Raw genomic sequence first — 54,667 nt, 5'->3', positions numbered from 1 at the left:
CCGGCCGGATCCGGACCGGGGACCCGGTGCTGCTGCTGGGCTTCGGCGCCGGCCTCAGCTACGCGGCGCAGGTCGTCAAGAGCCCCTGACCGAAGACGCAACCACCCCGCCCCCTCTCATCGACCAGGAGGACATTCACTTGACCGGCCAGACGCGCACCGCGCGGTCCATGCTCGCGCGGGGGCTCGCCATCCTGAACTGCTTTCGTCCCGGGGAGTCCGAGCTGGCCCTGTCCGAACTCGCGCGCCGTGCCGACCTGCCCAAGCCGACCGCCCACCGCCTGATCGCCGAGCTCGTCGATGCGGGCATGCTGGAACGCGGGGACAGGGGCCTACGCCTCGGGCTCAGTCTGTTCACCCTGGGCACGCGCGTGCCCCGTCAGCGCCTCCTGAGTGAACTGGCGCATCCGCACCTGAAGAGGATGCACGACCTCACCCGGCAGAGCGTGTTCCTGTTCCTCCCGAACGGCCTCGATCCGGTCCTGGCAGGCAGGGTGCACGGTGGCCGGGGGGCCGACCACACCGTCGGTTCCCCGGCGGAGATCGAGGCAGCGGCGTACGCGGCGGCGAAGCTCCTACGGGCTCACCGCCCCCGGGTCGCGCCCTCCGGCACGGGCCGTGTCGAGCGGCGTGGACCTCGCCGGGCCACGCGCGAAGCGTCGCCCGCGGAACTGGCCCGGGTCGCGGAGCAGGGCTTCGCAACCGCCCAGTGCGGACCGGAGGGCGGGGCGATCGCCGTGCCCGTGCTGGACGCCTCGGGTGCCCCGATCGCCGTGCTCGCCGCGGCGGGGGTACCCGAGCGGACGCACCCGGTCCGGACGGCCGCGCACCTACGGGCCGTCGGGGTGGGGCTCTCGCGTGCCCTGCAAAGCGCCTCCGGTCTGGTTCCCGTGCAGTGAGGCGCAGGTCCGTGCAGCGCTTCCTCAGGTCCGTCACCCGGCACCGGACGGGCGGCGGGCGGCCGGCCCCCTGCGACGCCGCCCGCGACACCCATGTGCTGGTGAAGCCGGACGGTGTCAGCCGCGGCTTGGCCCCGGAGGTGGTCCGGGCGCTGCGCCAGGCCGGACTGGCTGTCGAACCTGTCGGCCACCTCCAGCTGACCCGAGCCCAGGTCGAGCGCTGGTACCCGGAGAAGCTGAACGAGCCGGACGGCCCCCTCACGCTCGCCTACCTCTGCGAGGGGCCCATGCTGCTGCTGGCCGTCGTAGGCGACGACGCGCTGCGCCGGACGCGCCGCGTCAAGCAGGACATACGCCGCCGGTTCGGCACGGACGAGCGGCGCAACGTCGCGCACTGCCCGGAGACGCGCGGCGAACGGGACCACGAGCGGTCCGTGTTCGGCCCTCTCGTACGGCCCTGCTGAACAGCGTGGGGCGGCTCTCCCGGCCGCCCCACGCGGGGCCCACAGCGAGCCCCGGCCTTCACGCACGGTGGAAGATCACCTGAGCGGACAGCCGTTCCGGACCGTCCGCCCCGCCGCTCACCCGCTCCACGGCGTGCCAGCTGTTCCCTCCTCGTACGAGGAGGACACCGGTGTTGGCCACCGGAGTGACCCGCCGGACCACGTCGTCACCGGACGAGGAACCCAGCAGCAGCAGATCACCGCCACGGCCCGCGGGCCACGCGTGGTTGAAGTACAGGACGTGCGTGACCAGCTTCTCCGGCTTGTCGACGTGCGGGTCCAGCCAGCACTTCGGGCCGTAGCGCCAGAGGTTCACCTCGACGGGTGCGCCCTCGACCGGCAGGCCCGTCAGTTCGGCGACGGCCGTCCGGTAGGCCGGCCCCGTGACCTCGGCGACGAAGCGCCGCCAAGGCTCGGCGAGCCCGGCGACGTCTGCCTCCCCGTCGCCGACGGAATGCAGCGGGCGGTGGTACATCGTGTACGACTTGTCCATGCCGGTGTGCGTGACCATCCGGAACCCGTCCCGGGGAAACGTCTCCCGCAGCCCGTCCGCGTCGGCGGGAGCGAAGGTGTCCCGTACGTGATACCAGCGGAACGGGGCGTCCTCGGCCGTCGTGCGGTCGAAGGAGATCAGCGGGGTACTCAACGGGCCTCCCCGGCACGCAGCGTCTCGTGGGCACGGGGCCCCAGTTCCTTCTCGACGTCGAAGAGGAAGCTCTGGAGATCGGGCGACCCCACGGCGTAACGGCAGTACTCACGCCGGATCCTCTCCAGCGCTGCCTGTGCCGTCGCCCCACCCAGGACCATGTCCAGGCAGGACAGCACGGTGCCCGTGCGTCCGTGCCCCCCGAAGCAGGCCACCTCCACCGTGGCTCCGTCCTCCAGCGCGACGGCGGCCTCCTTGATCCGCGTCACCAGCAGCGACCTCTCCACCGGCGCCTCCAGCGTGGGCCAGTACACGAAGTACGGGGTACGGGCGTCCGTCTCGCCGCGCCAGCGCTCGTCGAGATAGAGGCCGATGTCGGCCGGCTCGGCGTGCGGCGCGTGCCGACGGCGCTCCTCGCTGTCCAACGAGGTACCCCACACCTCGTGCGCGCCGACGCGGTAACGGGTCCTCCAGTGACGGTCCTTCATGAGCTCCTCATGCCTTCCCTCTCGTGCTGTACCGGCGATCGTCCGCCGGCGGCCGCCCCGGGTATCCAGTAGCCGGCCGTGTGGTACTCGTCCGGGCCGAAGGCCGTTTTGAAACGGGTCACCGACGTGCCGGGGTACGTGTCCCCCATGTGAAGCGCCCGGGCACCCCGTGCACAGGCGTCCTCGATGACCAGGTGCAGCAGGTACGGCGCGGCGTAGGTGGGCGCCGCTCGGGCCTTGTCCATGGCCCCCTGCCAGTAGACGACGTACGGCCCCTGGTAGAGCGCCACCACCGCCGCAACCGGCCGACCGCCGTGCTGGGCCAGCCAGACACGGCAGTCCTCGCCCAGGTGGGCGGCGACGGCCGTGAACTTCGTCAGCGGGTTCTTCGCCCGCACCTGTCGGCGTACCTCTCCCGCCGGCTCGTCCGACTGGCGGTCCCACCGGTCGAGCGACAGCTCGAAGAGCCGGTCGAACTCCGGGAGGAGCCGGCCCGTGCCGTCGTGTTCGACCGTCAGGCCCGCCCGCTCGGCCCGCCGCACGGCAGAGCGCAGCTTCCCCCGGAAGCGGTGTCGCCACACGTGGTCGAAGCCGCCCTCCAGGTCGAGGATCTGCGCCAGCCGCGGATTGCGGGAGGTGCCCGGCGGAACGAGCGCGTCCCACATCGCCGTCGACGCCGGATGCGGACGCAGGTAGACCCGCTCCGCGGGCAGGGTGGCCAGATCGCGCAGCACGGCCCGCGCGCGGTCGGGAGTGACGGCGCCGGGGGCGGCGATCATCCCGCCCACGCCCCAGCCCACCGGCCACGATGCGTACTCCGCACGGGACCCGACGGTCGAGCGCACCAGCGGCACCAGCACTCTGGTGCCGTCGGGCCAGGTGTAGAGGCGCGACGCGTCCTGCCAGCCGTGCGCGCACACGGCCGCCCGCCACCCCGGGGTCTGGCTCGGCAGCACGTCCTGGGCGTCCTCGGTGAGGATCTCGCGCCACAGCTCGTCCGGCACCGGCGTCCGCACCCGGACGCCGTCCCCCCGTGCGTACCCGCTCATCGAAGGCCCTCCGGTGCGTCACCGGTGGCGGCCGACTGCCCGGGGCGTACGGCCGCGGGTGCCCGGACGGACAGCAGCCCTCGCACCCGCTCCACGTCGTCTGCGGCCACGCCCAGCCCCTCCATCGCTCCTTCGACGCCACCGTGACGAGCGGTCACCTCTGTCAGCCAGCGCTCCATCGTCACCGGCGAGGTGTGCAGCCGGGAGAGGTACTCCTCGCGGGTGTGGCCGCGCCGCAGCCACTTGTCCCGGAAGCGGTCGGCCTTGGCGACCAGGTCGGCCATGCCGGCGGCGTAGTCGGCGGCTATCTCGTGCGGGGGCGCGCCGACCAGCGCGAGCAGGGCGGCCACCACCACACCGGTGCGGTCCTTGCCGAAGTGGCAGCTCAGCAGGAACGGGCGGTCCGCCGCCCCGGCGAGCGTCCGGAACAGGCGCGGCCAGCTGCCGGGTGCCGCTTCGGTCAGGATGCCGTGCAGGTAACGCGTGCGGTCGGCCACGCCGGGCCGGCGCGCGGCGATGGTGTCACGCGGGTACCCGGTGAGCGGCGCGCGCAGCCAGCGCACGCCGTGGGCGAGCAGCCCGCTCGGCGGTCCGTAGCGTTCCACCTCGGCGTCTGAACGCAGGTCCAGTACCGAGGCCAGGCCGTGCCGTGCCACGAGGACGCCGGCCTCGTCCGCCGTGATCGCCGTCAGGTCACCGGCCCGGTGCAGAATGCCGGGCCGCAGGCCGGACGCCCGCGGCATGCGGTAGTTGATGCCCGGTGCGAAGGGCACGGCGCTCACCGGGCCCGCTCCGGCAGGGCGAGCGCCGCGGTGACCTCGCCCCAGAACCGGGGGAAGTCGGCGTTCACGTCCGGACCGTAGCGGACCCTGACGCAGGGAAGGGAACCGAGCGCCGTGAGGACGTCCGCACGTACGGCGGGCTCGGGGCGCGGCCGGGGCAGCAGGCCGAGGTAGTCGGTGAAGTGCCGCAGGTCCGGCCCGGACAGCAGGGCGCAGTCGAGCATCTCGCTCCGGTCGGTGACGGGTTCGACGACCCAGCCCCTGCGGTCCCGCTCCGCCAGCGGCAGCACGACACCCGCCGGACGGGTGCCCGTGGCCACGTCGGCCCCGGTCAGCGCCGTGAACTCGTCAAGATCCGTGAAGAGCCGCTGCCGGCTGTCGGGGGCGGTGCTCCACGCGGCGTCGGCGGGCACCCGTGGCGTGCCGGAACCGTGGCGGCGCAGCGACGCGCGCTCGAAGGCACCGCGGGCGGGATGACCGGCGAGCAGGGCCGTGGCGATGCCGACGCGTTTGGGCCAGCCCCGCAGGACGGGCGGGGAGCCGGCGCGCGGCGCCCAGGCGACGAGGGTGTCGTCGGACACGAAGTCCGCGCCGCACAGGGTGACGGCGAGAAAGGCCAGCGACGACTTGCCGCGATGCCTGGGCCCCAGCATCATCAACGAGGAGCCGTCGACGGCCACGGCGGATCCGTGCAGGAACACCGCCCCGCGACCGGTGAGCTGTGCGCCGATGAGCGTGCCGAGCAAGCGGACGACGGCCCGTACGGAGGCGGGCCCGGCGTCGGCCGCCTCGGCCACCACCTCTCCCGTGCCGGGCGTGGCGGTGACGACGAGCGGCGCGCTGTCCGCCTCGCCGTCGCGCAGGAGCACGATCCGGCCGGCGGTGCGCTCCAGGACGACGAAGCGGGGCCCGTCCGGGTGCACCAGCAGCTGCGGGGCAGTGCCCGGCACCGGTGGCCCGGGCGGGGTGGCGTCCCCGGCGCGAGCCGTGACGGTCAGGCGGGGCGCGGTCGGCGACACCGTGTCGCTCACCTCGAACAGGGGGTGCACCAGCGAGCTGATCGCCGTACGGAGTCCGGGCAGCGCACTGTGCACGGTCAGTTCGGCCGGTGGAAGAGCAAGCCGGAACGTCTCGGCGGCGACCGGATGCGGACGGTCCGGACGGTCCGGACGGGGACCGGTCCTGGGTGATGCGGCGACGGCCATGGGCCTCCTTCGTCGGGGGCGTGGATGCACGGCTCCGCGGGTCCTGACGGTGTGATGGTGGCCGACCGGAGGGAGCCGGAGAAGGCGGTGTTCCCCCACGTGGAACGGCGATCCACGCGATCCGCCGTTTCGTTCCGCCTCACGGAACGGCGGGGCCGGTGAAGCGTCCGGTGGCAGGGGTAGGGTGCGGTGCGTGATCGAGATCGTGGAGTACCGCGACGCCTGGCCGGCTCTCTTCACGGAGCTCGGCCCCCGCCTGCGTGCCGCCCTCGGGGACGTCGCGCTGCGCATCGACCACATCGGCTCCACCGCGGTGCCGGGTTTGAGGGCGAAGCCCGTGATCGACGTCCAGGTCTCCGTCGAGGCGTTCGAACCCGCTGTCTTCCGCGGGCCGCTGGAGGCGCTGGGCTTCGAGTTCCGCGCGGACAACCCTGAGCTGACCAAGCGGTACTTCCGTGAGACGTCCGGCCCCCGTACCCATGTGCACGTCCGGCGGGCGGGCAGCTTCGCGGAGCAGTTCTGCCTGCTGCTGCGCGACTACCTCCGGGACCGTCCTGCGGACGCGGAGCTGTACGGAGAGCGGAAGTCCCTGCTGGCCGAGCAGTACGGCACGGACCGACGTGCCTACACCGCGGAGAAGTCCGCGGTGGTGTGGGAGCTGATGCGCCGGGCCGACGGGTGGGCGCAGGCACGTGGTTGGCAGCCCGGTCCGAGCGACGCCTGACGCGGCGCCGTCAGGCGTCCGGCTTCTCCCTCTCGTCGTCACGGCTCAGCGGCGTCGTGACCACCGTGACGAACACGGTGAGCGCCGTGACGGCTTCCCCGGGGCCGGCCTGCACCGGACCGGCCAGGGCGAGCACCGTGGCCGAGAGCACCAGGGCGTACAGCACGGGCAGTCGGGCGCGCACGCCGTCGGCGGTGGCGCGGCGCGCGGCCCGGGCTGTGGCAGTCGCCACGCGTGCGGAGAACTCCGTGTGGCGCCGCAGCAGCAGCGGGACGAGCACCGCCCCGGACGGGCCGGTCCAGGCGTCCTCCGTGGCGGTGCGGACGACGCGGCGCACCGCGCGGGCCGCGTCGGCGTCCGGCCCGCTCAGTGCCGGCACCGCGGGGGCCGGCACGGTCCGGCACAGCGGCAGCAGGGCCAGCGGCAGAGCCGGGTGCACGACGAAGGCCACCCCCAACCGTACGGCGCGGTCCACCACATGCCGGACCGGCGGCGTTCGGCGGCGCCTGACGGGTGGGGGCCCCGGGGCCCGTACGATGGTGGCGCGGACGCCCGTCCAGCGGCCCGCGGCGCGGGCGCAGCAGAACGCAACGACGAGAACGCACAGCGGCGGCCCCAGAGCGCCGCCGGTGCCCGCCGCGTGGGCCACCAGGCCCGCGGCAGCGCCCAGCAGGGCTGCCGCCGCGCCCAGCAGCCCGGCAACCACCGTCATGAGCCCCCCGCCCTTCACGATGCGGCCCCGTCGCGTACGGACGCCTCGGGCGCGGCCCTGTCCGGCCCGGCCCCCTCGGGTGTGCCCGACGCCCGCACCCGCGTACGCGTGCGGGAACTCCAGTCGGCCAGCACCGCGGCCAGGAAGGGGTCGGGCTCCCCTGGCAGCAGCACCTCCGTCGCACCCAGCTCCAGCAGGGCGCTCACGCGGGCGGCGGTGATCCGCCGCCAGGCCTCCTCGTCCAGGTCGACGCCCCCCGAGAACTCGCTGGACAGCACGGTGTGCCAGCCGTGTGGCAGGGAGTGCGCGAGTTCCTCCAGGCGACACAGCCGTATGGTGCGGGGAAGCCGTTCCGGCAGCGGGTCGTCCGGGCCGAGAGCGCCCAGATGCACGTTCTCGGCGAGGTCGGCGAAGCCCAGGTGACTGGGCCGCACCGGGACGACGACCCTGGCCGGCGTGGTCGGCTGCTCCCCGCCGGCCGGTACCGCTGCTCTTTCCACCGCACGCAGATGACGCCACGTCACCCGCCAGTGCCGTACGGCGGTCATGTCCACCGCCGCCAGGCCGTACACGAAGCGGGCGAGGAGGAGTGCGGCCGGCACCAGACCCGCTGCCGCATCCGGCTGGCGTACGGCCCCGAGCACCGGGACGAGCGCAGCACAGCCGGCCAGCACACCGGCCAGCACGGCGACGATCCGCGCCTCACGGCGACGGGCGGTCCACCCGGCTCGTCCGGAGCCCCGCGCGCGCAGCCTCCGGGGCCGCACCACCACGCCGAGCGCGAGAGCGGCGCACAGGCCAGGACCGGCCGCCAGAGCCGGGTCCACGGCGGCGAGTGCCGCGCACACTCCCGCGAGCGGCAGCAGCGAGGCGGTGAGCTCCGCGAGGACGGCGACGGCCGCACCCGGTTTCGGCTCCCAGCGGATCGCGACGCCTGCCGCTGCGTACAGGTGGTCCCGCAGTGTCACGGGGTCCCGGCGGCCGCGGTCCGCGCCGAGCTGCTGCACGGCGCGCAGCAGCCGGGTGCGGGCGGCCCGGTCCAGGGCGCGGGCGGTCGGGGCCAGTGCGGCGGTGCCCATGGCGGTCCCGGCCCGGTACAGCAGCCAGCAGCCGGTCAACCACCAGAGCACGGCACCCGGCGGGTGCACGAGCAGCAGGACGCCCGTCGTGCACGCCACGCCCTGGAGGACGGCGGCGCCGACCACCGTCGGTGTCCCCCACGCGCCCGTCACGGCGCGGTGGGACGGCGGCCGGACGGCGCGGCCCCGGGCTCCTCCGCCAGGACGCGGCTCAGGGCGTCCTCGGCCCGGTGGCGGACGGGATCCCATGCCAGTCCCCACCCGGCCGCCTCCTCGACCGGGCCGGTGACACCCCCGGCCTCGGCGGGACGGCCGGGGGACGGCCCGGCCAGAAAGCCGGCGTCGGAGGGCAGCAGGTGCGCCCGGACGGCCGCTGCCGTCACTGTGGGGTCGAGACCACGCGCCGCGGGCGCGTCACCCCCGGCCGGTGACAGCACGACCAGTCTGCCGAGCGGGGCGCAGTCGGCGGTGCGGGCGTCCAGGACGTGTTCCGACTCGGCCGGGACGAAGATCACCTTGGCTGGTGTCCGAGGCAGGTCGGCCACCCGGCAGCGGCCGTCGCCGTGACGCAGCAGGGCGGCGTCACGCACCCGCCCCGCCAGGCCGAGCCCTTCGAGCGTGCCCCAGCGGTAGCGGGGCGACAGCCCGGCTCCGACGGCCCACCAGCCACCCGGTCCCGGCACCAGCAGGGTCCGGTCGCCGCTGAGGAAGCGGCCCCCTGCCCGGGCGAGGTGCAGGGCCAGCGTGCTCTTGCCGGTACCGGAGTCGCCGAGGAACACGACGGCCCGTCCGTCCCGGCCGGTCGCGGCGGACGCGTGCACGGTCAGGCCCCCGAGCGTTGCGACCGCGGCCGCCACCAGGGCGCGCAGCACGATCTCCCCGGCCCGGGCGCGTTGTTCGGAACTGCTGTCGTCGTCGTGCAGGATCGTCCACCGCCCGTCACGGTGGCCGACGGAGTGCCGGGGGAGTCCCGGCTCCTGCGCGTCCGCCGGACGGTCGCCGCAGCGCACCCACGTCCCGTCCGGGGCGCGCCGGTAGTTCTCCTCGCGCAGCCGCTGGACCGGGCCCGACGCCACCCGCTCCAGCGCGTCCAGCGCCGCCGGGTCCCGCGTCGAGCGGACGTGGAGCCCGATGCGGTCGTACGAGGGCCACGGGGAGGGCGGGGACGTCACGAGGTGCGCGGCGACCCGTGCGGTCTCGGCTTCCTCGTCGGCCGTGTACGACCAGGCCACCGGCCCCCATGGGGCGGTCGCCGTCCGGCGCCCGGGCAGTTCGGACGTCATGTCAGGCGTCCTTCGCCCGGCGTGCGGTGAGCAGCGACGGCAGCAGCCGGCCGGCCAGGTATTCCTCCCGGGCGGTGGCGAGCGTGCGCCGGATGAGCTCCACCGGCTCCTCGCCGTAGATACCGGCCACGCTCCCGTGGAACAGCCGTACCACCTTCAGCCGGTCCGCCAGCAGCGCGACGGCCCACTCCGCCAGGTCCTCGCGCACCACGTCGGCGAACCCGGCCTCGCGCAGCTGCCGCAGCCGGTCCGGCAGTGGCGTCACGTGGAAGACGTCTGGTGGATGCACCTCGCGGAAGGCGGCGGACGGCTGCCGGCCCGGCGGCGTGAGGCTCACCTCCTCGGTTGCCACGAGCAGCCCGCCCGGGCGCAGCAGGCGGGCTGCCTCCCGCAACACCGCGCCGGGGCGCGGAAAGTGGGGCATCGAACCGGTGACGACGACCACGTCGAGCGCCCCGTCGGGCAGCGGCACGTCGGTCGCGTCGGCGCAGATCTCGGTCACGTCGGAGCGCCCCTGGGCGACGGTGATGCGCCGGCTCACCGCGCAGTGCTCGGGGACCAGGTCGATGCCGTACATCCGCGCCACGCCGGCGCCGTCGGCGGTGAGCGCGTCCGCCAGGTACCGCAGCGCGCCGCCGAATCCGCTGCCCAGTTCGCCCACGGTCAGCACGGCGTCCGGGAACGCCTCGCGCACGAGACCGCTGACGAGATCGCAGCCCTGGGGGCCGAAGTGGCCCATCTGGTCCAGGCCCAGCAGCCCCTTGGGGCCGTTCTCCCCGGTGAACTCGACGATGGAGGCCTCGGTCCTCTCCCAGTCGTGCAGGGCGGGGAAGAGCTCCCGGTGGTAGCGGTGCTGCACCCAGGTCTGCTCGGGGTCGCCCTGGCGGCCCGGCACCGGGATCACCATGTGGTGCGCTCCTCGGACACGAAGTGCACGAGCAGGACGCGCCGGTCCTGCTCCGCGCTGTCGGCGACCGGCATCACGGTGTGCCACGAGTCGGGCGAGGGGACGAGCAGGACCGAGTCGGTCAGCCCCGGCATGACCTCGGTGGCGACGTCGTCCACGGCGGGGGAACGCAGGATGCGCAGCGCTCCGCTCCACTCCGGGCGCCAGCCCTCGTTGAAGTACCAGGTCTGCGTGACGATCTTGTCGGCGCGGTCGGTGTGCGGGTCGATCCACGAGCCCGAGCCGTACCGTACGGCGCGCACCTCCAGAGCACATCCGTCGAGGTCCCGACCGGTGGCTTCGGCGACCGCCGTGCGGTAGCCGTCGTCCAGCAGGGACGCGACGAAACCCTGCCACAGCGGGGTCAGTCGGCGCATGCCCTCGGGCACGGCGACGCCGCCTTGCACCAGGGGCAGGTTCCACGTGCGGTAGCCCTTGCCCGCCGCGGTGCCACCGGGGCGCTCGGTGAGCACGAAGCCCTCGGCGGGGAACTCCTCTGCGAGACGGCGACGAGTCGGCTCCCCGGGCACGGAGTCCGCCACCAGTCCCCAGGCGAAGGGGTCGCTGGCCATGGCCGTGCGGGCGATGGCGTCCCGGTCGAGCACTGCGGTGGCCGTCATGCGGTTTCTCCCGTCCCCTTGGGCACGTCGATGTGCGCTCCCAGCGCGGTGAGCTTCGCGGGCAGGTCCTCGTAGCCCCGGGCCAGATGGCTGACGCCGTGCAGCCGGTGCGGGGCGCCGGTGCCCAGCGCGGCGAGGAGCAGGGTGGCGGCCGCCCTCAGGTCACCGGCCTCCAGGGGGTCCGGGGACGGTTTCAGAGGACCGGGGGTGATGCGCAGCTCGTTTCCGGCCCGGTCGAGCACGGCGCCCATGCCCCGCAGGCCCTCCGCATAGCCGAAACGGTTCTCCCATACGCCGTCCGTCAGCCGTGACGGTCCGTCGGCTCCCAGCAGCATGAGCGCGAACAACGGACCCGCGTCGCTGTACACGTGGTGCGAGGCGGCCAGGACGTCAGTGCCCCGCAGCCGCTCCGGCGGCCTGATCCGCAGCAGCGGCCCCTCCCAGCTCAGCGGCACGCCCATCGCAGCGAGGCACTCCAGCTCCGGGGCGAGCCCCGACCGGACCACGTCGGGCCGCTCCAGCAGCAGGTCCAGCTCCCGGCGGAGATGGACCGCCCACGCGATGAACGTGACGACCTCCATCAGATCGGACGGCAGCGTGACGTCCGCACCGCCCAGCGGGCCACCCAGCCCCTCCACCGTGATCCGCCTGCGGGACACCTCGATCCGCGCTCCGGCCTCGCCCAGCACCCGCGCCAGTTCCAGCGCGTCCGGCTTCGGATAGGGGTTGTCCAGCACCGTCGTTCCCCGAGCGGTGGCCGCGGCGAGCAGCGCCGTCTTGGTCGCACCCGAGTAGTGCGGACCGGTGGGCGTCCCGGCGCGAGGCTCGCGCTCCGCGAAGTCCGCCAGGTCGATCCGGGCGCCCCGCAGCCCGTTGCGGGGCGCCCGGGCGCGGAACCCCTCGGCGTCCACCTCGCACACGGCGCCGAACCGCTCCAGCACCGCGGCGACGTGGGACAGCGGGCGGGAGCCCTGCGTCCCGGCCCCGATCGCGCAGCCGCCGTGCCGGCCCGAGGCCACCTCGCCCCGCTTCGCGAGCACCGTCGGCAGCAGGTACACGCCCCCGTGTATGCCCGCGCTCCAGTGCGCCGGAATGCGGGATCCGCCGAGGCCGGAGGCGTCGACGGCGACGCGGTGCCCGTCGTCGTCCACCGTCGCCCCGAGATGCCGGAGCATCGCGGTCAGAAGCCTGCGGTCCTCGATCCGCGGGGCGTTGGCGATGCGCCACGGACGGTCGGAGAGGCAGGCGGCGGCCAGGACCGGCACGAGCAGGTGCTTGAAGCCGCCCATCGTGAGGGTCGGGCGCGGGACGGCCGGTCCCCCGAGGACGGTCCAGTACGCCGCCGACGCGTCGGGCGTGCGCCGGTCGTCGGGCCGGCCGCCGTCTACGACGGCCACGGCGGATGGGGTGTTCAGCACGCGGCTGCTCCTTGGGGTGTGGTCAGCCGGGCGACGTCACCCGGCGGTGTGTGCCGTCCCGTCCGCCGCCGGGCCGCCCGGATGACCGAGGACCAGGACGAGGAACCACGGCTTGCGTGACAACTTGTCGAACCTCTTGCCGAACTCCTCCCGGCGTGCCGGGTCGGCCCGCGGTTCGTACAGCTCCCGCAGGACGAGACCGGCACCGTGTGCATCGGCGACCATGCGGCCGAGGGGGCGGCGGAAGAACCGGACGACCGGGGTGGGCGGTCCAAAGCTGGGCCACTCGTCCTGGAGTTCCTCCACACGGAAGTAATCGCCGCTGGGGGACATCTCGAAGTCGTTCAGCGGATGGTGCGTGGAGATCACTACGGTGCCACCGGGTGCCAGGACGCGGCGGAACTCGGACAGCACCGGAACCCAGTCCTCCAGATAGTGCAAGGTGAGGGAGGACACCACGACGTCGACGGACGCGTCCGGCAGGAAGCCCAGCGGCTCGCGCAGGTCATGCACCCGTACGTCGGCGCGGTCACCCAGCCGTTCACGGGCCAGCCCCACCAGGGTGGGACTCGCGTCCAGCGCGACGACCTCGGCCGCCCCCTGGTCCACCAGCCACTCGGTCAGCAAGCCGCCCGCGCATCCGGCCTCCAGCACGCGCCGCCCCGCGAGGGGCGGGCACTTGCTCTGCACCGCGGGGCGGTCCAGCAGCGTGTTGTAGATGTTGTCGGCGCTGCCCCGGTCGTACTGGACGGCGAATTCCTCGTAGCTCCTGTCGCGAGCCATGGTGTTCCACTCCTCATCACACACGGGAACGGCCGGGCACCGACGCCCTGCCCCCCGCGCGCCGTACCGGGGCGCCCCCCTCGGCGCCGGTCCCCGGACCGGCGGCCGGGCCCGCGGGGGCGCCGTCCTCCGGCAACCTATCGCGGAGTTCCGGGTCGGCGCCGGACGCGTTTCGTGCGGCGGAACGGAATTCGTCGGGAACCGCCGCGCAGGTCGCGTCCAGGATGTCCAGCGCCTCCTCGACCTCCTCGTCGGTGGCCACCATCGGCGGCAGCAGGCGGATCACCTCCGGCCGCCCCAGGCACGGGGACACCACCAGCCCGCGTCGGCTCAGCTCCAGCAGGACGTCACCCGCCGCACCGCCCGGGCCGAACTCGACGCCCCACAGCAGGCCCCGGCCGCGTACCCCCGTGATCAGCCCGGCATGACGGTGCGCGATCCGGCGGAGCCCCTCCGCCATGAGGGCCGCCAGCCGCTCGCTCCGGGGCGCGAGTGCCTCCACTGCACGCAGCGCGGCGCTGCCTGCCGCGGCGGCGAGGGGGTGGCCCGAGAACGTCGAGGTGTGCACGAACGGGTCGGTGGCCAGCGGCCTGTACAGCTCCTCGGTCGCCACCAGCGCGGACAGCGGCTGGACACCTCCGCCCAGCGCCTTGCCGAACAGCACCGCGTCGGGCCGCAGACCGGCGGCGACGCTCAACGCCCGTTCCCCGCAACGGCGCAGCCCCGTCTGGATCTCGTCGGCGATCACGAACGCCCCGTGCTGCCGGGCTGTAGCGGCCAGGGCGCCCAGGAACGCCGACGGCAGTGCTCTCACCCCGCCTTCGCCCTGCACCGGTTCCACGATCACGGCGGCGACGTCCCCGTCCGCGAAGGCGCCGGGCACCGCCTCCGGGTCGGCGGGGATGTGCGTCACCCCGCCGAGCAGGGGCTCCAGGGACTGCCGGTAGCGCCGGTTCCAGGTGGCGGCGAGCGCCCCCAGCGACTTCCCGTGGTAGGCGCCCTCGACGGCGACGACCCGGGTACGACCGGTGGCCAGCCGGGCCAGCTTGAGCGCGGCTTCCACGGCGTCGGACCCGTTGAGGCCCAGCCACACCCTGGTCAGCCGATCGGGCTCGGTGTACTGGACCAGCTCGGCCGCGAACCCGGCCGTCGTGCCGTTCGCCAGGACGCGGGTGGAGACCGGCATCGCCTCCAGTTCCCCGCGGACCGCGCTCAGGACGTCCGGATGCCCGCGCCCGAGCAGCGTGACCGCGTAACTGCCGAAGTCCAGTGCGGACCGCCCGTCGGAGAGGACGATCCTGGCCCCGCTCCCACGCGACTCGACCGCGCCGGCCCCGCTCATGCCGTACACGAGGGCCAGCCCCGGCGACAGGTGCGCCCGCACCCGGCCCAGCACGGTGCGTGCGTCCGGGCCCGCGGCTGCGCCCCCCGGTGCTGTGCTCACGCGCCCCGCCCGCTTCCCGCCGGCGCGGCCGCGGCCATCGCGGCATCCGGCACGCCGTCCGCCGGCGTGCCGAGGGTCTGCACGAACCACTGGTGCACCGCGGCCGTCGCGTAACCACCGGACGGCAGGAAGAACGAGAGGGTGCAGGCGAAGCGCCCCGGGTGCACCGGGTCCGGCTCGACGCGGTGCACCGAGATGTGCGTCTGCAGCACGGTCGGGCGGGCAGCGGTGCTGCGTACGCACTCCCCGTCCGTCCAGCGGTAGCGCACGTAGTCCAGCTCCGGGCAGCGCGCCGCGAGGGCGAGCACCGCTTCGCGCGTGGTGGCGAAGGCGTAGGGAAGACCCTCCCGGTCGACGAGGGCCGCCTCGCGGCCCGCGACCTCCTGGAGCAGGGACCGCACCTGCGCGTTCCACTCGTACGAAGCGTGCGCGCACCGGTAGAACACCGGGACACGAGGGTCCAGCAGCTTCCAGAACTCCGCGGCGGGCCCCTGGTGTTCCAGCGCCCGCGCGCCCTCGGCCGACCCGGAGCGGCGCAGCAGGTCCAGCGCCGCGTCTTCCTCGCCGGCGAGCAGGGCCCCGCCGATCAGATGGGTCTGCTTGGGGCCGTCCGGCACGCCGAAGCGCTGCGTGTCGTAGTAGTTGACGAAGAAGTGGGTGTGCCGTTGCGGCCCTTCGGCGAGTGCGGTGGCCGCCGTCACGTCCAGGCCCCGTACGACCAGCCGGAAGCAGTTGCCGTCCAGCACTCCGGTCCGCAGCGCCGTGGTGCCGGTCCCGTACGGCGTCACGTGCCAGGCGCGGTCCCCGCTGTCGGAACGGCCGCGCGTGTTGGCGCGGTCCATGTCGTCGGGTGACAGCACGGCGCGCACCGAGACGAACTGCTCCGTGATGCCGTCCTCGTCCTTCAGCCCGGCCGCCCTCACGTCCTGCGCGTCCACACCGAACGCCTCGGCGAGTCTGCCGAGCGCCTCATGGGTGGTCAGGCCCCGTTTCCACAGCAACAGGTAGGTGTGCGTGGAGGCGTCCGGCGGTGCCGTGTCGAGGGCGAGGGCCTCGGTGACGCGGAAGTCCTCCGGCAGGACTTTGAGCAGGGGCAGGTGCATCAGGGTCTCTCCGGACTCTGGACAGCCGACGGGCAGCCGGCCGGACGACATGGGGCGGGGGTACGCCCGACGGGCTCCGGTAGCGCGTGCCGGGGTGGATGACGAACCCGGCCATGTCCGCAGGACACCCCCTGGATGAGCCGCTCCCCGCGCGCCAGCCACCGTGATGGCGGTGGTTGCGCCCTGACTCGCGCGGAGGAGCGTCTACTGGTGACTGCCGCCCGCTGCCTTCGGCGTTCCCGTACCCGAGCGGGGAGCCCGACCGTCCGGCGCACAAGCCGGAAGGGCGCCTCCGCCGCGTACGACCGACACGACGACCACTGAAGTGGATCACATGGATTCATGAGGTGATAGGTGATGACTCAATGGCGTCGAGCCGTGGCGGCAGTTCTGCCTCGGCAAGTTCTACCGGCGGCCCCCTTCCCGGATAAGGCCTGTTCCGCGCACCGGAACACTTCCTGGTCCGCCTTGCCGCACCGACGGCGGCCTGCCTACCGTGACCGGGCTGTCGGGCCCGCGTGAGTCCGCTCCCCAGCTCTCTCGCTCATCGTCAAGCTGCCGCCGGGAGGCCCCAGACCGTTATGGAACACACCTCTGCACCGGCCGCCTTTCCTGAGCGGCACGTGCTCGAAAAGCGCCTCCAGGGCTTCCTGGAGGAACGCCGCCTCCACATCGACGACGTGATCGGCGAGACCGATCAGGGCCTCGGCCGGCCGGCACTCGCCGTGGCCGCCGGGTCCGTGCTGGCCGGGTTCGGCAACCGCCGCAGCGACCTCGACCTGCTGGTGCTCGTGGAGAACGACCAGCTCACCAGGTTCCCCATCCAGTCGCACGAGCACGGCACCCTGATCGACGTCAACATCCGTCAGGCCAGCGCCGTCCGGGACCGTACCGCCCAGCTCCGCGACAGCTCCTGGCCGCGCTTCGAGACGGTCACCCAGGAGGCATGGAACCACCGGCGGCGCACCATCAAGACCGCCAGCAGGCTGGCCCTCGGCCTGAAGCTCGTCGTCACCGAGCCGTGGGACAGCTGGCACGCCGGGCTGCAGGAGCCCTGGCTCGCCCGGGTGGTGGAGCAGTGGTGGACGGTGGAGGCGCACCGGCTGGCCCGCGCCGCCCGGCTGCTCGCCGACGACCGGCCCATGGCCGCCGCGGTACGGGGCCGGGAGGCCGTCGTGGCCGCCCTGAACGCCCGGGCCGCCGCGGCCGGCCAGATCTACTTCACCGAGAAGTGGGTGGGTGAGAAGCTCAAGGCCGCGGGCGACCCGCAGTCCCTCGCTCTCCTCCGCGAGGTCCTCACACCCCCGCTCACCCCCCTCGACCGGGTAGCGCGCTGCCTCGATCTCGTCGGGGAACTGACCCGCCCCGCAGCGCCCTTGCACACCGTGCTGCGCTGGGCGACCGGTATCGGCACGGCCCAGCTGGACGACCGCACGGTCGTCGACCGCTGGCAGCTGCGCGCGCTGGAGATCCCGCGCACCGACCTGCCGCCCGGAGGAACCGACGACGTCCTGTGGTCCGGGCCGCCCGCCGCCGACCCGCCCGCGGACATCAAGCGGCTCTTCGTGCACGACATGCTGTGGCTCGGCGTGGCGATACCGGAGGAAGAGGTGTCCGGACGATGACAGCACCGCACACGCAGGCCCACGAGCCGCTGCCGGATCTGCGCCGGCTCGTGGCGTTCCGGGCGCACGGCGCGGTCCGCCTGCTGCTGAAGTGCCGTGCCGCGTTGGAGGACGTCGAGGGCGCGGTATCGGCGGGGCAGCCCGAGGTCGCGGTGCTCATGGCCTACGACCTGGTGCAGCTGTCCCTCTCCGTACGAGGTCTGCGCACCCACGGCGAACTCGCCTACACCGGGGAGCAGCCCGGTTTCGACCCGTTCGCCGGAGTGCCGGAACAGGACGTCGAGGACGGGCTGCGGCTCGCCGCCGCCGGGCTGGAGACCATCCCCCAGGGCCGGGGCGAGGAGTGGCTGGACCGGCTGCGCGCCCATCTCGATGTCACCGAAGGGCAGCTGGGCTACGCACGGAAACTCCCGGACGTCCGCGCCGGCAGCGGCCTGATGAAGGGCTTCAAACTGGCCCGCACCTGGACGCCCCATCTGGAACGCCTCGGGCTGCCGGACGTCATGCCGAGCAACTGGACCCGGCGTGCCGACTGAACCCCCCCACGCGTCCGGACCCCACCGGGAGGGCGACGGCCCCGCCCTGACGTTGCGCGGCATCACCAAGCGGTACGGCACGGTCACAGCGCTGAGCGAGGTGGACCTGGACGTCGTACCGGGTGAGATCGTGGGCCTGCTCGGCCACAACGGCGCCGGCAAGACAACCCTGATGTCCCTCGTGGCGGGGCTGCTCCGCCCGGACACCGGGCACGTCCGGGTGCTCGGCAAGGACCCGGTGCGGGAGCCGCACGAGGCCCGGCGCCGCCTCGGACTCGCTCCTCAGGAGCTTGGCCTCTACGCACCGTTGACCGTACGCCAGAACCTGTTGTTCTTCGCGGAGCTGGCGGGGCTGCGCAGGCGCGCGGCCGATCGCCGCATCGCGGAGGTCGCCGAGCCCCTGGGACTCACCGGACTGCTCGGCCGCCGGGCCGCCCGGCTGTCCGGCGGTGAACAGCGACGGGTGCACACCGCGATGGCCCTGATGCACCGGCCCCCGCTGCTGCTGCTGGACGAGCCCACGGCCGGTGTGGACGTACAGACCCGGGAGCAGCTCCTGCAGCTGGTCCGCACCATGGCCGGCGAGGGCACCGCCATCTGCTACTCCACGCACTACCTGCCCGAAGTCGAGACCCTCGACGGCTCCGTCGCCGTGCTGAACGGCGGTCGCATGGCCGCCCGGGGCACGGTGAAGGAGCTGGTACGGCAGTACGGCGACAGCGGCGTCGAGCTCACCTTCTCCGGCAGCCCGCCCGACCTGTCCCTGCCCTGGCCCGTGGCGCGGGACGGCCGGGTCCTGCGGATGACCGTGGAGCAACCGCATCTGGCCGTGCCGCGGGTGATGGAGGCCCTGGGCTCGGCGGCCGGCGAGCTGGTCAACCTCAGGATCCTCCAGCCCAGTCTGGACAGTGTGTTCCTGCGGGTCACGGGACGCCGGTACGACGCGGCCGCCGAGGAGGAAGCACATGAGCGGTGAGGGATCGCTGGGACGGATCGCCTCTCTGGTCCGGCACGACATCCGGCTCCAGCTGCGAGACCCGGCCCCTCTGGTCGTCCGCACGGTGATGCCGCTGCTCCTCATGGGGTTCATGCAGCCGCTGTTCCGTACGGCCCTGCGGGCCGAGCAGGTCGAGGGCGCCACGGGTGCGGAGCAGGCGGTGCCCGGCATGGCCGTCATGTTCACCTTCTTCCTGGTGAACCTGGTGGGGTTCGGGGTGTTCCGGGAACACGGGTGGAAGACCTGGGACAGGCTGCGGGCGGGGCTCGCGAGGCCCGGCGAAGTCGTGGCCGGCCGTGTCGTCGTCCCGCTGGGCGTCGCCATGCTGCAGCTCGCGGTGGTGTTCGTGGTCGGCGGGTTCCTGTACGACCTGCGGGTCAGTGGTTCCTGGCCGGCGCTCGTGGCGGTCGGCGCGGCACTGGCGCTCTGTGTGGTCATGTTCGGCATGGCGCTCGTGTCGTTGTGCCGGACGGTGTCCCAGCTGGCCGTGTTCGCCAATCTCGCGGCACTGCTCTTCGCCGGACTCGGCGGTGCGCTGACACCGCTGTCCGCTCTGCCGGACTGGGCGCGTCCGCTCGCACCGGGAGTGCCCAGCTACTGGGCGATGCGCGGTTTCACCACCGTCGTCATCGACGGCGGCGGTGCCGGTGCGGTGGTGCTGCCGGTGGTGGTCCTGCTGGGCTTCTCCGCCCTGTTCGCCGCGGTGACGCTCATCTTCTTCCGCTTCGAACACCAGAAGGTCTCGTGGTCATGACGGCCTGGGAGACGGACACGGGGGGCGACATGACACGCACGACGACAGTGGTGGTCTTCGACTGCTTCGGCACGGTCGTCACCGAGCGCCGACCCATGCCGGGCCCGGACGAGTTCACCCGGGCGGTCGCCGACGTGCTCGCCCTGGGCCGGCAGTCGGCCGGCGAGGTGGTGCAGGAGGTGTTCACCACCCTGTACGCCGCGCTCGTCGACAAGTCGGCCCTCCAACCGGCCACCCGCGACGTCCTGGCGACGGCTCTGCGCGACCGGGGTGTGGTCCCCCCGGCGGAGGACCTCGACCGGGCGCTGTGGCGGGCTCTCGGATGCGAGGACGACGACCGCTACGAGCTGTGCGAGCCGGCCGCCGATGCCATGCGCCGGACGGCCGAGGCGGGGCACACGGTCCGACTGCTGTCGAACTGCTATCTCCCCGGCAACCTGATGCGTCGCCTCCTGGCCGGGCTCAAGGTGCCCGAGGTGTACGACCGCGCTCTGTTCACCGCCGACGGAGGACCGAAGAAGCCGGATGCCCGGGCCTTCGAGCTGATCACGTCCGGCCCCTTCAGACGCAAGATCATGGTCGGCGACTCCGACGACAACGACATCGCCCCAGCCCGCCGGCTCGGCTGGGACGTCGTGCCGGTGGATCCCGGCCGTCCCGATTTCGCCGGGCTCGACGCACTGCTGCGTCCGTGAAGCCGGAAATCCGTTCCGTCCAGAGAAACACCTGCTGATCGACCGGCCGGCCGCGGCTAGCTTTGACGACACGTCGGCACATCGCACCGCATGGCCCCGCTTTCCTCTCCGCGCCATGCCGAAGGAGTTCCCTGTGAGAGTCCTGGTCATCTGGCCGCCGCATGTCCCCAGTTACTTCAACGCAGGTCACCACACCCCGCTGTACATGACGGCCGGGCACCTGCGCCGACTGCCGTCGGTGGAGCGGGTCGACGTACGGGACGCCGGCGTGCTGAACACCCACTGGAAGGCGATCGGCGATCTCCTCTACCAGGGCCGGTACGACGTCATCGCCATGATGAACGACTTCGACGCCGTCGACGGCTTCGAACGGTTCACGGCGTACGCCCGCGAACTGTCCCCCGCCAGCCGACTGATCACCTTCGGCCGCCTGAGCAGCATGAACCCCGGCTTCTTCCAGCGGTACGGGCTGGACGCCATCGTGCAGTCCGGCGACTACGAGGCGGGCGTCGCGCACTACGTCGAGTCCCTCGCCGCCGGCACACCCCACGCCGCGCTGCCCGGAGTGGCCGTGCGTGCCGGGGACCGGTGGGAACCGCCGTCGCGCGACGGGGACAGCCTGGCCCCCGCGGAGTGGACGCTGCCCGATGTGCGGGAGATCCCTTACGAGCACTACGACCGCCTCTACGCGCGGGACGAGGACAAGTTCTGCGGCATCCCGTTCCGCCGGGAACTGGTGGTCCCGGCGGCCCGCGGCTGCCCCATCGGCTGCGAGTTCTGCGAGGTGCACGAGATCTTCGGGCTCCGCGAGCGGCGGCTGTCCGTCGATGACACCGTCGCGTACATCGAGGAGAGCCGACGGACCCTGCCGTTCGAGTACGTTTCGTTCTACGCGCCCACCTTCACGCTGGACAAGCGGTGGGTGCGCGAGCTGTGCGAGCGCTTCCTGGCCGGCCCCGTGTCGACGCGGTGGAAGTGCGCCACGACGGTCCACCACCTCGACGCCGACCTGGTCGAGCTGATGGGCCGAGCGGGCTGCGTACGCATCTCCGTGGGCCTGGAGACCCTCGAACCCGAAGGCCACGGCTCCCTGCCCCGGGCCAAGCAGATCCAGGAGCAGCGGTTCCGGGAGCTCGGGGAGCAGTGCGCCCGGGCGGGCATCGAGCTCAACGCCTTCGTGATCATCGGCCTGCCCGGTACGGGAGCGGAGGGCGCCAGGCGCACTCGGGAACTGGTGGAGCAGGTCGGCGCGCGCTTCCGCCCCACGATGTACACGCGGCTGCACGACATGACCCCCTCGATGACCCCCATGGAGATCAGCAGGTACAACCGTCACCTGATCGCGGACCCCCACCACGCGCCGGACGACGGCCTCTACGACTTCCTGTTCGGCCGCGAGACCCGGGTGACGTCCGTGTACGAGCGGATACCCGTGGCCGCCGCCCGGAGCGGCGCATGAGCGCGCCGCCCCCCGCGCCGCTCGCGGGCGCCGTGCCGTTTCCCACGCGCTCGGACGTGTGGGACCTGCCGTGGCAGCCCCGGCGGCAACGGGCCGGTGTGCTGAACCTCAAGAGCTGCGAACTGCGCCACCCCGTGGCGGCCGAACTCGTCTCGGCGGCAGCGCACCGGCTCACCACCGCGGACCTGATGTACTACCCCTACCAGCAGGACCTGTTGGCCGCGCTCGGCGACCACCACGGCCACGAGCCGTCCGGCATCCTGCTCACCGCAGGCTCCGACTCCGCCGTCGGCCTCGTCGTAGACGCCCTGGCGGCCGGCGGCGGGGGCCTGATCCTGCACGAGCCGGCGTTCGAGAGCTGGAGGTACTACGCCGCCCTGCGTGCCGTGCCCGTCGTGGGCTGCCCCGCGCTGGAGGCCGGGTCCTCCCGTCTCGACCTGGCCGGGCTGCACAGCGCGATGGCGGAACACGCCCCGGCGGTCGTGGTGGTCACCAACCCGGCGAGCCCGTCCGGCCTCGCCCTGTCACCGGCGGAGATCCGGGAGACGGCCGAACGGGCACGGCGAGCCGGCCACCTGCTCGTCGTCGACGAGTGCTACGGCGCCTTCACCGGCATCACCCATGTCCCGCTCGTCGCCTCGTCTGCGCATCTCCTCGTCGTGCGCTCGTACTCCAAGACCTTCGGACTCGCCGGCGCACGCATCGCCTCGGTCTTCGGCTCACCGGCGCTGGTCTCCTACCTGTCCCGGTTCCGGCCGGACAGCACCGTCTCGGCCACGGCGCTGGCGCTCCTGCACGCCGTGCTGGAGGACCAGGACCGGTTCGCCGAAGTGTGGCGCGACGTACGGGCCATCCGCTCGGACTTCGTCCGGGAGGTCCTCGACGGGCACCCGGGGTGGAGCGCCCTCGACCCGGGCGGAAACTTCGTGACGTTCCGAACCGGTGACCGCGCCGTGCCCGCGCGGATGGCACGCCACCTGGACAGCCACGACGTGCGCATCCGCCCGCTCGACGACGTGCCCGGACTGGAGGGGTGCCTGCGCGTGTCCCTCGCCGACGCGCCGACGATGCGGAAGGTGGCCGCGCTGATCAACGACCCGGTGGCCGTGTGATGGCCCCCACGGCTCCGCGCCGGATCGTGGTGCTGGGCAGCCCCGGCAGCGGCAAGTCGACCTTCAGCCACGCCCTCGCCGCCGGCACCGGTCTGCCCCTGATCCACCTCGACGACCTGTACTGGCGACCGGGCTGGCGCAGACCCACGGCGCCGGAGTGGGAACGGACGGTGGAGCGGCTCGCCGCCGAACCGTACTGGATCATCGACGGCAACTTCGCCGACACCGTGCGGCAGCGCGTCGAGCGGGCCGACACCGTCATCCTGCTCGACCGACATCCGTGGCTGTGCGCTGGCGCCCTGGTGCGCCGCTCCCTTCGACTGCGCCGGGACGGCCTGCTGGGACGGCCGTCGCGGGACTACCTGCCCGCCGGCCTGGCGGCGGACGACCCTCCCGTGCGCAGCCTCACCGCCCTCGTGCGCAAGGCCGCCGGATTCCGCGGCCGAGAACTGCGCAGGATGCGCCCCGTGCTGTCGGCCTGCTCCGCCACGGTCCTGCGCTGCAGCAGCCGCCGGGCCGCTGCACGGATACTGCGGCAGCTGTCGACGCAGGCGCGCCCGATGCCGGACGGGACGGACCGGGCGCTGCTGTGCACCTGTGCGCGGCGCCACCGCCCCGGCGGCCCGGCACCCCGCCCGTCGTCACACCTTGCCCGTCCCGTCCAGGAGAGGAGCACCTGAGCATGAGCAACCGCGCAGAACAGGAGCAGGCGCCCCACAGGGAGATGCTCGACTCCGGCTGGCACACCGACTGGGCGCCGGACGGCGCCCCGGAGGGTGACTCGGGCCCGGACCGGATCCGGCAGGTGGCCGCCGGCGGCTTCGCCGCACTGGCGATCCCCCGGGAGTTCGGTGGGGGCGGCGCCGGCCTGGTGCAGGTGGCCTCCGCGCAGCGGGCCCTGGGCACCGTCGATCCGTCCGCCGCCATCGCCCTGAACATGCACTCTTTCACCGTGGGGCTGATGGCCGACTACTGGCAGCGCCACCGGGACACCAGCTGGATGCTCCTCGAGGGCATCGCCGGGTCGCACGCCCTCGTCGCGTCGGCGTTCGCGGAACCGGGCGGCAGCCCCAACTTCATGAGCAGCCGGTCCGTGGCGGTCGAAACGGACAAGGGCTACCGGGTGTCGGGGGTCAAGTACCCCTGCTCATTGGCCTCCGCCGCCACGCTGGTGTGCCTGACCGCCCGGGTGGAGGGGACCGACGAGACCATCCTCGCGCTGTGCCCCGCCGCTTCCCCGGGCCTCACCGTGGAGGGCAACTGGCCCTCCCTGGGCATGACCGGGTCGGACACGGCCAAGCTGGTGTTCCAGGACGTCGAGCTGGACGACCGCCTCGTCTTCCACCGGGGGCCGGCCGACGTCATCGACGACACGGTGATCTCCGGCATGGTCTGGTTCTCCGTGCTGCTCGCCGCCACCTACCACGGAGTTCTCAGCGCCCTCCTCGACCTGACCTACCAGCAGCTGTCCGCCTCCGGCCAGTACGGCCCGCGCGTGGCCCTCCTGGGCCGCGCGACCAGGGAGCTGCTGACACTCGGTGGTGCCTGTCGCCAGCTCGGCCGGGACTTCGAGGACGGCGCGCTCTCCGGTCGCGCGGCCCTCGCCGCGGCCGTCGCGCTGCGCGCCACGCTCAGCGACGTACGAGACCGCGTCGTGTCGGCCCTCACCCCCGTGGCCGGAAGCCGCCTGTACACCAGCGGCCTGCCCGCCGCGCAGCTGCTGGTCGACTCGCTGGCTGCGCACCACCATCCACCGAGCCTGCTCGTCTGCGACCAGGTCGTCGGAGACCACTGCGCCGGGCGGGAGATCAGCTTCGATCCGCCCGGCTGAACCGGCCCGTGGCCACGCAGAACCGTCCCGCGAGGAGAGAGAGTCAGCAATGCCCCATGTCGAAGTGAGTCTGCGGATCGAGGCACCCGTCGAGGAGACGTGGCGTGCCGTCACGCGGCTGGAAGACTACGCCGCGTACATGGAGAACGTCGAGTCGGTGACCGTGCAGGGCGAAGAGCACGGCAAGCGCCGGAGCGAATGGTCCGTACTCCTCAAGGGATCGGTACTGGAGTGGGTCGAGTGGGATGAACTCGACGACGCGACACGCACCATGACGTTCCAACAGATCTCCGGAGACCTGGACCGGTTCACCGGCTACTGGCGGGTGGACCCGCAAGACGGTGACGCCTCCCTCGTGACGTTCTCCGTGGACTTCGAGATCGGCATCCCGCTGTTGGCCGACATGCTCAACCCGGTGGCCACCAAAGCACTGCGGGAGAACTCCGAGCAGATGCTCCGGGCAATCGAGAGGCGGCTCGTCGTCTCGTGACCTCCCCCGCACGCATCCTCGTCACCGGTGCCACCGGAGCGGTCGGCGGCGCGGTCTTGCGCCGGCTGACCGCGGCGGGCCACGACGTGTACGGGGTCAGCAGCCGTGGTGGCAGCTCTCCGCGCCAGCTCGCCTGGCGGGTCGGCGCCGAAGAGGCCCCCGAGGCCCTGCGGGGCCCCTGGCACGCGGTGGTCCACTGCGCCGCCGACACCCGCTGGAATCTTGAGGAGGAGGAGTCGGAGCAGGCGAACGTGGCTCCGCTGCGGGCCCTGCTGAAGTGGATGGACGAGGACACCCACCTCGTCCATCTGTCCTCCTCCTACGCGATCGGGCTGACCGGCAGCGTGGAGCCCACGTCGCCCGGCGCGTACCGCAACTCGTACGAGTGGTCCAAGGCCGCCGCCGAACGGTTGATCGCCGCCGAGCGTGCGCGGGCGGACATCGTCCGCTTCCCCATCGTGATGGGTGCGCGAAAGGACGGTTTCCTGGACCGGTACAGCGGCTTCTTCTGGCTGCCGTCCTCGCTGTGCACCGGAGCCGTCCCCGCACTGGTCGGCGACGAGAACGCGTACCTGGACATCGTCAGCACCGATGACGTCGCCGGGCACATCGCGGCCCTGGTCGAGGGAGGCCGACCCCCCGGAGTCAGGCTCTCCGTACTGGGCCGCGGCGCCGACGCGCCGCGCGTCGCGGAGGCGTTCGGCACCATCCTGGACGCCCTCAACGACTGGCGCGCGGAGAACGGCGTGCCGTCACTCGACCAGCTGCCCTACGTGACGGGGGACCAGTGGAACCGCTTCTACCTGCCCTTCGCACAGGAGTACCTGGACCGGGCACAGCTGATGCGCGTCACGGCCTTCCAGGCGTACCAGGGCTATCTGTCGGTCACCGATCCCTTCAAGGTGACGCACGGCGTGGAGCCCGTCACTTCCATGCTGTACCGCTCCATCCGAGGCTGGGCCGAGACCCACCCCGCGGCCGCTCGTCGCATCCCGCGGGCGTGGCGGGCTTGAGCCGCCGGCGGTGTGACCCTCGCCGCAGTCCGCCTGCGTCCCTCCCGACGGGTCTCGGGTGTTCAGCCGGTCGGCGCAGCCGGATCGGCCCGCCCGCCGCAGAAGACCTCGTTGACGAGCTTCTGCTGCGCCTTCAGGAACGATCCGGCCAGGGACATCGCAGCGTCGTCCACATAGTTCAGCGCGGCGGTCAGGGTCTTGCTGCCGTCGGGAGTGCTGTACATCAACGCCGCGTGGCCGCCGTAGCCGCCGTTGTGGAAGAGCACGGTGCCGCCGGCGGGGCCCAAGTCCTCCACGCGCAACCCCAGGCCGAAGCCGCTCTTGGGATGCGGCTCGCGCATCTCGGCCAGCAGCGGGGCCGGTAGGAGCTCTCCGCACACCAGCGCGGAGAGGAACGTGTGGAGGTCCTGGGTGGTGGAGATCATGTCACCGCCGGCGGAGATCCAGGACGGGTCGTGGCGGGTGACGTCGACCGTCTTCTGCTGGCCCCCGTCCTCGTACCGGTAGTAGGCGTGGGCATGCGGTTCGGGGATCTCCGGCGAGGCGCCCGGCACCACGGTGCCCGACAGGCCGAGCGGCCCCAGGATCCGCTCCTGCGTCTGCTCGGCGCACGAGCGTCCGGTGGTCTCCTCGACCAGCAGCCGGGCCAGCACGTAGTTGGTGTTGGAGTAGCTCCAGTCCGTCCCCGGCTCGAACCGCGCCGGCTTGGACAACGCCAGTCGTACCAGTTCCTCGGGCCGGTAGGTCTTGAACCGGTTGTCCACCCACTCCTTGCCCGAGATCGTGGCGGGGATCCCGCGTGCGACCGTCCCGTCGTCGTAGAGCTCGCCGGTGAAGTTGAACACCCCGCTGGTGTGCTGCAGCAGCATCCGCACCGTGATCCGTCGGTCCAGCCCGAACGCGGGCAGGTAGTCCGCCACCGGGGTGTCCAGTCCGATCCTTCCTTCGGCCACCAGCTGCAGCACCAGGGTCGCGGTGAAGGTCTTGGTGTTGCTGCCGATCCGGACGTGCCCGTCGGCCGGCGGCCTGCCAGCCTCGCCCAGCTCGCGCACCCCGGCGCTGCCGACCCACTGGCCGCGCTCGTCGTGCACGCGCAGCGACACCCCGGCGATTCCGGAATCGACGATCTCCTGGATCGCCTTCTGCAGCTCCGGGCGATCCTCGGAAAGGGTGATGGTCATGGTGGTCCGCTCCTTCGGTCTGTGAGGTCCGAGCCGGCGTCGTGCCGCTGCGACGAGCCTCCACCCTGACCCGGGGTCAACCTCAACTGTGACCTGCCCCACAGGCGCGGACGCGGCGGTGCACGACGGTGCTGAGCTGGGTGCGACCGGTTCTTGCCGAGCTGCGGGACGTGGTGGCAACACTCCAAGATCGGCCCGTGATCGTTGTCCCCGGCACGCCTCGTGCCCCTGTGCGTGCTGGCGCAGACTTGCAGGACGCGGCGGCCGGTTGGCCGCCGCAGCTTTCGTCCCGGCCGACCCAAGGACCGCCATCGTGAACGAGCGCGTTCTCACTCCCCGCAACCGGGGCTTCCTCTTCCTCGACTCCCACCCGGTGGGCTGCCGGCAGCAGGTGGCCGACATGTGGCAGACCTGCCCCGCTCCTGCCGACGCACCGGAGGGCGCCGGGCCGGTGGCGCTGATCATCGGCTCCTCCGCCGGATACGGCCTCGCGGCCACGCTCGCCGGACTCAAGCGCGCCGGTATGCGGGGGATCGCGGTGTCCTTCGAGAAGGCCCCCACCGAACGGCGTACCGCCACGGCCGGCTGGTACCGCACCGCCGCCACCGCCGACATCGCCCGTACCGCCGGGCGGGACCTGGTCTTCCTCAACGGCGACGCGTTCTCCGACACCATGAAGAACCAGGTCGCCGACCTCATCGAGCAGCGTTTCGGCGGCAGGCTGGACCACCTGCTCTACTCGGTGGCCGCGCCCCGCCGCACCGACCCCGACACCGGCACCACGTACGCCTCCGTCCTCAAGCCGATCGGCCGGGCGAACCGCACCAAGACCCTCCTCTTCGACGACCAGGGCGTTCCCGAGGTCCGCGAAGTCGAGACCGGGCCGGCCGAGGACGACGACGTCGAGCAGACCGTGGCCGTGATGGGCGGCGCGGACTGGGAACGCTGGATCGACCACCTCGCCAGCCGGGGCCTGCTCGCCGACGGCTTCGCCACTGCCGCGCTGTCGTACATCGGCTCGCCGCTGACCGCGGCGATCTACCGGCAGGGCACCATCGGCGCGGCCAAGGCCCACCTGGAGGCCACCGCCCGCACCCTGGACGAGCGCCTCGCGAAAACGGTGAGTGGTCGGGCCGTGACCTCGGTCAACGGCGCCGCCGTCACCCAGTCCTCCACCGCCATCCCCGGCATCGCCCTGTACACCGGCCTGCTCCGCGGCGTCCTCGGAGAGGGCCTGGTCCCGCCGATCCGGCAGCTCGCCGCCCTGTGGGACCAGCTCACCGGTGCCGCCCCGCTCGCCCTGGACGACGAAGGCCGGATCCGCCTGGACACCTGGGAACTCACCGACGACGTCCAGGCGGCCGTCGCCGAACGCTGGGAGGCAGCCACCACCGACACCATCGCGGGCCTCGCCGACCTCGACTGGTTCCGCGCCGAAGTCCAACGCCTCTACGGATTCTCCGTGCCGGGCGTCGACTACACCGCCGCAGTAGCCGCGGACACCCCTTGGCCCGACCCCACCCCCTGACCGTGACGGATGATGACGATCAGCCATCCGTGTAAGAGGCTGCTGTGTGCGGGCTCATACCCTGCGACGGCCCGTCCGCCGAGGAGACGGGGACGGTCGGGGCAGCGGCACGCGCCCACGACGCGCAGGTGGCACTGCACCGAAGCCGTACCACACCGTGCAGGCTCACGGCCCCGGCGAGAGCGACCTGTTCGGCGCCCTCGCCCACAGTCGGGCTGGCGACGGCACTCGGCGCACCGGCCTTGCTCAGAGCTTCGCGACGTCCTTGTGGACGATGTCGACCGCGTTGTCGTGGTGGTAGGCGACCAGGCGCACCTTGATCGGGTGGTCCTTGGGCGCCGTGATGATCCGGTCGGGCCTCTCCAACAGGTTGCCGCCGTCGCACGGGGGCTCGCTGTGGAGGCGGCTCCAACCGTTGTTCCAGCCGTCCGGGTCGTTCCACTCCACCCAGATGCAGTCGCGCCTTCCGGAGAACGCCTCCACCGTGATGATCCTGAAGGTGTTCGCCGCGCCGTCGACGCGCTCGTAGGTCACCCTCGCGGTGTTGTGGTGGAGGGCTGCCGTACCGGCCTCCAGGTCGATCGGGGGGAGCGTGCCCGCGGGGGCGGCAGCGGCCGGAGCCGCTCCTCCGGCGAGCGTCGCGGCCACCATCGCGACGGTGGCGGACAGGGCGGATGCGCGCATGATTCCGTCTCCACGAAGCTGGGTTGAGGGGGTCTCATCCTCGTGCAGTGCGTGGACCCGCGCTGCGACGGAATCCGTCAATCGGTGGCGGGATCGCGCCCGGGCCAGGGCTCGGAGCCACTGGCTGGCTGGGCGGCTGAGTGGTGAGCCCCCGTGTGAGCCTGCCCGTCCTAGGACTGCGCGAGGACCCGCGGGTCGGCGGGGCGCGGAACGAAGACCGGGGAGTCCGACTGGTAGAAGAGGTCGATGTCGGCCTCCTCACCGCCGACGATCAGGGTGTCCCAGGCGCCGCTCTCCCGCAGGGTGCGCAGGGTGGCGGGGGCGATCGAGGCCAGGTGCGAGCGGAGTTCCGCGTCCGTGGGCAGCCCGGGCAGCCGGGACGCCAGGCGTTCGCGGATCCCGGCCATCCGGTCCAGCAGCGCCTCCAGATCGCTCCCGTCCGCGGCAGCGGCACCGGCAGCGACACCGGCAGCGGCACCGGCACCCGACCCCGCACCGGCCGCGGTACCACTGCGTGCCGCCTCCGCACTGCGCGCGATGATGTCCTTGATGGCGCGGGTCACGCCCTGCTCGTCGGTGGTCACCATGGCGTTCCACGCCCGGCTCTTGTGCCGGTACTGGAGCATCGACATCGCTGCCTCGTGCCGGATGAAGTCGGCGTCCCGCAGCGGCCTGCCCTGCCAGGCGCGGCTGAGCGAGCGGGCCAGCGAAGTGGCGGAGGCGAGGCCGCTGTTGAGGCCCCGGCCCGGCCAGAAGTGGATGGCGTTGGCCGCGTCGCCCAGCAGGAACCCGTAGGTGCCGGGGCTGGTCGCGGTCGGCCGGTGCAACTGCGCGGTGAACCGGGGGCGCTGGACCATGTCCAGCCGGAACGAGGTGATCGCGGACAGGTCGTCCTCCGCCACCCCGAAGAGGGCGAGGCCCTGCCGGATCTCCTTCCACAGCGGCGAGCTGCGCAGCAGTGCGGGCAGGAAGAGGGTGCCGTGGGTGGGGCAGCGGAACTCGTTGTCCTCCTCCTGGCGGCTCATCAGGCAGGGGCGGGTGGCGATGCACTCCTCGAAGACCTGGCGGACCGGGTCGATGCCGATGACGTTCTTGGCCTCCTCCCGGGTGAGCCGCATGTTCAGGAAGCCCTCGCCGCGCAGCGAGTTGAGCAGGAACCGGTTCTGCGACACGGTGAGCAGCACGCTCATCGGGTCCGGCAGCTTCGACTTGACCCTCAGGCCCAGGACGATGTCCTGGAGGTGCTCGCCGTCGAGGGAGTAGATCGAGGCGTCGGCGGCGCCGAAGCGGTCGGCGTAGTGCTCGCGGGTGCGGGAGCGGCCGCCCTCGCTGACGACCAGGACGTGTTCCTGGGCGAGCCGGCTCTGCTGTTCCTCCACGTCGAAACGGCGGGGGACGAGGCGGATCGCCGGCCGCCTGTTCGCCAGGTCGAGCAGCCGGTCCTCGATGTGGGCGATCCTGATGTTGCGCGGCGGGCGGCCGTCGACCGAGTCCGGGCCCACCGGCCACATCTCGGAGTACGCGCCGGCGTCGTCGAACAGCGCGTCGAGCACCTCCTCCGACAGGGCCAGGTACTGCCTGCTCTGGACGGTCACCACCTGCTGGCGGCGGAAGTTGCCCTGGGTCTCGTCCTTCCAGACGACCGCGGAGCCCTTCCTGGTCCAGCGCCCGTCGTAGACGGTGATGGCGGTCCGGCCGGGCAGCATCTCGTCGAGGGCCAGGGCGAAGGCCAGGCCCACCGGGCCGCCGCCGGTGACCGTGACCCGCAGCGTGCCGGGGTCCGTGGTGCTCGCCCGGGGGATGTCCAGGAGGGAGAGGTCCATGACCGTCTCCATGGCGTCCTGCCCCTCGTAGAGGAAGGTTTCGTCGCCGATGCGGATGCAGTCGTTCGGGCGGAGTACGTGCCGGGTGACGCGCTGCTCGTTGACGAACGTGCCGTTGCGGCTGTCCCGGTCGTAGAGGACGAACCCGGCGTCCTCCGCGAGGATCTCGGCGTGCAGTCGGGAGGCGCTGGGGCTGACGATCACGACGCCGTTGTCGCTCTTGCGCCCGAAGCTGAGGGGTTCGTCGCCCAGAACCACGCTCTGCCCGGTGAAGGGGCCCGTGCGCCCCACGATGACAGACGACACTCGACACTCCTTGATGACGACGCGGCTGAAACTGCTCGTACGGGACAACACGTCGTTGCGGACCTGATCGGTTCAACCTCTTTTTGGAATGTTCCGCGCACTCTTGAACCGGGCGTCCGCTCTGCACGTGATGTGTGCGTCGGCCGACGATCAGAGGGAGACCGCCGCCATGCACAACGAGGAATCCGAGACGGTGACGGAGACCGCGCTCGCGGCCACCGGTGCGGCCACCAGCGCGGCGACCGCACCGGGCACGGACACGGCCGCCACCGTCGACACGACCGCGGCCACCACCGCGGCCACCACCGCGGCCGCACCGGGGGCGGCGGGCGGGGAGCGGTTGATCGCGGGCCGCTACCGACTGCTGTCCCGGCTCGGCGAAGGCGGTATGGGCACCGTGTGGCGGGCGCGCGACGAGACCCTCCACCGGGAGGTCGCGGTCAAGGAAGTACGGGCCCCGGCCGGCCGGCGGGCCGACGACATCGCGCGGATGTACAGCCGGCTGGAGCGCGAGGCGTGGGCGGCGGCCCGGATACCCGACCGCAACGTGGTCACGGTCCACGACGTGGTCATGGCGGACGACCGGCCCTGGATCGTGATGGAGCTGGTCCGAGGGCAGTCGCTGGCCGATCTGCTGCGGGTCGAGGGGCCGCTCACCCCGCGGCACGCCGCGCACATCGGCGCCGAGGTGCTGAGCGCGCTGTGCGCCGCCCACGCCGTCGGCGTGGAGCACCGGGACGTGAAGCCGGCGAACGTGCTGCTCGCCGAGGACGGGCGGGTGGTCCTCAGCGACTTCGGTATCGCCACGGTCGAGGGCAGCACCGCCCTGACCATGACCGGCGAGGTGGTCGGCTCCCCCGAGTACCTGCCGCCGGAGCGGGCGTTGGGCCGCCCCTCGGGCCCCGAGTCGGACCTGTGGTCCCTCGGCGTGATGCTGTACGCGGCCGTGGAGGGGATCTCCCCGTTCCGCCAGGACACGGCGCTGAGCACCCTGCGGGCCGTGGTGGACGAGGAACCGCCGGCGCCGGTCCGGGCCGGCCCGCTCGCCCCGGTCATCGCCGGACTGCTCCGCAAGGAACCCGCCGAGCGGACGTCCGCCGCCGAAGTCGCGGCGGCCCTGCGGGACATCGCCCACGAGCCGGACGCCACCACGACCGCCGCCCGCGTCCTGCCGCCGCCCGCGGAACCCGCCACCGCGGCGGCGGCGCCGGCCGCGCGGCCCGCGGAACCGGCCCCGCTCACACCCGCCGCACCTGCCGCGCCTGCGGCGCCCGCCACGCACACCGCGCCCGCCGCGCCCGCCACGCACACCGCGCCCGCCGCCCCGCCCCGCAAGCGCCGTACGACGACCCTCGTCGCGGCTGGCGCGGCCGCCTGCGTCCTGACCGCCGCCGCAGTGGTCTACGCCGTCACCCGCGACGACGAGGACACCGGCCCCGGTACGGGCGTACGGGTGTCGGTGGCAGGCGCGAACACGACCTACACCGGCACCTGCCCGACCCCCGAGGGGCGGGCGCCCGCGTTCACCGCGACGTTCACCGCGCCCGAGCCGACGCTGATCTCCTACCGCTGGGTGTCCGGCGACGGCTCGGTGGTGGACCCGCACTGGCGCACCATGTCGATCGGGGACAAGGCCAACCCCACCGGGCACGACACCGTGCGCCTGACGACCTGGGCGAAGACCGGCACCCTGACCACCGGGATGGCCGTGGAACTCCAGAGCCCCATCCGCACCACCTCCAACCCGGTCCCCTTCTCCATCACCTGCACCGGCTGATCCCCCGGCCGGCGCGGCCAGGTCGCGCCGTGGCGGTGCGCGACGCAGGCGTCAAGGAATTCTTGACAAGTCGGCCGCGTCAAGGTTTCCTTGACGCATGTTGATCTTGAACTCGAAGGACCGGCACCGGGACGTCTTTCCCGCCACCACCTCGATGGCCGCTGTGCTGCCGCTCGCTGTGAGTCTGCCGGCCGTGACGGTGACGTTCGGCGACCGGTTCGGCACCTTCGTCACCGTCGCCCTGATCGTCGGGGGCCTCGCACTCATCGCCTGCACGGCCGGCCTGGCCGCCCGGGCGGCGGCCCGCAACTCCGCCGAGCAGGCGCGCCGCGACGAGGCCGTCCTCGACGCCCTGGAGCCCCTTGCCGGACTGCGCCGATGAACGACGAACCCCTGCTCCACCCGGCGGAGATGGATCGGATCCGGGAAGGAATCGCCGCAGCCGTCCTCGGTGCCCCCGAGGGGCTGGCCGACTCGCTCGAACACGACGCCCACGGGTACCTGCGCCTGGTGGACGCCTCGCGGGTCGGTGCCGAGGAGGCGAGTCGACTGCTGCGCGAGGCGGTCCAGGGTGCCAGGGCCGCCGGCCACAGCTGGGACACGGTGGGTCGCGTCCTGGGCGTGAGCCGTCAGGCCGCCCAACAGCGCTTCGCGGGCAAGGCGCGCGCGGGGGCGGGTCCGTCGGCACCGCTGGCCGCGGGACCGAACGCCCCGAAGCGCCGCACCCTCAGCGGGTTGACCGCGTTCAACGAGATGGCCGCCCTGGAGGAGGCCGGCCGCGACGGCTGGCACATGGTCGGCTACGGCCCGTTCTTCCACGAGGTGGAGGCGTCCGGTCACCCCTGGGAGCACTGCCGGGTCACGCTCCCCTCTGTCGCGCGACACCGACGGATGGAATCGGAAGGATGGATTCCGGTCGGCGCGGGATGGTTCCCCTGGCGGTACTACAAGCGACCCGTCGACCCCGGCGCCTAAGACGCATCTCATTTGGCGTGCTGTGTAGGCTGTCGGTCGTGGCGGGGATTGTTGAGCGGCTGGTGCCGGATGAGCTGTGGGCACTGTTCCAGCGGGTGGTGCCGGAGGCGCCGTCGCGGCCTCAGGGCGGTGGCCGGCGTCGGCATGGTGACCGGGAGGTACTCGCTGCGATCGTGTTCGTCGCCACCTCGGGCTGTACCTGGCAGCAGCTGCCCGCGGCATCGTTCGGGCCGTCGGGGGCGACAGCCCACCGGCGCTTCTCCGAGTGGACGAAGGCCAGGGTGTGGGCCAAGCTGCACCGCCTGGTCCTCGACGAGCTCGGCGCCCGCGGCGAGCTGGACTGGTCCCGCTGCGCGATCGACTCGGTGAACATGCGGGCCCTGAAAAGGGGGACAGGTCCGAATCCTGTGGACCGGGGCAAGTTCGGATCGAAGATCCACTTGATCACGGAGCGGGCTGGTCTGCCCCTCTCCGTCGGAATCTCGGGCGCGAACCTGCACGACAGCCAGGCTCTCGAGCCCCTCGTTCGCGGGATACCGCCCATCCGCTCCCGCCGCGGGCGCCGACGGCGCAAGCCCGCCAAGCTCCACGCCGACACAGGCTACGACTACGCCCACCTGCGGACATGGTGACGCGAACGCGGCATCACACACCGCATCGCCCGCAAGGGCATCGAGTCATCGCAGCGGCTGGGCCGCCACCGCTGGACCATCGAACGCACCATGGCTTGGCTCGCCGGCTGTCGCCGACTCCACCGACGCTACGAACGCAAAGCCGAACACTTCCTCGCCTTCACCAGCATCGCCTGCACCCTCATCTGCTACCGCAGACTCGCCAAATGAGATGACGTCTTAGAACTGCCCGCCCAGCTCGTCGATCACGACGACTGGCCGAACTGGCTGCCCGGCAGCGACGGAGGAGTCGTCCCCCTCGGACCATCCCGCACCGTCACCGCCCTGCGAGAGGCCCTCAGTACCGCCATGGAACACCTGGAACGCCGCGCCTTCCTCACCATCTCCGGCACCGCACTCACAGCCCTGGCCGCCGCCTGGGCCGTCGGTGGAGGATCCGCGTTCGCCGCGCAGCTGGAAGGCGGCAAACTCGTCGGCGACGACACCGTCACCGTGCTCGAAGACACCATCCGCCAGCTCAACGGCCTCGTCACCGAACAGCGACAGCACGTCACTGCCCTGCTCGACGCCCATTTGGGAACCGTTACCAACTTGATCGCCAACGGCCGCTACGACCGCGCCACTGGCCTGCGCCTCCACACACTGGCCGCCTCGCTGGCCCAGACCGTCGCCTGGCACCGCTTCGACCACGGACACCACACCGCCGCGGGCAAGCTCTGGATCGCCGGCCTCCACAGCGCCCACGCCAGAGGCGACCCCGACCTCGGCGCCGCCATGCTCGGCGACCTTGCTTACCAGGCCGCTTGGCGCAAAGACCACACCACCGCCGCCAGCCTTCTCCAACACGCCCTCACCCCGCACCGAACACCCAGCCGCCCGGTCCCTCCTCCACCTCCGCCTTGCGCGGACCCTCGCCACCCAAGGCGACAAGCGGCCGGTCCTACGCGCGCTGGAGGCGGCAGAGCACCATCTTGGAGCGGCTACCGGACGCCCTCTGCCCGCCTGGTGTGCGTGGATGTCCCAAGCCGACCTCGCCGTCGATTCCGGCCAAGCTCTTCTCGACCTTGGTGAAACCCGGCAGGCCCACCAACTCATCTCCGAGGGGCAGGCGCTCCTGCCCACCTCCCGGGACAAGACCAGCGGCGTATTCCTCACCTACCAGGCCGCCAGCCACATTCCATCGCCCGTACCGTCGGCGGCATCGTCCCGATGATCCCCGAGGGCCTGGTACTGCTGACCTCCGTCGCCTTCGCCATCGGCGTGATCCGGCTCGGCCGCAAGCAGTGCCTGCTGCAGGAGCTGCCCGCGATCGAGGGCCTGGCCCGCGTCGACGTCGTCTGCCTCGACAAGACCGGCACCCTTCATACCGAGGGCGGCATGGACGTGACCGAGCTGCGCCCGCTGGGCGGAGCCGACCCGGACCACGTGAAGAAGGTGCTCGGCGCGCTCGGCGAGTCCGACCCCCGCCCCAACGCCAGCCTCCAGGCGATCATCGAGGCCTACCCCGACAGCGAGGAGTGGCGCTGCACCGAGTCGCTGCCCTTCTCCTCCGCCCGTAAGTACAGCGGGGCCAGTTTCAGCGAGGGCAACGGCGGGAACTCCGTCTGGCTGCTGGGCGCCCCCGACGTCCTGCTGCCGGCCGGTGACCCGGCCCTGGCGGAGTCGACGGCCTCAACGAGCAGGGCCTGCGCGTCCTGCTCCTGGCCCGGGCGGTACGCGAGCTGGACGACGCCGCCGTCGCCACCGGGGCTGCCCGGCCCGCCGCGCTGGTCGTCCTGGAGCAGCGGCTGCGGCCCGACGCGGCCGACACCCTGCGCTACTTCGACGAGCAGAACGTCCACGCCAAGGTCATCTCCGGCGACAACGCGGTCTCGGTGTCGGCCGTGGCCGGCAAGCTCGGCCTGCCGGGCGCCGAGAACACCGTCGATGCCCGCCGGCTGCCCGGCGAGCCAAGACGGTCTACTCCGTCCTGCTCGCCGTCCTGGTGGTCTGCTCGCAGGTGGAGTACCCCTTCCTGCCCCGCCACCTGACCCTGCTCTCCACCCTCACGATCGGCGTCCCGGCCTTCTTCCTGGCCCTCGCACCCAACAAGGAACGGGCCAGGCCGCACTTCGTGAAGCGGGTCATGCGGTACGCGATCCCGGGCGGGGCGGTCGCGGCGGTGGCGACCTTCACGACGTACCTGATCGCCCGCGCCCACTACGCGGGCGAGGGCGCCCTCCAGGCCGAGACCAGCGCGGCGACGCTGACCCTGTTCCTGACCTCGACGTGGGTCCTGGCGATCATCGCCCGCCCCTACACCTGGTGGCGCGTGGCCCTGGTCGCCACGATGGCCCTGACCTTCCTGGTGGTCCTGGCGGTCCCGGCCTTCCAGCGCTTCTTCGAGCTCAAGCTGGAGGGCACGACGATGCCCTGGGCGGCGGTGGGCATCGCGGCCGCGGCGGCCACCCTGATCGAACTCACCTTCCGCTGGGTGAACCGGCGCTTCCCGGCGTGACGGCCCGCCCGGCCCTCCAGAGGACGAGGCATCCGAGGAGCTCCGCGACGCAGGCGCAGGTGAGGAACAGTACGGCCACGGCGGTCCTGGCGTAGTCGATTTCGAATCCGTAGTTGAGGGCGAAGTACGCAGAGTAAGCCATGACCGTTCCCAGCACGTTCAGAGCCGTCAGGCTTGCACAGCTCCAGAACACCGAGCGGCGTCGAAGAACCGCGGCGCCGCGCCACGCCCGTACGGCCAGCACCGTGTTCACGACCATGCTCAGCAGCAGCCCCGGCCAGACCAGCACGCCCGAAACCCCCTGGTAGAAGGCGTCCCAGAGGTAGAACCCCATGTCCGGGCCGGACGTCAGAAGAGTCACGAAAGCTGCCGCCAAGAGCGCCGCCGCCCATGAGAAAGGCCAGTACGGCATGGGACGCGACGGGGGAATCTCGGCCACCAGGGTTCGGCCCTTGCCCGCCCGGGTCCCGACCTCGACCACGACCTGGACCGCTGCCATCCCCGTGGCGGTGCGGACCGTCACCGTGCCCTGGTGATGTCCCTGCCCGGGAAGCCCGGCCGCCTTCACCTTGACCCCGCGCTCGTCGGGCATGGGCTCTGCCTTCAGCCAGGAGGCATCTGTCGTCACTTCGAGGCGGAAGCGCGCCACGGGTGGACCTTCCACGGTGATCACGGCCACTGGTCCGAGCGAGTTCAGGGGCACTGCTCCGAGATCCAGCATCCTCGGAGCGACGCGGGGTCCCGCCGAACGCCTGGCCCTTTCGGCTCTGGCCGCCACGCGGCGGCTGTCGTCCCGGAGCAGCTCGTCCAGCGTCGTCACGGCCGTGAGGGCCAGCCCGATGTCGTCGCCCTGCGCCATCGATTCGAGGTCATCAATGATCCAATACCGGCTTTCGGGGTCGTCCGACTGGACACGGGTGACCACCTTCGGTGGGAGCTGCGTGGACTCGGTCCGCCGTGCCGGGGCGCGGGCGATGGGGAGGTCGCGGCCATGGGCGCCGAAGACCCACAGCCGAGGGGTCTGGTGGGGCGTCAGTTCGCGTACCTCGTCGCACACGTATTGGTGAAGCTCGGACACGCCGACCTCGCCGTTGCCGTCCAGATCGGCGTTGCCGCTGCGCAGCCCCTTCACCACCGAGCGGGTGAAGAAGGACGGCTGCAGCCCTTCCGCGGCCTCGTCGTGGTGGCCGTCGATCGCGGTCTCGACCGCGCCGCATGCGGCCAGCACCGCCCGCCCGCGCTGGCTCGTATCGCTGATTCGCTGGAGGTTCCGGAAGCTCTCGCCCACGTGCGGATCCGGATCGGCCCGCGTCAGCAGCCCCAGCCCCCGGTCGAACGCCCCGGCGTAGCAGCAGTCGAGGATGACGACCGCGCGTCGTGCCTTGCTCGCCAGCATCAGACTGCTCACGTATTCCGCCGGTACGGCAGTCGAACGGAGGCGGTCGCACCGGGTGTCAGTGGTCGCGAGGAAGAGCGTGCCGGCTTCGTCCTTCACCCCGTGGCAGGAGAAGTGCAGCAGGAGAGTGTGGTCCGAGGAGCGGTCGGCGAAGAAATCCTCGACCTCCTCGCGGAGTTTCTGACAGCTCGGGTCCGAGAGCTTCTCCACGTCGAAACCGCCGACGGCGGGGTCGCCGAGGACCTCGGCGAGGGCCACGGCGTCCTGCGGCGGGGCCCGCAGCGCGGTGAGCTTGCTGTCGCCGTAGCTGCTGGTGACGACGACGAGCGCCTTCCTGCGCGACTCAGTCACCCTTCACCTCCGGTGCGCCGTCGCCGGCGGAGGCGGCGCGCAGCCACGCATCGATCAGCCTGCGCTGCTCGGCGTCGTCCACGTCGGTCAGGCTCAGGCGGTGGTCACCGATCTTCAGGGTGATGTCCGAAGGACTGGAGCCACGTTTTCGCCAGTCGCCGACGACGGATACGACTTCCTTCAGCAGGTTGATGGCCGGGGGCAGCGTGACCAGCAGTACGTTCGCCAGCTCCAGGTTCCCCGCCCGGCTGCCGGGGGGCGCGGGTCCCCCCTCGGCGCGCTCGACGCTGTCGACGTCCAGTTCCAGCAGGTCCCGGCGGAGGACGTCCACGTCCTGCGTCAGCGATTCGATGTCCTCATCGGACCGCTGGACCTCGATGCGCAACCGTTCGGCCATGGGTCATCGCTCCGCAGCGTCGTCGTACCTGCTGCCGGACTGCCCCTCCCTTCCATTCTGCATCGTTTCGGGGAGGGGACCAGTCGGTTCGGGAGGTCAGTCGAACCAGCGGTCGCTGGCCAGTTCCGCCGTGCGGGACGGGTCCTCCAGGAGGGCGGCGACCTCGAAGCGGCGGGGCCATTGGCCCGCCGACCAGGCCAGGCCCGCCGCGACGCCTTCCAGGGTCGCCGCGTGGAGCGTGCCGTCGGGGGTGCGGCGCCAGTCCAGTTCGACCCCGCCCGCGATCAGCTCCTCGTGCTCGACGTACGTCGCCGGGGCCGCCGGGCCCAGCAGTACCCGGACCGCCTCCGGGACCTCGTGCTCCTCGCCCGGCGTGGTCACCTCCGCCGGGACCGTCTCCGACAGGCGCCGCACCTGGAGCAGATCGGCGAGGTCCGCCGCCCGGGCCGGGGCGACCGGCAGGAGGGGCAGGCCGGCCGTCAGCGGCAGCAGGTCGGGGGCGTCCGCGACCACCGCGTCCGCCGCGTCCACGACCACCACCTCGCCCCCCACCACCGCGCGCAGCTCGTCGGGCAGGGTGACCTGATCGGGGTCGAGGTCGGCCAGCGCCCCGTACAGGGCGTGCAGCTGGCGGCCGGTGACCTCGCGGTCCGGGTCGGCCAGCCGGCCCAGCAGCTCGGCCGCCCCGCCCGGCTCGTCCAGCAGGGCCGCCACGGACGAGCGTACGCCCAGGGCCCGCAGCACCTGCTCGTCCTCGAAGCCGGTGACGGCGGCGGAGGTGTAGAGGCCTTCGAGCAGCGGGTCCCCGCCGGCCGCGCGCAGGCCGGCCGGGCGGCGGCCGTCCAGGACCGGGTGGTCGCGCAGCCACCAGTCACCGACCCGGCCCGGCAGCGGGCCCTGTGGCGCATCCGCGAGGACGCCGCCGGGACCGCGACCAGGACCCCCGGCGGGGGCGAGGCGTGGCCCGGGTGGGAGGACTGCGCGGTCCCGCCAGCCCGGCTGGACGAGAACCTGCGCTTCGCCGTGCTGCCGATGGCGCAGCCCCTCGCCCGGGAGGTGGCGCGCTGCGTGGGCGTGGCCTCGTGCCGTACGACGGCTGTCGGCGGGCCGGGGGTGATGTCCGTCGTACCGGGTCACCCGCGAGGAACGGCACTCCACGCGGGGCCGGGCCCGGCTGCTGCACGAAATGCTCGCGGGTGAGGTCGTCACGGACGGCTGGCGCTCGGCGGAGGTGGCAGACGCCTGGAGGTATCCGGCGGGTCAGTATCTGGTTCGATGAACGGGATCTCCTCCGGAATATTCTTCTGGGGAATGGCTGCTTTCGTCCTGGGTGCGCCTGTCGGATTTCTGGGCAATCTGGCGCGAATGCCCGGCTTTGGCGGCCTCCCGTTCCGGCTGATCGTTCCGCTGATTGCTTTCTGCGAGACCTCCATGCGGCTCGCTGTCGAGGCGCACGGCCAAGGCCCGGTGGTCGCAGTGACGTGGCATGCGATTCGCGCCGCAGCGGTCATCGTCGCTCTGGCACTCGCGGGCCACGCCCTCTGGAGCTGGAGGCGCGCGCGGCGCGATCACTCCGAGGTCTCGGACACGTACGACGCCAGAGGCAGCCGCGCGTTCGAATAGCGCAGCAGCACTCCCGACGAACCCCGGAGTGCTGGGGCCGCCGCCTGACCTCCCAGCCGGACGTCCACTCCACGCCCACGCGGCCAGCCCATCCTCGTCCACCTCCCCGGCACCACATAAAGCCTGGTCAAGCGGCTCGTCGGTAGTCCCGCACCCCCCCACAAGCGCGAGCTGGCACCGCAGGGGGGGCGGCCGGTGTGGCACTGGTCGCGCCCCCACCCCCTGTGCCTACGCTGGAAGGGTCAGAGAGAGGACCACCACGTGCACAGCCGCAGCGGGAAGGACAGCCCGGGCATCGAGGTCGACGCCCGCGGCGACAGGGCCGTGGTCCGCCCGTACGGCGAGATGGACATCGCCCGCGCTCAGGCCTTCCGTCAGGCACTGTTCGAGGCTCTGGCCGGCGAGCCGCGCCTGAGCGACGTGGTGGTCGATCTGCAGCACTTGTCCTTCTGCGATTCCTCGGGTCTGAACGTCCTGCTGGACGCCCGGACGGCGGTCGCCGCAACCGGCCAGAACCTCTACCTGGCCGCCCCCCGGGAACAGTTCCTGCGGCTGCTGGAATTCACCGGCACCAAGCACCTGTTCACCATCGAACCCGCGCCCCCGTTCTGAGGGAGGGCCCTCTCCACGAGGGCTTCCCCGGGCTGCCTTCCTCCTTGGCGGGCGCGCCCGGGCCCGCGTCGCCCCTCCCGCGGCTGAGCGGGTGGAGCGGTTCGGCCCGGACCGGACCGGCCCGGCCCGGCCCGCCGGACGTACTCAACCGGTGACGCGCGTGTAGGTGAGGAACATGGCGCCGCTCCGGAGGGCTGCGTGGTCGGTGAGGGCCCAGGCGGTCGGGTCGAAGGCCGCGTTGCGGGAGAACAGGGGGATCCCGTTGCCGATCGTCAGCGGGGCGAGTTTGAGGATCAGTGTGTCGATCTCGGCGTACAGGGCGCCTGCCAGCTCCGCTCCGCCGATGAGCCAGATGCCTTTGCCTTCCTGCCTTTTGAGTTCGCGGACGGTGGCCGACGGGTCGCTGGCGACGATCTGGACGGCCGGGTCGGGGCTCTCGGCCAGGGTCCGTGAGAAGACGAGGTGGCGCAGGTGGGGGAAGGCGTCGGTGGTACCGGCTGCCAGGCCGATCCCGTAGCTGCGTCGGCCTTCGAGCACGGTGTCGAAGTGCGTGCCCGGGGCCGTGACCGACAGGGCCTGCCTGGCTTGGTGCGGCAGGGTTTCCGGGTATTCGGCGACGAGGTGCTCGACGTAGTCCGCAGGTACGGGCCAAAAGCCGTTCGGTCCGGTGGGGTCCGCGCCGTCCGGCCCGGCGATGAAGCCGTCCAGGGTTGCGGCGGCGAAGTAGGTGAGTTTGCGCAAGGAAGGGAAGCCTTTCACCAACAGAGTGGGGGAAGCGTCAAGGTCCGCCGCGGCGTCCGCGCGAGCGATGCGACCATCGCCCCGGCTACGGTGACACCCTTTGGGCGTCGCTGAACGCCGGGGTGCTCGCAGGCTGGGGGCGGCGGCCCGTGGCAGAGGCGAAGCCGAGCCAGGTGTGGCGGTTGTGCCACCAGCACCAGCCGACCTTGGGTGCGTTGCGTCGCTCACGGCCGTCCCGTCCCGAACCGTTGCTGATCCAGATCGCCGGGGTGCGGGCGTCCAGCGCACCGTTGGCCTTGCGGAGCCGCGAGCCGATGGTCATGAAGCAGTGGTTGCGCTCCAGCACGGCGGGCTGCTGGAGCAGCCAGTGGATGCCCTCGGTGAGCACGAGCGGGGTGCGGCCCTCCCCGGTGAGGGCGGGGAGGGCCTCGTCCGGGCTCCAGTTGGCCATGTGGTCGCCGCGGTCGGGGCCGGTGACGAGGTAGAGGGGCGCGTCGGGCAACTCGACGCCGTGCGGCGCGAACTGGTCGACGTCGGTCATGTCGTCGACGACGAAGCCGGGCTTGCCGCCGTGGCGGAGCAGCGGCGCGAGGGCGGAGGCGGGTGCCCGGTCCGGGTGGACGGCGAGCAGTACCTCGTCGTCATCGCTGCCGCTGTCGGCCGCGAACGCCCGGAATTCGGCGGCGGACATCCCGGCGAGCTCGGGCACACCGAGCTCGATCAGGCGCTCGGCCTGGGCGGCGAGTGACGGAAGCGGAGTCACAGCGTCACCGGAACGGGTTTCGGGCATGGGTACGGTACTCCCTCGGGGCGTGATCGAAGCAGTGGACGGTTGGGGGCGAGCCGAATCCGGGGTTGGACGGGGTTCGCTAGCGGCTCAGGTCCCGGAACCGCTTGACCGCCAGCGGGAGGAACGCCGCGATCAGGGCCACCGGCCAGGTCACCGCGAGCAGTTCCGCGTGGGTCGCGGCCCACGAGCCTCCGTCCGCGCCCGGGTTGCCGAAGAGGCCGCGCACCGCGGTGGCCGTCGCCGACAGCGGGTTCCACTCCACGATCGCGCCCAGCCAGGGAGGCATCGATCCGGGCGCGGCGATGGCGTTGGAGAGGAAGCTGACCGGCCAGACCAGGATCTGTACCGCTTGTACCAGTTCCGGTTTGCCCGCCACCAGCGCCAGGTGGATGCCGATCCACAGCATCGCGAACCGCAGCAGCAACAGCAGTCCCACCGCGCCGAGGAAGGAGGCGAATCCGTTGTGCCAGCGCCAGCCGATCGCGTATCCGACCGCGATCATCACGGTCAGGCCGACCGCCGACTGCAGCATGTCGGCGACGCTCCGGCCGACCAGGACCGCGCCGGAGTTCATCGGCATCGAGCGGAACCGGTCGATGACTCCCTTGCCGAGGTCCTGGGTGACCGAGAGCATCGTCGCCTCAAGGCCGAAGGCCATGGTCATGGTGAGCATGCCGGGGACCAGGTAGGCCTTGAAGTCCCCGTCGACGCCCCGTCCGCCGCCGATCAGGTAGCTGAACATCAGCAGCATCATCACCGGGAAGACCAACCCGACGACCACCTGGGCGGGCTGGCGCGCCCAGTGCGCCAGCTCGCGCCTGGTCATCGTCCATGAGTCGGAGGCCGCCCAGCTCAGCCGCGAACCCGTGCCGTGCGTCGTGCTCACGCCGAGCGTCGCACCCATGCGCTGTCCTCCTTCGTCAGGTGTATGAAGACTTCGTCGAGCGTCGGTCGGCGCACCGCGATGTCCTGCGCCTCGATGCCGGCCGCTTCCAGTGCTCGCACGGTCTCGGTCAGGGCTGACATGCGGTCGGTGACCGAGGCGCTGACCATCCGCCGGTCCTCGTCCACCACCGGCTCGCCGGGCAGGAGGGAGGCTGCGCGCGCCAGCTGGGCCGTGTCGTGCAGGACCACGTCGATGCGGTCGCCACCCGTCGTGGTCTTCAGCTCGTCCGCCGTGCCCTCCGCGATGACCCTCCCGTGGTCGATCACTGCGATCCGGTCGGCCAGTTGGTCGGCCTCCTCCAGGTACTGGGTGGTCAGCAGGACGGTCGTGCCGCCTTCCACGAGTGAGCGCACCGCGTTCCAGACCTCCGTGCGGCCGCGGGGGTCGAGTCCGGTCGTGGGCTCGTCCAGGAAGAGCACGTGCGGCTGGGAGATGAGGGACGCCGCGAGGTCGAGCCGCCGCCGCATACCGCCGCTGTACTGCTTGACGGCCTTGCTGCCGGTGTCCGCGAGCCCGAACCGGGCCAGGAGCTCGTCGGCCCGGGCTGCGGCGCGGCGCGCGCCGAGACGGTGGAGCCGGCCGAACATCTCCAGGTTCTGGCGACCGCTGAGCTCCTCGTCCACGGCGGCGTTCTGGCCGAGCAGCCCGATCCGTGAGCGCACCTCGTCGGGCCGGGTCCTCACGTCGACTCCCGCCACCTCGACCCGACCCTCCTCGGGACGCAGCAGCGTGGACATGATGCGTACGGCCGTGGTCTTACCGGCTCCGTTGGGCCCGAGGATCCCCTGGACGGTCCCCGCTCGGACGGTGAGATCGAGGCCGTCGAGGGCCTGCTTGTGCCCGTACTTCTTCCGCAGGCCCTCGACGACGATCGCCGGATCGTAGTCGGACAAAACGCCCTCCCTCCCTATGGTCAAACTTGACTAGCCGGCTCCAAGGTAGGGCACCCGGACTCATTAGTCAAACTTGATTACATGGCAAGGTGTGCCCGCCCGCGCATCTAGTCAAACTTGGATAGCACTAGGCTAGTCAAAGTTGTCTTGAAGGGAGACACCCATGTCAGCGATCCGGCTGCTGGTCCTCGGCGCGGTCCGCCAGCACGGACGAGCGCACGGCTACCAGGTGCGCAACGACCTGGAATTCTGGGGCGCCCACGAATGGTCCAACGCCAAGCCGGGCTCGATCTACCACGCGCTCAAGCAGATGGCGAAGGAAGGCCTCCTCATGGCCCACGACGTCGCGCCGAGCACCGTCGGCGGTCCGCCCCGTGTCGAGTACGAGATCACCGACCAGGGCACCGAGGAGTACCTCACACTGCTCCGCCAGGCGCTGACCTCGTACGACCAGAAGATGGACGTGCTCTCAGCCGGCATCGGATTCATCGTCGACCTGCCGCGGGACGAGGCCGTCGCGCTCCTCAAGGACAGGCTCAAGGGACTTGAGCAGTGGCGAACCTCGGTCACCGAGTACTACACGCCGGAGAACGGGCCCGAACAACTCGGGCACATCGGCGAAATCATGAACATGTGGGTGCACTCGGCCGACAGCGAAGCGGAATGGACCCACGGCCTGATCGGGCGGATTGAGGGCGGTGCGTACACCTTCGCGGGGGAGGGCGAGCCCTTCGTGGGAGTGCTCGCGGAGGGCGAACCGAACCCGTACGCCACGGGACCCCACCCCGAGGACCTTCGCTAGTGAACCGCTAGGAGTGCTCGGCGAAGCTCCCCCTTACACGGGGGAGGGCCGATCCGGCCCGGTCCCCGTACCTGCGGGTGACGGTTGAGGTGGCCGGATCGGCCCTCGCGACGAGACCCGTGCGCTACCGGGTGGCCCCGAAGGTCCACACGGCACGGTCGCCCGGGCCGACCACGAGGGTCGACTGGCCGATGCGTTCCTCGTGGCGGTGGAGCACGGGGTGGTTGAGGGACATCTCGACCTGCCGCAGTCCGGCCTGCTCGCGTGCGACCGTGTCCAGGCGGATGGTCGTACCGCCGCCCCGTGCCACGACGCTGCCGTCGGAGAGCTCCCGCACGGTGAAGCCGCCCGCCCTGAGCAGGGGCACCGTGTTGGCCAGGTCGCGTGCGGTGACCCCGAGGCGGATCGAGGTCACGTCCCTCATCAGGTGGTCGCGGTAACCGTCGGACAGGTACCGCTCGCGGCCGACGTCACCCGGACAGGAGGCCGGCTCGGTGTTGCCGCGCGGGTCGGCGAAGTACTCCGGCAGGTACTCCATGCCCCAGGCGCCGAAGGCGTCGTACTGGCCGGTCGTGAAGACGGCGTCGAACCACGGGACCGGCAGCCCGTCGCCGAAGTCGCGGGTCTGGCGGAAGGTGACCGGGTTCGGCACGCCCTGGTCGCGCAGGCGCGCGGTGACCGTGGCGAGGTCGCCGGACCGCTCGGCGGACACCCCCATCCCGCCGGCCCCGAGCGTCCCGTCCTGGCCCGGGACGTCGCCCACCCCGAACAGCTCCAGGTAGGTTTCGCGTCCCATCAGGTACCGGCCGGTCCAGGTCTCGCCGCCCGAGCCGGTCGTGGTGCGGACCTGGAAGTTGGCGAAGGTCCGCAAGTAGGCGGAGTGCTCGACGGCGTCGGCGGTTTCCCGGTCGAGCACCCCGTAGGCGTGGTTGTAGAACAGCAGTTGACGTCCTGCCGGCGACCTCTCCTCCTGCGCCGAAGCGGTTCCTGCGGCACCGCCGACCAACCCGGTCAGTGCCACGGCGAGGGCCAATAACACGTGCACTACACGACGAAGCGACATGCGGGCGATCGTAGGCCGCGCGGCGCGCATCCACCGCCCATTAAACGGCGCAGGGCGCATCCGGGGTGAGTGGAGGAGCCGCGGTCAACACGCCGGGCCTGCACTGATCGCCCGCCGTCCGCAGCCCCTCGTCCGCCGGCGCGCCCGGTTGCGGTCGTCGGTTCGACGGCGAGGGCCGCGGTCACACGGTGGCCCCGGTGCGTTCCTGGGTGCGGAAGGTGCGGCGGTAGGTGTCGGGCGGAACGCCGACGGTGCGGTTGAAGTGCCGGCGGAGTGTGGTGGCGGTGCCCATTCCCGTGGTGGTGGCGATGGCGTCGATGGTGGCGTCGGAGCCTTCCAGGAGTTCCTGTGCGTGGCGGATGCGTTGGGTGTGGAGCCATTGCAGCGGGGTGGTGCCGGTGACGGTCTTGAAGTGCCGGGTCAGGTGGCGGGAACTCATGCGGGCTTGCCGGGCGAGGTCCTCGACGGTGAGGGGTTCGTCGAGGCGGGCCAGGATCCAGGGGAGGAGCTCGGCCAGGGGATGATTGCCCGGGGCGGGAACGGGCGTACGGACGAACTGGGCCTGGCCGCCGTCGCGGTGGGGAGGGACGACCAGCCGGCGGGCGATGGTGTTGGCGATCGCGGTCCCGTGGTCCAGTCGGACCAGGTGGAGGCACAGGTCCATCGCTGCGGCCTTCCCCGCGGAGGTCAGGACACTGCCGTTGTCGACGTACAGGACGTCGGGGTCGACGGTGACGCCGGGGTGGCGGCGGGCCAGTTCGCCGGTGTGGGCCCAGTGCGTGGTGGCGCGCAGGCCGTCGAGGAGACCGGCGGCGGCCAGGACGAACGCGCCCGTGCACAGGGACACGACGCGTGCCCCCGCCTCGTGGGCGGCGCGTACCGCGTCGACGAGTTCGGCCGGCGGGTCGCGGTCGACGTCGGCCCAGCCCGGCACGATCACGGTGTCGGCGCGCGCCAGCCCGTCGAGTCCTTCGTCCGGCTCCAGCCGGAACCTGTCCACGACCACCGGTCCCGACCCGCACACCGAGAACCGGTACCAGGGATCCACCAGATGGGTCAGGTCCGAGCCGAAGACCTCGCAGGCCAGGGACAACTCGAAATGGAGCATTCCGTCGGTGACGGCCAACGCGACGCTTCGCATGTCGGGAAGTGTACGCGCCGTGTCGTTCCGGACACTGGTGGGGGTGGAGCGGCCCCGGCCAGGATGGGGCCCGTCACAGCGAGCCGGCCCGCCGGGAGAAGACGGCGGAGCCGGATCGCACAGCACGTACGAGGCAGGGGAGCGGTTTCGTGAACGACACGGCGCACAACACGGTGACGGTCTACGGCGCGTACGGCCACACGGGAAGGTTCGTGGTGGCCGAGCTGGCAGCCCGCGGGTACGTGCCGGTCCTCGCCGGCCGCGACACCGCGAAGCTGACCGCCCTGGCAGACGCGACCGGGCACGGGTTCCGCCCGGCTCCGGTCGACGACGCAGCCGCGCTCGACCGGGCGCTGGACGGAACGGCTGCGGTGATCAACTGCGCTGGCCCCTTCGCCTCGACGACCGGCCCGGTGATCGAGGCGGCCCTGCGGGCCGGGATCCCGTACCTGGACGTGGCCGCCGAACTCGAGGCCAACCTCGACACCTTCGCCCACTACGCCGACCGGGCCCGCGAAGAGGAGGCGATCGTCGTTCCGGCGATGGCGTTCTTCGGGGGCTTGGGCGACCTTCTGGTCACGGCCGCGATGGGGGACTGGACCCACGCCGACGAAGCCCACATCGCCTACGGCCTGAGCGACTGGCACCCCACCGCCGGAACCCGCCTGTCCGGCGCCGTCTCCCGCGAACGGCGCGGCGAGGCCCGCCTGCGCTACAGCGGCGGCACCTGGCAGCGCCGCACCGACAGCCCGCCCACCGCCGAATGGCCCTTCCCCGCCCCGATGGGCCCTCGCCCGGTCGTCACCGAGTTCACCATGGCCGACGTCGTCACCGTCACCGACCACCTGTCGATCCGTGACGTCCACACCCACATGGCCGTCGACGCCGCCCGGGACATCGCCTCGTCCGACACCCCCACTCCCGCTGCCACCGACGAGTTCGGCCGCTCCGACCAGACCTTCCTGGTCGACGTGATCGTCCGCTCCGGCAGCGTCGAGCGTCGCGCCGTCGCCGAAGGCCGCGACATCTACGCCGTCACCGCGCCCCTGGTGGTCGAAGCCCTCGACCGTGTCCTGACCGGACGGATCCGCACCACCGGTGTCGCCTCCGCCGGCCGCATCTTCGACGCCCCCGACTTCCTCGCCGCCCTCGCGCCCCACGTCACCGTCAACGCTGACGCCTGACGCCTGACGCCTGACGCCTGACGCCTGACAGCCGTCAGGCGATGGCGCCGGGGCCGAGCGCGCCGAGCTCAGGCCCGTCATGGCTCGGACATCACCCGTCCACTGCCCCATCACGACGAGGGGACCACACCATGACCAGACGAACCACGACCGCACCGGGCGGCGGCACCTTCCTCAAGACCGCGACAGCGCTGCAGACCCTGACCCTCTTCTTCCAGTCCGTCACCGCGGGCATGCTGCTGACCTCGCCCCTCGCCGGGGAGGTGCACCACGTCGGATCGCGCGTGATGTACGGCGCGTCGATGCTGTACGTGCTGGCCGCGATCCTGGCCTGGCGCCCAGGCGGTGGATCACCCCGCCCCGTCCTGTACGCCACCGGCTTCCTCCTCCTCGCCTCGGCACAGGTCGTGCTGGGCATCGCCCACCTGCCATCGTTCCACGTCCCCCTGGGCGTGGTGATGTTCGCCCTCAGCACCCTGGCCCTTGTTCGGGCGCTGTCCCCGCGCGTGCTGCTGCGTCCCGCTGCCGGGCAGTAGCCGCCGGGTGAGGGGTGACGCTGTCTCAGTTCCGCATGTTCTGGTGACGGTGGGTGCCGGGCCGCGGCCAGCCCTGGTCAGCCGCCGGCGCCGTGGTTCCCGCGGGCCCGCCCCCCGGCCCGGGGCTGCTCTCGTCCGGTCTGCCCTACAGCAGGTGTGGTGGGGGGATGACGAGGACGACGGCGATGAGGCGGGGTCTGCTGCGGGGCATGCACTGGGTCTCGAACCATCCTCCGGAGGGGAGTGCGTGCCGTTGGGCGGTTCCGGTGGTGCGCGAGCCGAGCCCGGTGGGGTCGATGCCGAGGTTGGCGAGTTCGGTGATCTGGTCGGCGATGGCTCTGACCTCGTCGCGGACCTGCTTGGGGTAGCCGATCTCGTCCTCGGCGTGGAAGGCGTACTCCCACACCCACAGGTCGTCGCTCACCAGGCAGCCGGGCCTGCGGTGGGGATGCCGGCCTCGGCGGCGGCCTCGCGACGGATCCGGCTGATCTCGGCTGCGAGCTTGCGCGCCTCGTCCAGATCGGTCACCTGCTCGACCCGTACTTGGAGGTCGTGGAGGCGCTCGGCGGTCTCAGGGTGCCGGACGATGGCCACCTCGACGGCCCAGGCCTCGGTGAACGCGCGCAGCGGGATGGCGGAGACCTCAGTACGGGCGCGTTCGGTGCTGGCGGCCCGGTCCCGGTCGAAGTCGGGCAGCAGATGCGGAGCGATGTGGGCCAGGACGGCCCGGATCGCCTCGGCCTGCACCGGGGGCTGGGGGACGTCGGGCATACGGGGGGCGGGGTGGCTCATGCTGCTGCGCTCTTCTCCCGGGCTCGGTAGGCGACGGCGAGCGTGGAAACGTATTGGGCGGACCATCCAGCGTGCCGGGCGACGGCCGAGGCTCCGCCCCGGCCGCACTCCTCGGCGACACGTACGGCGGTCGCGTTCAGTGCACTGCGGGCTTCTTCCACGGCGCGCACAGCGCTCTCCAGCACCTTCAGGGCGCGGTCGAGGTCGTTCTTCTGGGCTTCACTGAGCAAAGCCTGAGGCGCGCGCGTACGGGCCGGATCGGTCATGCCACCAGTCTCTCCTCCTCCATCCTTGACTTCCACCCGGACTTGAAATCAGGCTGGGGCGAACTGCGATCCAAGGTTCCGTGTCGGCGAGGTTGATGTCCTGGCAAGCACCCGCAGAGGTGCTCCCTAAACCTTCACACCGCCGCCCGAGCCCGTGGTTCGACCGGCGCACCTGGCCGGCGGCGGGAGACCGTCACCCCCCGGCTGCCTCGGCAGGAGCCGTGGCCGTGGCCTCGGCAGGAGCCTCGGCACGAGCCTCCGGAAGTGCCTTCAGGCGGCTGACCGGTGAGACGAGCAGCCCGAGGACGACGGCGGCCGAGGCGGTTGCCGCCACCACCAGCGCACCGTGGGCGCCGAGGCGGCCCGCCAGCAGGCCGGCCGCGAGTCCCCCGAGCGCGCCGCCGCCGAACAGCAGCGTCCGGAACGCCGCCGTCATCCGGCCCGTCATCGACTGCGGGGTCAGCGTCTGGCGGAGGCTCACGATGATCACCCCCGCCACGCCCAGGCCCAGGTACGTCGTGAAGAAGGACAGTACGAACATCGCCAGCATCAGCGGCCTCGGCCCGCCGGCCAGCACGATGAGGGTCGGGCCGAGCAGCAGGGCCGACTGCGCGACCAGGTACACCCGGCCGAGGGGGAAGCGGGCGATGACCCGGCGGGAGACCAGCGAGCCGATCAGCCCGCCCACCGATGCCGTGGCGAGGACGGCGCCGAGGGTGGACGAGTCCAGGCGGAGGTCGTTCGTGCCGTAGAGCAGGAACATCGTCCACGTCGTGATCATGGAGAAGTTGCAGCAGAATCCGACGAGCGCGAGCGCCCGCAGCACGCTGTTGCCCATCACCCACCCGAGCCCGTCCCGGAGTTCGCGCAGCAGGTGCCGTTCGGCGGCCGGCTTCGGGCGGGGTTCGCGCGTACGGATCAGCAGCAGCGACAGGACGGAGGCGGCGTACGAGCAGGCGTCCACGACGAGTGCGACCGGTGCGGTGACGGCGGAAACGAGGACGCCCGCGAGGCCCGGCCCGGCCACGTCGGCGGCGGAGGAGCTGGTGCCCATCTTGGCGCTCGCCTCGACGTAGTGCTCGGGTGTGCGGACGACCGTCGGCACGTACGACATCCAGCTGACGTCGAACACCACCGACGCGACGCCCACGGCGCAGGCGATCACCAGCAGGATCGTCAGGTCGAGGACGCCCCACCAGTACAGCAGCGGCACCGACCCGATCAGCACCAGCCGGACGGCATTGGCGCCCAGCATCACCGGCCGGCGCCGCACCCGGTCGGTCCAGACCCCGATCAGCAGGGCCAGCCCGAGGTACGGGACGAGCTGGAGGAACCGCAGCAGCCCGACCTGCTCGTCGGTGGCGCCGAAGGCGCCGATGGCGGTCAGCGGCAGGGCCAGGTTGGTGACCTGGGTCCCGAGCAGCGACACCGTCTCGCCGAACCAGAACTTCATGAAGTCGCCGTTGTGCCAGAGGCTCCCGTGTGGCCGGTGCGTCTCCGACGGGGCCGGGGCCGGGGCAGCGGTCGCGGGGCCGGCCGGGGCCGGGCTCCCTGGGCTCACCGGGGGCTCCGCACCAGCTCGGCGACCGCCGCGGCGACCGCGTCGACCTCGCCCTCGGTGTTGTAGTAGTGCGGCGACAGCCGCAGGCACCAGTCCACCTCCTTGTCCCCGAAGTCGAACTGCGCGAACTCCCGGAAACTCAAGGCGGAGTTGATGCCGCGTGCGTCCATGGCCGCCTTGAAGGGCTGCGGCTGCCAGCCCTCCACCGCGAAGGTGACCAGGGCGGCGGGCGCCGGACCCCCGTCCAGCGTCCGTACGCCCGCCAGCTCGGCGAGCTGCCCGCGCAGCCGGGCGGCGAGCGCCGGGGTGCGCCGCGAAACCGGCTCCAGGCCGACCCGCAGGGCGTAGCGGACGGCGGCGGCGCAGCCCAGCACGGTGGCGTACGGGAACTCCCACTCCTCGAAACGGGCGGCGGTGTCGACCGGGCGGTAGGCGCCGGGGGCTGTCCAGCGGGCGCCGTACATGTCGATGAACAGCGGCTCGTACCCGGCGTCCAGCAGCCGGTCGGAGACGTACAGGAAGCCGGAGCCGCGTGGTCCGCGCAGGAACTTGCGGCAGGTGGCGGTGAGCAGGTCGCAGCCGATCTCCTCGACGTCGATCGGGTACTGGCCGACGGACTGGCAGGCGTCGACGAGGTAGAGCAGGTCGAGTTCGCGGCAGTGCCTGCCGATCTCGGCGACCGGCTGGACGAGGCCGGAGTTGGTCGGGACGTGCGTGGCGGCGACCAGGCGGGGGCGGTGGGTGCGCATCAGGCGGGCCATCGCCTGGACGTCGACGCCGCTGCCGTCCGGGTGGTCGGGGGCGTGCACGATCCGCACGCCGTGGCGGCGGCGCAGGGCGAGGAAGGCGATCTGGTTGGAGATGAAGTCGTTCCGCGTCGTCAGCACGACGTCGCCCGGCCGGAAGTCGATCGCCGAGAGGGCCTTGGTGTAGGCGTGGGTGGCGCTGCCGGCGAAGGCGATGTTCCGCGCGCGGGCGCCGACCAGTTCGCCGATCGAGGCGTGGAAGTCGGCGATCTCGGCGGCGCGGGCGGCGGAGGCCTCGTAGCCGCCGATCTCGGCCTCCAGGTGGAGGTGGTCGAGCATCGCCTGGAGCACCGGTCGGGCGATGAGCCCGCAGCCGGCGTTGTTGAAGTGGATCACCGATTCGCAGCCGGGGGTATCGGCCCGCAGGGCGGCGAGATCAAGGAGCGGTTCTGCCGACGCGTCGAAAGCGCTATTCTGTATTCTCATGTCTGACAGTAGCAGTACTGAGGTGCTGACGGCCATCCTGCGGGCGGAGATCGCCGCCCTCGAACCGGGCGACCGGCTGCCCAGCAGCCGGGAACTGATCTCCCGTCACGGCGTCGGCCCGGTCACGGTCTCCCGCGCGATCGCCCTGCTGGCCGCCGAGGGCATGGTCGTCACCCGCCCCGGCAGCGGCACGTACGTCGCCGCCCGACGCCCCGGGCCGCAGGAGGGCCCGGCGGACACGTCCTGGCAGACGGTGGCGCTGGCCGGCCGCGCCTTCGACCCCGGCGCCACGAACGGCCCCGCGGAGGAACCACCGCCCGGCACGATCGCGCTCTCCGGCGGCTACCTGCACGAGAGCCTCCAGCCCGCCCGCGAGCTCAGCGCCGCGCTGGCCCGCGCCGCGCGCCGCCCGGACGCCTGGCACCGCGCCCCCGTCGCCGGCCTCGCCCCGCTGCGGGCGATCTTCGCCCGGCAGGCGGGGAGCGGCGTCAACCCCGAGGACGTTCTGGTCACCGGCGGCGGCCAGGGTGCGCTGTCGATGCTGTTCCGCGCGCTGGCCGCCCCCGGCAGCCCGGTGCTCGTCGAGTCGCCCACGTACCCGGGCGCCCTCGCCGCCGCCCGGGCGGCCGGCCTGCGCCCCGGGGGGGGGGCGCCCGCGGGGGGGGCGGGCGCCGCCGGCGCGCCGGAGCGCGCGCGCCCCCCCACAGTGGGGGCCGCGGGGCGCGGGATCCGCGCCCCGCCCA

The 54,667-nt window shown here is 72.4% G+C and carries 57 protein-coding genes and 4 pseudogenes (1 of these 61 running past the window's edge); 29 read left to right on the top strand and 32 right to left on the bottom strand.

Annotated features, from left to right (window positions below; all coding sequences use genetic code 11):
* The 3 genes in view from ACFVGY_RS06335 to ACFVGY_RS06325 are tightly spaced (at most 50 nt apart) and all read left to right on the top strand, a layout consistent with a single transcriptional unit that may run on beyond the window.
* Positions 1-89, top strand: partial view of a beta-ketoacyl-ACP synthase 3 gene (locus ACFVGY_RS06335; protein WP_385672252.1) — the final stretch only. It extends 868 nt beyond the left edge of the window; only the last 89 of its 957 coding nucleotides appear in the window; its start codon lies beyond the left edge, outside the window; the stop codon is at positions 87-89.
* 50 nt (positions 90-139) lie between these two features.
* A complete protein-coding gene (locus tag ACFVGY_RS06330) occupies positions 140-898 on the top strand; it encodes an IclR family transcriptional regulator (RefSeq protein ID WP_385671853.1) in 759 nt (252 codons plus the stop codon).
* 11 nt (positions 899-909) lie between these two features.
* Complete coding sequence (locus tag ACFVGY_RS06325; RefSeq protein ID WP_385671850.1) at positions 910-1,362, top strand: nucleoside-diphosphate kinase; 453 nt, start codon at positions 910-912, stop codon at positions 1,360-1,362.
* Between the two features lie 58 nt (positions 1,363-1,420).
* On the opposite strand, the gene ACFVGY_RS06320 is transcribed toward ACFVGY_RS06325, so the two are convergent.
* Genes ACFVGY_RS06320 through ACFVGY_RS06300 form a run of 5 tightly spaced genes read right to left on the bottom strand, consistent with a single transcriptional unit; the run spans position 1,421 to position 5,571 of the window.
* Positions 1,421-2,047, bottom strand: coding sequence for a 2OG-Fe(II) oxygenase (locus ACFVGY_RS06320; protein WP_385671847.1), 627 nt, complete (start codon positions 2,045-2,047; stop codon positions 1,421-1,423).
* A complete protein-coding gene (locus tag ACFVGY_RS06315) occupies positions 2,044-2,535 on the bottom strand; it encodes a hypothetical protein (protein WP_385671844.1) in 492 nt (163 codons plus the stop codon). Before ACFVGY_RS06315 ends, ACFVGY_RS06320 begins: the two co-directional genes overlap by 4 nt.
* Positions 2,532-3,584 (bottom strand): GNAT family N-acetyltransferase, encoded by a 1,053-nt coding sequence (locus tag ACFVGY_RS06310; protein ID WP_385671841.1) that lies wholly within the window; start codon positions 3,582-3,584, stop codon positions 2,532-2,534. The genes ACFVGY_RS06315 and ACFVGY_RS06310 overlap by 4 nt, the downstream gene beginning before the upstream one ends.
* Positions 3,581-4,366, bottom strand: coding sequence for a tyrosine-protein phosphatase (locus ACFVGY_RS06305; RefSeq protein WP_385671838.1), 786 nt, complete (start codon positions 4,364-4,366; stop codon positions 3,581-3,583). Before ACFVGY_RS06305 ends, ACFVGY_RS06310 begins: the two co-directional genes overlap by 4 nt.
* A complete protein-coding gene (locus ACFVGY_RS06300; protein WP_385671835.1) occupies positions 4,363-5,571 on the bottom strand; it encodes a hypothetical protein in 1,209 nt (402 codons plus the stop codon). The genes ACFVGY_RS06305 and ACFVGY_RS06300 overlap by 4 nt, the downstream gene beginning before the upstream one ends.
* 193 nt (positions 5,572-5,764) lie before the next feature.
* Between ACFVGY_RS06300 and ACFVGY_RS06295 the strand changes: the two genes are divergently transcribed.
* Complete coding sequence (locus ACFVGY_RS06295) at positions 5,765-6,295, top strand: GrpB family protein (RefSeq protein WP_385671832.1); 531 nt, start codon at positions 5,765-5,767, stop codon at positions 6,293-6,295.
* Between the two features lie 10 nt (positions 6,296-6,305).
* On the opposite strand, the gene ACFVGY_RS06290 is transcribed toward ACFVGY_RS06295, so the two are convergent.
* Genes ACFVGY_RS06290 through truD form a run of 9 tightly spaced genes read right to left on the bottom strand, consistent with a single transcriptional unit; the run spans position 6,306 to position 15,734 of the window.
* Complete coding sequence (locus ACFVGY_RS06290) at positions 6,306-7,007, bottom strand: hypothetical protein (protein ID WP_385671829.1); 702 nt, start codon at positions 7,005-7,007, stop codon at positions 6,306-6,308.
* A 14-nt stretch (positions 7,008-7,021) separates the two neighbouring features.
* Positions 7,022-8,239 (bottom strand): hypothetical protein, encoded by a 1,218-nt coding sequence (locus ACFVGY_RS06285; RefSeq protein ID WP_385671826.1) that lies wholly within the window; start codon positions 8,237-8,239, stop codon positions 7,022-7,024.
* Positions 8,236-9,369: a hypothetical protein gene (locus ACFVGY_RS06280; protein ID WP_385671823.1), complete on the bottom strand. Its 1,134-nt coding sequence runs from the start codon at positions 9,367-9,369 to the stop codon at positions 8,236-8,238. The genes ACFVGY_RS06285 and ACFVGY_RS06280 overlap by 4 nt, the downstream gene beginning before the upstream one ends.
* A 1-nt stretch (position 9,370) precedes the next feature.
* Positions 9,371-10,276, bottom strand: a complete 906-nt coding sequence (locus tag ACFVGY_RS06275; RefSeq protein ID WP_385671820.1) for a class I SAM-dependent methyltransferase — start codon at positions 10,274-10,276, stop codon at positions 9,371-9,373.
* Positions 10,270-10,935, bottom strand: coding sequence for a 2OG-Fe(II) oxygenase (locus ACFVGY_RS06270; protein ID WP_385671817.1), 666 nt, complete (start codon positions 10,933-10,935; stop codon positions 10,270-10,272). Before ACFVGY_RS06270 ends, ACFVGY_RS06275 begins: the two co-directional genes overlap by 7 nt.
* Positions 10,932-12,353: a hypothetical protein gene (locus tag ACFVGY_RS06265; protein ID WP_385671814.1), complete on the bottom strand. Its 1,422-nt coding sequence runs from the start codon at positions 12,351-12,353 to the stop codon at positions 10,932-10,934. The genes ACFVGY_RS06270 and ACFVGY_RS06265 overlap by 4 nt, the downstream gene beginning before the upstream one ends.
* 36 nt (positions 12,354-12,389) lie before the next feature.
* Positions 12,390-13,136 (bottom strand): class I SAM-dependent methyltransferase, encoded by a 747-nt coding sequence (locus ACFVGY_RS06260; protein ID WP_385671811.1) that lies wholly within the window; start codon positions 13,134-13,136, stop codon positions 12,390-12,392.
* Positions 13,137-13,152: 16 nt separating this feature from the next.
* A complete protein-coding gene (locus ACFVGY_RS06255) occupies positions 13,153-14,580 on the bottom strand; it encodes an aspartate aminotransferase family protein (protein WP_385671808.1) in 1,428 nt (475 codons plus the stop codon).
* The gene (truD, locus tag ACFVGY_RS06250) at positions 14,577-15,734 is read right to left on the bottom strand and encodes a tRNA pseudouridine(13) synthase TruD (RefSeq protein ID WP_385671805.1); all 1,158 of its coding nucleotides are present in this window, start codon (positions 15,732-15,734) and stop codon (positions 14,577-14,579) included. Before truD ends, ACFVGY_RS06255 begins: the two co-directional genes overlap by 4 nt.
* Before the next feature lie 572 nt (positions 15,735-16,306).
* Here truD and ACFVGY_RS06245 point away from each other — a divergent pair.
* The 11 genes from ACFVGY_RS06245 to ACFVGY_RS06195 all read left to right on the top strand — a co-directional run bounded on the left by ACFVGY_RS06245 (position 16,307) and on the right by ACFVGY_RS06195 (position 26,195).
* Positions 16,307-17,308 carry a hypothetical protein gene (locus ACFVGY_RS06245; RefSeq protein ID WP_385671802.1) on the top strand — a complete coding sequence of 334 codons (1,002 nt, stop codon included), beginning with the start codon at positions 16,307-16,309 and terminating at the stop codon, positions 17,306-17,308.
* Positions 17,305-17,844 carry a hypothetical protein gene (locus ACFVGY_RS06240; RefSeq protein ID WP_385671799.1) on the top strand — a complete coding sequence of 180 codons (540 nt, stop codon included), beginning with the start codon at positions 17,305-17,307 and terminating at the stop codon, positions 17,842-17,844. Before ACFVGY_RS06245 ends, ACFVGY_RS06240 begins: the two co-directional genes overlap by 4 nt.
* Positions 17,834-18,820, top strand: coding sequence for an ATP-binding cassette domain-containing protein (locus ACFVGY_RS06235; RefSeq protein ID WP_385671796.1), 987 nt, complete (start codon positions 17,834-17,836; stop codon positions 18,818-18,820). The genes ACFVGY_RS06240 and ACFVGY_RS06235 overlap by 11 nt, the downstream gene beginning before the upstream one ends.
* A complete protein-coding gene (locus ACFVGY_RS06230) occupies positions 18,810-19,595 on the top strand; it encodes an ABC transporter permease (RefSeq protein WP_385671793.1) in 786 nt (261 codons plus the stop codon). Before ACFVGY_RS06235 ends, ACFVGY_RS06230 begins: the two co-directional genes overlap by 11 nt.
* A 29-nt stretch (positions 19,596-19,624) precedes the next feature.
* On the top strand, positions 19,625-20,290 hold the full coding sequence (locus ACFVGY_RS06225; RefSeq protein WP_385671790.1) for an HAD family hydrolase: 666 nt from the start codon (positions 19,625-19,627) through the stop codon (positions 20,288-20,290).
* A 133-nt stretch (positions 20,291-20,423) separates the two neighbouring features.
* Entirely contained in the window at positions 20,424-21,749 is a 1,326-nt protein-coding gene (locus tag ACFVGY_RS06220) for a B12-binding domain-containing radical SAM protein (protein ID WP_385671787.1), read from the top strand.
* Positions 21,746-22,861 carry a pyridoxal phosphate-dependent aminotransferase gene (locus ACFVGY_RS06215; RefSeq protein ID WP_385671784.1) on the top strand — a complete coding sequence of 372 codons (1,116 nt, stop codon included), beginning with the start codon at positions 21,746-21,748 and terminating at the stop codon, positions 22,859-22,861. Before ACFVGY_RS06220 ends, ACFVGY_RS06215 begins: the two co-directional genes overlap by 4 nt.
* Positions 22,861-23,541, top strand: coding sequence for a hypothetical protein (locus ACFVGY_RS06210; RefSeq protein WP_385671781.1), 681 nt, complete (start codon positions 22,861-22,863; stop codon positions 23,539-23,541). Before ACFVGY_RS06215 ends, ACFVGY_RS06210 begins: the two co-directional genes overlap by 1 nt.
* Positions 23,542-23,543: 2 nt before the next feature.
* Positions 23,544-24,692 (top strand): acyl-CoA dehydrogenase family protein, encoded by a 1,149-nt coding sequence (locus ACFVGY_RS06205; RefSeq protein ID WP_385671778.1) that lies wholly within the window; start codon positions 23,544-23,546, stop codon positions 24,690-24,692.
* 49 nt (positions 24,693-24,741) lie between these two features.
* Complete coding sequence (locus ACFVGY_RS06200; protein ID WP_385671775.1) at positions 24,742-25,182, top strand: type II toxin-antitoxin system RatA family toxin; 441 nt, start codon at positions 24,742-24,744, stop codon at positions 25,180-25,182.
* Positions 25,179-26,195: an NAD-dependent epimerase/dehydratase family protein gene (locus ACFVGY_RS06195; RefSeq protein WP_385671772.1), complete on the top strand. Its 1,017-nt coding sequence runs from the start codon at positions 25,179-25,181 to the stop codon at positions 26,193-26,195. The genes ACFVGY_RS06200 and ACFVGY_RS06195 overlap by 4 nt, the downstream gene beginning before the upstream one ends.
* A gap of 62 nt (positions 26,196-26,257) precedes the next feature.
* Here the strand turns inward: ACFVGY_RS06195 and ACFVGY_RS06190 are convergent, their stop codons facing one another.
* Positions 26,258-27,376, bottom strand: coding sequence for a serine hydrolase domain-containing protein (locus ACFVGY_RS06190; RefSeq protein WP_385671769.1), 1,119 nt, complete (start codon positions 27,374-27,376; stop codon positions 26,258-26,260).
* A 313-nt stretch (positions 27,377-27,689) separates the two neighbouring features.
* On the opposite strand from ACFVGY_RS06190, the gene fabV reads away from it, so the two are divergent.
* On the top strand, positions 27,690-28,904 hold the full coding sequence (gene fabV / locus ACFVGY_RS06185) for an enoyl-[acyl-carrier-protein] reductase FabV (protein WP_385671766.1): 1,215 nt from the start codon (positions 27,690-27,692) through the stop codon (positions 28,902-28,904).
* Positions 28,905-29,150: 246 nt separating this feature from the next.
* Here the strand turns inward: fabV and ACFVGY_RS06180 are convergent, their stop codons facing one another.
* Positions 29,151-29,588, bottom strand: a complete 438-nt coding sequence (locus tag ACFVGY_RS06180; RefSeq protein ID WP_385671762.1) for a hypothetical protein — start codon at positions 29,586-29,588, stop codon at positions 29,151-29,153.
* A 170-nt stretch (positions 29,589-29,758) separates the two neighbouring features.
* Positions 29,759-31,717: an FHA domain-containing protein gene (locus ACFVGY_RS06175; RefSeq protein WP_385671759.1), complete on the bottom strand. Its 1,959-nt coding sequence runs from the start codon at positions 31,715-31,717 to the stop codon at positions 29,759-29,761.
* Between the two features lie 169 nt (positions 31,718-31,886).
* Here ACFVGY_RS06175 and ACFVGY_RS06170 point away from each other — a divergent pair, with 169 nt between their 5' ends.
* The 4 genes and pseudogenes from ACFVGY_RS06170 to ACFVGY_RS06155 all read left to right on the top strand — a co-directional run bounded on the left by ACFVGY_RS06170 (position 31,887) and on the right by ACFVGY_RS06155 (position 35,311).
* Entirely contained in the window at positions 31,887-33,494 is a 1,608-nt protein-coding gene (locus tag ACFVGY_RS06170) for a serine/threonine-protein kinase (protein WP_385671756.1), read from the top strand.
* A gap of 97 nt (positions 33,495-33,591) precedes the next feature.
* The gene (locus ACFVGY_RS06165; RefSeq protein WP_385671753.1) at positions 33,592-33,876 is read left to right on the top strand and encodes a hypothetical protein; all 285 of its coding nucleotides are present in this window, start codon (positions 33,592-33,594) and stop codon (positions 33,874-33,876) included.
* A complete protein-coding gene (locus ACFVGY_RS06160) occupies positions 33,873-34,469 on the top strand; it encodes a hypothetical protein (protein ID WP_385671750.1) in 597 nt (198 codons plus the stop codon). The genes ACFVGY_RS06165 and ACFVGY_RS06160 overlap by 4 nt, the downstream gene beginning before the upstream one ends.
* A 47-nt stretch (positions 34,470-34,516) precedes the next feature.
* Positions 34,517-35,311, top strand: a pseudogene (locus ACFVGY_RS06155) (IS5 family transposase).
* Between the two features lie 9 nt (positions 35,312-35,320).
* Here ACFVGY_RS06155 and ACFVGY_RS06150 read toward each other — a convergent pair.
* Positions 35,321-35,947: a hypothetical protein gene (locus tag ACFVGY_RS06150; RefSeq protein WP_385671747.1), complete on the bottom strand. Its 627-nt coding sequence runs from the start codon at positions 35,945-35,947 to the stop codon at positions 35,321-35,323.
* Positions 35,948-36,116: 169 nt separating this feature from the next.
* Between ACFVGY_RS06150 and ACFVGY_RS06145 the strand changes: the two genes are divergently transcribed.
* Entirely contained in the window at positions 36,117-36,314 is a 198-nt protein-coding gene (locus ACFVGY_RS06145) for a hypothetical protein (protein ID WP_385671745.1), read from the top strand.
* A pseudogene (locus ACFVGY_RS06140) lies at positions 36,278-37,598 on the top strand (hypothetical protein); the annotation flags it as partial. The gene ACFVGY_RS06145 and the pseudogene ACFVGY_RS06140, both read left to right, overlap by 37 nt.
* Here the strand turns inward: ACFVGY_RS06140 and ACFVGY_RS06135 are convergent.
* The 3 genes and pseudogenes from ACFVGY_RS06135 to ACFVGY_RS06125 all read right to left on the bottom strand — a co-directional run.
* A complete protein-coding gene (locus ACFVGY_RS06135; protein ID WP_385671743.1) occupies positions 37,561-39,345 on the bottom strand; it encodes a caspase domain-containing protein in 1,785 nt (594 codons plus the stop codon). The pseudogene ACFVGY_RS06140 and the gene ACFVGY_RS06135 sit on opposite strands and share 38 nt — an antisense overlap.
* Positions 39,338-39,742 carry a hypothetical protein gene (locus ACFVGY_RS06130; RefSeq protein ID WP_385671740.1) on the bottom strand — a complete coding sequence of 135 codons (405 nt, stop codon included), beginning with the start codon at positions 39,740-39,742 and terminating at the stop codon, positions 39,338-39,340. Before ACFVGY_RS06130 ends, ACFVGY_RS06135 begins: the two co-directional genes overlap by 8 nt.
* A gap of 96 nt (positions 39,743-39,838) precedes the next feature.
* Positions 39,839-40,612: pseudogene (locus ACFVGY_RS06125) on the bottom strand (molecular chaperone Hsp90); the annotation flags it as partial.
* On the opposite strand from ACFVGY_RS06125, the pseudogene ACFVGY_RS06120 reads away from it, so the two are divergent.
* From ACFVGY_RS06120 to ACFVGY_RS06110, 3 genes and pseudogenes are all read left to right on the top strand, one after another.
* Positions 40,514-40,985: pseudogene (locus ACFVGY_RS06120) on the top strand (FAD-linked oxidase C-terminal domain-containing protein); the annotation flags it as partial. The pseudogenes ACFVGY_RS06125 and ACFVGY_RS06120 overlap by 99 nt on opposite strands.
* Before the next feature lie 68 nt (positions 40,986-41,053).
* Entirely contained in the window at positions 41,054-41,365 is a 312-nt protein-coding gene (locus ACFVGY_RS06115) for a hypothetical protein (protein ID WP_385671737.1), read from the top strand.
* Between the two features lie 261 nt (positions 41,366-41,626).
* Positions 41,627-41,977 carry an STAS domain-containing protein gene (locus tag ACFVGY_RS06110; protein ID WP_385671734.1) on the top strand — a complete coding sequence of 117 codons (351 nt, stop codon included), beginning with the start codon at positions 41,627-41,629 and terminating at the stop codon, positions 41,975-41,977.
* Positions 41,978-42,121: 144 nt separating this feature from the next.
* Here the strand turns inward: ACFVGY_RS06110 and ACFVGY_RS06105 are convergent, their stop codons facing one another.
* From ACFVGY_RS06105 to ACFVGY_RS06090, 4 genes are all read right to left on the bottom strand, one after another.
* Complete coding sequence (locus ACFVGY_RS06105) at positions 42,122-42,718, bottom strand: dihydrofolate reductase family protein (protein WP_385671732.1); 597 nt, start codon at positions 42,716-42,718, stop codon at positions 42,122-42,124.
* Positions 42,719-42,803: 85 nt separating this feature from the next.
* Complete coding sequence (locus ACFVGY_RS06100; protein WP_385671729.1) at positions 42,804-43,508, bottom strand: DUF5701 family protein; 705 nt, start codon at positions 43,506-43,508, stop codon at positions 42,804-42,806.
* A gap of 79 nt (positions 43,509-43,587) precedes the next feature.
* Complete coding sequence (locus ACFVGY_RS06095) at positions 43,588-44,412, bottom strand: ABC transporter permease (RefSeq protein WP_385671726.1); 825 nt, start codon at positions 44,410-44,412, stop codon at positions 43,588-43,590.
* Entirely contained in the window at positions 44,391-45,347 is a 957-nt protein-coding gene (locus ACFVGY_RS06090) for an ATP-binding cassette domain-containing protein (protein ID WP_385671723.1), read from the bottom strand. The genes ACFVGY_RS06095 and ACFVGY_RS06090 overlap by 22 nt, the downstream gene beginning before the upstream one ends.
* Positions 45,348-45,510: 163 nt before the next feature.
* On the opposite strand from ACFVGY_RS06090, the gene ACFVGY_RS06085 reads away from it, so the two are divergent.
* On the top strand, positions 45,511-46,149 hold the full coding sequence (locus ACFVGY_RS06085; RefSeq protein WP_385671720.1) for a PadR family transcriptional regulator: 639 nt from the start codon (positions 45,511-45,513) through the stop codon (positions 46,147-46,149).
* 124 nt (positions 46,150-46,273) lie between these two features.
* Here ACFVGY_RS06085 and ACFVGY_RS06080 read toward each other — a convergent pair whose 3' ends face one another.
* A complete protein-coding gene (locus ACFVGY_RS06080; RefSeq protein WP_385671717.1) occupies positions 46,274-47,212 on the bottom strand; it encodes a DUF5829 family protein in 939 nt (312 codons plus the stop codon).
* 181 nt (positions 47,213-47,393) lie between these two features.
* Positions 47,394-48,353 carry a helix-turn-helix domain-containing protein gene (locus tag ACFVGY_RS06075; protein WP_385671714.1) on the bottom strand — a complete coding sequence of 320 codons (960 nt, stop codon included), beginning with the start codon at positions 48,351-48,353 and terminating at the stop codon, positions 47,394-47,396.
* 149 nt (positions 48,354-48,502) lie between these two features.
* On the opposite strand from ACFVGY_RS06075, the gene ACFVGY_RS06070 reads away from it, so the two are divergent.
* Positions 48,503-49,537 (top strand): saccharopine dehydrogenase family protein, encoded by a 1,035-nt coding sequence (locus ACFVGY_RS06070; protein WP_385671710.1) that lies wholly within the window; start codon positions 48,503-48,505, stop codon positions 49,535-49,537.
* A 131-nt stretch (positions 49,538-49,668) separates the two neighbouring features.
* Positions 49,669-50,073, top strand: a complete 405-nt coding sequence (locus tag ACFVGY_RS06065; RefSeq protein ID WP_385671707.1) for a hypothetical protein — start codon at positions 49,669-49,671, stop codon at positions 50,071-50,073.
* Between the two features lie 145 nt (positions 50,074-50,218).
* Here ACFVGY_RS06065 and ACFVGY_RS06060 read toward each other — a convergent pair whose 3' ends face one another.
* The 5 genes from ACFVGY_RS06060 to ACFVGY_RS06040 all read right to left on the bottom strand — a co-directional run bounded on the left by ACFVGY_RS06060 (position 50,219) and on the right by ACFVGY_RS06040 (position 53,924).
* Positions 50,219-50,497: a hypothetical protein gene (locus tag ACFVGY_RS06060; RefSeq protein WP_385671704.1), complete on the bottom strand. Its 279-nt coding sequence runs from the start codon at positions 50,495-50,497 to the stop codon at positions 50,219-50,221.
* Positions 50,494-50,865: a hypothetical protein gene (locus ACFVGY_RS06055; protein ID WP_385671701.1), complete on the bottom strand. Its 372-nt coding sequence runs from the start codon at positions 50,863-50,865 to the stop codon at positions 50,494-50,496. The genes ACFVGY_RS06060 and ACFVGY_RS06055 overlap by 4 nt, the downstream gene beginning before the upstream one ends.
* A complete protein-coding gene (locus ACFVGY_RS06050; protein ID WP_385671698.1) occupies positions 50,862-51,131 on the bottom strand; it encodes a hypothetical protein in 270 nt (89 codons plus the stop codon). The genes ACFVGY_RS06055 and ACFVGY_RS06050 overlap by 4 nt, the downstream gene beginning before the upstream one ends.
* A gap of 193 nt (positions 51,132-51,324) precedes the next feature.
* Positions 51,325-52,584, bottom strand: a complete 1,260-nt coding sequence (locus ACFVGY_RS06045) for an MFS transporter (protein ID WP_385671695.1) — start codon at positions 52,582-52,584, stop codon at positions 51,325-51,327.
* Positions 52,585-52,688: 104 nt separating this feature from the next.
* Complete coding sequence (locus tag ACFVGY_RS06040; protein WP_385671692.1) at positions 52,689-53,924, bottom strand: aminotransferase class V-fold PLP-dependent enzyme; 1,236 nt, start codon at positions 53,922-53,924, stop codon at positions 52,689-52,691.
* On the opposite strand from ACFVGY_RS06040, the gene ACFVGY_RS06035 reads away from it, so the two are divergent.
* The coding region (locus tag ACFVGY_RS06035; RefSeq protein WP_385671690.1) for an aminotransferase class I/II-fold pyridoxal phosphate-dependent enzyme at positions 53,923-54,667 on the top strand (745 nt) is incomplete at its 3' end. The two genes, ACFVGY_RS06040 and ACFVGY_RS06035, sit on opposite strands and share 2 nt — an antisense overlap.

Source organism: Streptomyces sp. NPDC127106, from assembly GCF_042677605.1.
Classification (GTDB): Bacteria; Actinomycetota; Actinomycetes; order Streptomycetales; family Streptomycetaceae; genus Streptomyces.
The sequence above is the reverse complement of the archived record's forward strand: the minus strand, read 5'-3'. Positions and strand labels throughout refer to the sequence as shown.

What these genes read in the sequence shown, in the direction of transcription:
- ACFVGY_RS06315 (WP_385671844.1), bottom strand. Translation starts at nt 2,535, where the DNA reads ATGAAGGACCGTCACTGGAGGACCCGTTACCGCGTCGGCGCGCACGAG.
- ACFVGY_RS06310 (WP_385671841.1), bottom strand. Translation starts at nt 3,584, where the DNA reads ATGAGCGGGTACGCACGGGGGGACGGCGTCCGGGTGCGGACGCCGGTG.
- ACFVGY_RS06300 (WP_385671835.1), bottom strand. Translation starts at nt 5,571, where the DNA reads ATGGCCGTCGCCGCATCACCCAGGACCGGTCCCCGTCCGGACCGTCCG.
- ACFVGY_RS06290 (WP_385671829.1), bottom strand. Translation starts at nt 7,007, where the DNA reads ATGACGGTGGTTGCCGGGCTGCTGGGCGCGGCGGCAGCCCTGCTGGGC.
- ACFVGY_RS06280 (WP_385671823.1), bottom strand. Translation starts at nt 9,369, where the DNA reads ATGACGTCCGAACTGCCCGGGCGCCGGACGGCGACCGCCCCATGGGGG.
- ACFVGY_RS06275 (WP_385671820.1), bottom strand. Translation starts at nt 10,276, where the DNA reads ATGGTGATCCCGGTGCCGGGCCGCCAGGGCGACCCCGAGCAGACCTGG.
- ACFVGY_RS06270 (WP_385671817.1), bottom strand. Translation starts at nt 10,935, where the DNA reads ATGACGGCCACCGCAGTGCTCGACCGGGACGCCATCGCCCGCACGGCC.
- ACFVGY_RS06260 (WP_385671811.1), bottom strand. Translation starts at nt 13,136, where the DNA reads ATGGCTCGCGACAGGAGCTACGAGGAATTCGCCGTCCAGTACGACCGG.
- truD (WP_385671805.1), bottom strand. Translation starts at nt 15,734, where the DNA reads ATGTCGTCCGGCCGGCTGCCCGTCGGCTGTCCAGAGTCCGGAGAGACC.
- ACFVGY_RS06240 (WP_385671799.1), top strand. Translation starts at nt 17,305, where the DNA reads ATGACAGCACCGCACACGCAGGCCCACGAGCCGCTGCCGGATCTGCGC.
- ACFVGY_RS06230 (WP_385671793.1), top strand. Translation starts at nt 18,810, where the DNA reads ATGAGCGGTGAGGGATCGCTGGGACGGATCGCCTCTCTGGTCCGGCAC.
- ACFVGY_RS06225 (WP_385671790.1), top strand. Translation starts at nt 19,625, where the DNA reads ATGACACGCACGACGACAGTGGTGGTCTTCGACTGCTTCGGCACGGTC.
- ACFVGY_RS06215 (WP_385671784.1), top strand. Translation starts at nt 21,746, where the DNA reads ATGAGCGCGCCGCCCCCCGCGCCGCTCGCGGGCGCCGTGCCGTTTCCC.
- ACFVGY_RS06210 (WP_385671781.1), top strand. Translation starts at nt 22,861, where the DNA reads ATGGCCCCCACGGCTCCGCGCCGGATCGTGGTGCTGGGCAGCCCCGGC.
- ACFVGY_RS06205 (WP_385671778.1), top strand. Translation starts at nt 23,544, where the DNA reads ATGAGCAACCGCGCAGAACAGGAGCAGGCGCCCCACAGGGAGATGCTC.
- ACFVGY_RS06200 (WP_385671775.1), top strand. Translation starts at nt 24,742, where the DNA reads ATGCCCCATGTCGAAGTGAGTCTGCGGATCGAGGCACCCGTCGAGGAG.
- ACFVGY_RS06190 (WP_385671769.1), bottom strand. Translation starts at nt 27,376, where the DNA reads ATGACCATCACCCTTTCCGAGGATCGCCCGGAGCTGCAGAAGGCGATC.
- ACFVGY_RS06180 (WP_385671762.1), bottom strand. Translation starts at nt 29,588, where the DNA reads ATGCGCGCATCCGCCCTGTCCGCCACCGTCGCGATGGTGGCCGCGACG.
- ACFVGY_RS06170 (WP_385671756.1), top strand. Translation starts at nt 31,887, where the DNA reads ATGCACAACGAGGAATCCGAGACGGTGACGGAGACCGCGCTCGCGGCC.
- ACFVGY_RS06165 (WP_385671753.1), top strand. Translation starts at nt 33,592, where the DNA reads ATGTTGATCTTGAACTCGAAGGACCGGCACCGGGACGTCTTTCCCGCC.
- ACFVGY_RS06160 (WP_385671750.1), top strand. Translation starts at nt 33,873, where the DNA reads ATGAACGACGAACCCCTGCTCCACCCGGCGGAGATGGATCGGATCCGG.
- ACFVGY_RS06145 (WP_385671745.1), top strand. Translation starts at nt 36,117, where the DNA reads ATGTCCCAAGCCGACCTCGCCGTCGATTCCGGCCAAGCTCTTCTCGAC.
- ACFVGY_RS06130 (WP_385671740.1), bottom strand. Translation starts at nt 39,742, where the DNA reads ATGGCCGAACGGTTGCGCATCGAGGTCCAGCGGTCCGATGAGGACATC.
- ACFVGY_RS06115 (WP_385671737.1), top strand. Translation starts at nt 41,054, where the DNA reads ATGGCTGCTTTCGTCCTGGGTGCGCCTGTCGGATTTCTGGGCAATCTG.
- ACFVGY_RS06100 (WP_385671729.1), bottom strand. Translation starts at nt 43,508, where the DNA reads ATGCCCGAAACCCGTTCCGGTGACGCTGTGACTCCGCTTCCGTCACTC.
- ACFVGY_RS06095 (WP_385671726.1), bottom strand. Translation starts at nt 44,412, where the DNA reads ATGGGTGCGACGCTCGGCGTGAGCACGACGCACGGCACGGGTTCGCGG.
- ACFVGY_RS06085 (WP_385671720.1), top strand. Translation starts at nt 45,511, where the DNA reads ATGTCAGCGATCCGGCTGCTGGTCCTCGGCGCGGTCCGCCAGCACGGA.
- ACFVGY_RS06080 (WP_385671717.1), bottom strand. Translation starts at nt 47,212, where the DNA reads ATGTCGCTTCGTCGTGTAGTGCACGTGTTATTGGCCCTCGCCGTGGCA.
- ACFVGY_RS06075 (WP_385671714.1), bottom strand. Translation starts at nt 48,353, where the DNA reads ATGCGAAGCGTCGCGTTGGCCGTCACCGACGGAATGCTCCATTTCGAG.
- ACFVGY_RS06065 (WP_385671707.1), top strand. Translation starts at nt 49,669, where the DNA reads ATGACCAGACGAACCACGACCGCACCGGGCGGCGGCACCTTCCTCAAG.
- ACFVGY_RS06055 (WP_385671701.1), bottom strand. Translation starts at nt 50,865, where the DNA reads ATGAGCCACCCCGCCCCCCGTATGCCCGACGTCCCCCAGCCCCCGGTG.
- ACFVGY_RS06050 (WP_385671698.1), bottom strand. Translation starts at nt 51,131, where the DNA reads ATGACCGATCCGGCCCGTACGCGCGCGCCTCAGGCTTTGCTCAGTGAA.
- ACFVGY_RS06045 (WP_385671695.1), bottom strand. Translation starts at nt 52,584, where the DNA reads ATGAAGTTCTGGTTCGGCGAGACGGTGTCGCTGCTCGGGACCCAGGTC.
- ACFVGY_RS06040 (WP_385671692.1), bottom strand. Translation starts at nt 53,924, where the DNA reads ATGAGAATACAGAATAGCGCTTTCGACGCGTCGGCAGAACCGCTCCTT.